The organism is Nonomuraea sp. NPDC026600 (genome assembly GCF_040638335.1).
GTDB lineage: Bacteria > Actinomycetota > Actinomycetes > Streptosporangiales > Streptosporangiaceae > Nonomuraea.
This window is the reverse complement of sequence record NZ_JBEZYD010000040.1, coordinates 56,526-113,087: the sequence shown is the minus strand read 5'-3', so window position 1 is coordinate 113,087 and position 56,562 is coordinate 56,526. Positions and strand designations below refer to the sequence as shown.

Annotated in this window: 54 protein-coding genes and 1 pseudogene (2 of these 55 running past the window's edge); 38 read left to right on the top strand and 17 right to left on the bottom strand. The window is 70.8% G+C overall.

All coding sequences use genetic code 11. The annotated features are described in order from the left end of the window. The 9 genes from steA to AB0F17_RS53585 all read left to right on the top strand — a co-directional run. Nucleotides 1-544 carry the 3' end of a putative cytokinetic ring protein SteA gene (gene steA / locus AB0F17_RS53625; protein WP_358040894.1) on the top strand. 653 nt of this gene lie to the left of the window's left edge, so the window shows 544 of its 1,197 coding nt (coding positions 654-1,197); its start codon lies beyond the left edge, outside the window; it ends in the stop codon at nt 542-544. Further along, nucleotides 541-1,515 (top strand): copper transporter, encoded by a 975-nt coding sequence (locus AB0F17_RS53620; RefSeq protein ID WP_358040892.1) that lies wholly within the window; start codon nt 541-543, stop codon nt 1,513-1,515. Before steA ends, AB0F17_RS53620 begins: the two co-directional genes overlap by 4 nt. Nucleotide 1,516: 1 nt before the next feature. Continuing rightward, nucleotides 1,517-2,380 (top strand): hypothetical protein, encoded by an 864-nt coding sequence (locus AB0F17_RS53615; RefSeq protein ID WP_358040889.1) that lies wholly within the window; start codon nt 1,517-1,519, stop codon nt 2,378-2,380. An 80-nt stretch (nt 2,381-2,460) separates the two neighbouring features. Beyond that, nucleotides 2,461-4,179 (top strand): lipid II flippase MurJ, encoded by a 1,719-nt coding sequence (locus AB0F17_RS53610; RefSeq protein WP_358040886.1) that lies wholly within the window; start codon nt 2,461-2,463, stop codon nt 4,177-4,179. A gap of 9 nt (nt 4,180-4,188) precedes the next feature. Continuing rightward, nucleotides 4,189-5,388 carry a glycosyltransferase family 4 protein gene (locus AB0F17_RS53605; protein WP_358040883.1) on the top strand — a complete coding sequence of 400 codons (1,200 nt, stop codon included), beginning with the start codon at nt 4,189-4,191 and terminating at the stop codon, nt 5,386-5,388. A 194-nt stretch (nt 5,389-5,582) separates the two neighbouring features. Then, a complete protein-coding gene (locus AB0F17_RS53600; protein ID WP_358040881.1) occupies nt 5,583-6,563 on the top strand; it encodes a TerC family protein in 981 nt (326 codons plus the stop codon). A 104-nt stretch (nt 6,564-6,667) separates the two neighbouring features. Then, nucleotides 6,668-7,309, top strand: coding sequence for a phosphatidylserine decarboxylase (locus AB0F17_RS53595; RefSeq protein WP_358040878.1), 642 nt, complete (start codon nt 6,668-6,670; stop codon nt 7,307-7,309). Beyond that, a complete protein-coding gene (gene pssA / locus AB0F17_RS53590; protein ID WP_358040875.1) occupies nt 7,296-8,117 on the top strand; it encodes a CDP-diacylglycerol--serine O-phosphatidyltransferase in 822 nt (273 codons plus the stop codon). Before AB0F17_RS53595 ends, pssA begins: the two co-directional genes overlap by 14 nt. A 37-nt stretch (nt 8,118-8,154) precedes the next feature. Continuing rightward, nucleotides 8,155-8,427: a hypothetical protein gene (locus tag AB0F17_RS53585; protein ID WP_358040872.1), complete on the top strand. Its 273-nt coding sequence runs from the start codon at nt 8,155-8,157 to the stop codon at nt 8,425-8,427. Nucleotides 8,428-8,445: 18 nt separating this feature from the next. Here the strand turns inward: AB0F17_RS53585 and AB0F17_RS53580 are convergent, their stop codons facing one another. Then, nucleotides 8,446-9,102 (bottom strand): MBL fold metallo-hydrolase, encoded by a 657-nt coding sequence (locus AB0F17_RS53580; protein ID WP_358040869.1) that lies wholly within the window; start codon nt 9,100-9,102, stop codon nt 8,446-8,448. A gap of 97 nt (nt 9,103-9,199) precedes the next feature. Continuing rightward, nucleotides 9,200-9,664, bottom strand: coding sequence for a maleylpyruvate isomerase N-terminal domain-containing protein (locus AB0F17_RS53575; RefSeq protein ID WP_358040866.1), 465 nt, complete (start codon nt 9,662-9,664; stop codon nt 9,200-9,202). Between the two features lie 217 nt (nt 9,665-9,881). On the opposite strand from AB0F17_RS53575, the gene uvrA reads away from it, so the two are divergent. From uvrA to whiA, 8 genes are all read left to right on the top strand, one after another. After that, the gene (gene uvrA, locus AB0F17_RS53570) at nt 9,882-12,722 is read left to right on the top strand and encodes an excinuclease ABC subunit UvrA (protein WP_358040863.1); all 2,841 of its coding nucleotides are present in this window, start codon (nt 9,882-9,884) and stop codon (nt 12,720-12,722) included. Between the two features lie 435 nt (nt 12,723-13,157). Beyond that, complete coding sequence (locus AB0F17_RS53565; RefSeq protein WP_358040860.1) at nt 13,158-13,559, top strand: Rieske (2Fe-2S) protein; 402 nt, start codon at nt 13,158-13,160, stop codon at nt 13,557-13,559. 104 nt (nt 13,560-13,663) lie between these two features. Further along, nucleotides 13,664-14,116, top strand: coding sequence for a Rieske (2Fe-2S) protein (locus AB0F17_RS53560; RefSeq protein ID WP_358040857.1), 453 nt, complete (start codon nt 13,664-13,666; stop codon nt 14,114-14,116). Between the two features lie 45 nt (nt 14,117-14,161). Then, on the top strand, nt 14,162-14,602 hold the full coding sequence (locus AB0F17_RS53555; protein ID WP_358040854.1) for a Rieske (2Fe-2S) protein: 441 nt from the start codon (nt 14,162-14,164) through the stop codon (nt 14,600-14,602). A 72-nt stretch (nt 14,603-14,674) separates the two neighbouring features. After that, the gene (gene uvrC, locus AB0F17_RS53550; RefSeq protein WP_358040851.1) at nt 14,675-16,609 is read left to right on the top strand and encodes an excinuclease ABC subunit UvrC; all 1,935 of its coding nucleotides are present in this window, start codon (nt 14,675-14,677) and stop codon (nt 16,607-16,609) included. A 22-nt stretch (nt 16,610-16,631) separates the two neighbouring features. Further along, on the top strand, nt 16,632-17,498 hold the full coding sequence (rapZ, locus tag AB0F17_RS53545; protein ID WP_358040848.1) for an RNase adapter RapZ: 867 nt from the start codon (nt 16,632-16,634) through the stop codon (nt 17,496-17,498). 65 nt (nt 17,499-17,563) lie between these two features. After that, nucleotides 17,564-18,481 carry a uridine diphosphate-N-acetylglucosamine-binding protein YvcK gene (yvcK, locus tag AB0F17_RS53540; protein ID WP_358040944.1) on the top strand — a complete coding sequence of 306 codons (918 nt, stop codon included), beginning with the start codon at nt 17,564-17,566 and terminating at the stop codon, nt 18,479-18,481. A gap of 71 nt (nt 18,482-18,552) precedes the next feature. Next, on the top strand, nt 18,553-19,533 hold the full coding sequence (gene whiA / locus AB0F17_RS53535) for a DNA-binding protein WhiA (protein WP_214636242.1): 981 nt from the start codon (nt 18,553-18,555) through the stop codon (nt 19,531-19,533). A gap of 455 nt (nt 19,534-19,988) precedes the next feature. Here the strand turns inward: whiA and AB0F17_RS53530 are convergent, their stop codons facing one another. Further along, nucleotides 19,989-20,600 carry a hypothetical protein gene (locus tag AB0F17_RS53530; protein ID WP_358040846.1) on the bottom strand — a complete coding sequence of 204 codons (612 nt, stop codon included), beginning with the start codon at nt 20,598-20,600 and terminating at the stop codon, nt 19,989-19,991. Between the two features lie 186 nt (nt 20,601-20,786). Here AB0F17_RS53530 and gap point away from each other — a divergent pair, with 186 nt between their 5' ends. The 5 genes from gap (at nt 20,787) to AB0F17_RS53505 (ending at nt 24,500) form a co-directional block, all read left to right on the top strand. Then, complete coding sequence (gap, locus tag AB0F17_RS53525) at nt 20,787-21,791, top strand: type I glyceraldehyde-3-phosphate dehydrogenase (protein ID WP_358040843.1); 1,005 nt, start codon at nt 20,787-20,789, stop codon at nt 21,789-21,791. Beyond that, the gene (locus tag AB0F17_RS53520; protein WP_358040841.1) at nt 21,791-22,978 is read left to right on the top strand and encodes a phosphoglycerate kinase; all 1,188 of its coding nucleotides are present in this window, start codon (nt 21,791-21,793) and stop codon (nt 22,976-22,978) included. Before gap ends, AB0F17_RS53520 begins: the two co-directional genes overlap by 1 nt. Then, nucleotides 22,975-23,757: a triose-phosphate isomerase gene (gene tpiA, locus AB0F17_RS53515; RefSeq protein ID WP_358040941.1), complete on the top strand. Its 783-nt coding sequence runs from the start codon at nt 22,975-22,977 to the stop codon at nt 23,755-23,757. The genes AB0F17_RS53520 and tpiA overlap by 4 nt, the downstream gene beginning before the upstream one ends. A gap of 99 nt (nt 23,758-23,856) precedes the next feature. Beyond that, nucleotides 23,857-24,087, top strand: a complete 231-nt coding sequence (gene secG / locus AB0F17_RS53510; RefSeq protein ID WP_214636246.1) for a preprotein translocase subunit SecG — start codon at nt 23,857-23,859, stop codon at nt 24,085-24,087. A 68-nt stretch (nt 24,088-24,155) separates the two neighbouring features. Continuing rightward, a complete protein-coding gene (locus AB0F17_RS53505) occupies nt 24,156-24,500 on the top strand; it encodes an RNA polymerase-binding protein RbpA (RefSeq protein WP_357656681.1) in 345 nt (114 codons plus the stop codon). A 195-nt stretch (nt 24,501-24,695) separates the two neighbouring features. Here the strand turns inward: AB0F17_RS53505 and AB0F17_RS53500 are convergent, their stop codons facing one another. Both AB0F17_RS53500 and AB0F17_RS53495 read right to left on the bottom strand, forming a co-directional pair. After that, the gene (locus AB0F17_RS53500; protein WP_358040838.1) at nt 24,696-26,345 is read right to left on the bottom strand and encodes an amidohydrolase; all 1,650 of its coding nucleotides are present in this window, start codon (nt 26,343-26,345) and stop codon (nt 24,696-24,698) included. 17 nt (nt 26,346-26,362) lie between these two features. Beyond that, complete coding sequence (locus AB0F17_RS53495; RefSeq protein WP_358040835.1) at nt 26,363-27,754, bottom strand: FAD-binding oxidoreductase; 1,392 nt, start codon at nt 27,752-27,754, stop codon at nt 26,363-26,365. A 95-nt stretch (nt 27,755-27,849) separates the two neighbouring features. Between AB0F17_RS53495 and AB0F17_RS53490 the strand changes: the two genes are divergently transcribed. Further along, the gene (locus tag AB0F17_RS53490; RefSeq protein WP_358040832.1) at nt 27,850-28,875 is read left to right on the top strand and encodes a GNAT family N-acetyltransferase; all 1,026 of its coding nucleotides are present in this window, start codon (nt 27,850-27,852) and stop codon (nt 28,873-28,875) included. A 216-nt stretch (nt 28,876-29,091) separates the two neighbouring features. Here AB0F17_RS53490 and AB0F17_RS53485 read toward each other — a convergent pair. Further along, nucleotides 29,092-29,508: pseudogene (locus AB0F17_RS53485) on the bottom strand (Clp protease N-terminal domain-containing protein); the annotation flags it as partial. A gap of 64 nt (nt 29,509-29,572) precedes the next feature. On the opposite strand from AB0F17_RS53485, the gene AB0F17_RS53480 reads away from it, so the two are divergent. From AB0F17_RS53480 to add, 4 genes are all read left to right on the top strand, one after another. Then, nucleotides 29,573-30,343, top strand: coding sequence for a hypothetical protein (locus AB0F17_RS53480; RefSeq protein ID WP_358040829.1), 771 nt, complete (start codon nt 29,573-29,575; stop codon nt 30,341-30,343). Nucleotides 30,344-30,383: 40 nt separating this feature from the next. Then, nucleotides 30,384-31,253: an oxidoreductase gene (locus AB0F17_RS53475; RefSeq protein WP_358040827.1), complete on the top strand. Its 870-nt coding sequence runs from the start codon at nt 30,384-30,386 to the stop codon at nt 31,251-31,253. Nucleotides 31,254-31,264: 11 nt separating this feature from the next. Continuing rightward, nucleotides 31,265-31,837, top strand: coding sequence for a TetR/AcrR family transcriptional regulator (locus tag AB0F17_RS53470; RefSeq protein WP_358040824.1), 573 nt, complete (start codon nt 31,265-31,267; stop codon nt 31,835-31,837). A 74-nt stretch (nt 31,838-31,911) separates the two neighbouring features. After that, nucleotides 31,912-32,931, top strand: coding sequence for an adenosine deaminase (gene add / locus AB0F17_RS53465; protein WP_358040821.1), 1,020 nt, complete (start codon nt 31,912-31,914; stop codon nt 32,929-32,931). Nucleotides 32,932-32,937: 6 nt separating this feature from the next. Here the strand turns inward: add and pgl are convergent, their stop codons facing one another. The 6 genes from pgl to tkt form a co-directional block, all read right to left on the bottom strand. Next, the gene (gene pgl / locus AB0F17_RS53460) at nt 32,938-33,711 is read right to left on the bottom strand and encodes a 6-phosphogluconolactonase (RefSeq protein WP_358040818.1); all 774 of its coding nucleotides are present in this window, start codon (nt 33,709-33,711) and stop codon (nt 32,938-32,940) included. Nucleotides 33,712-33,791: 80 nt separating this feature from the next. Then, a complete protein-coding gene (gene opcA / locus AB0F17_RS53455) occupies nt 33,792-34,706 on the bottom strand; it encodes a glucose-6-phosphate dehydrogenase assembly protein OpcA (RefSeq protein WP_358040815.1) in 915 nt (304 codons plus the stop codon). Continuing rightward, nucleotides 34,706-36,331 carry a glucose-6-phosphate dehydrogenase gene (zwf, locus tag AB0F17_RS53450; protein ID WP_358040812.1) on the bottom strand — a complete coding sequence of 542 codons (1,626 nt, stop codon included), beginning with the start codon at nt 36,329-36,331 and terminating at the stop codon, nt 34,706-34,708. Before zwf ends, opcA begins: the two co-directional genes overlap by 1 nt. 1 nt (nt 36,332) lies before the next feature. Then, nucleotides 36,333-37,946 (bottom strand): glucose-6-phosphate isomerase, encoded by a 1,614-nt coding sequence (locus AB0F17_RS53445; RefSeq protein ID WP_358040809.1) that lies wholly within the window; start codon nt 37,944-37,946, stop codon nt 36,333-36,335. Next, nucleotides 37,946-39,037, bottom strand: a complete 1,092-nt coding sequence (tal, locus tag AB0F17_RS53440; protein WP_358040806.1) for a transaldolase — start codon at nt 39,035-39,037, stop codon at nt 37,946-37,948. The genes AB0F17_RS53445 and tal overlap by 1 nt, the downstream gene beginning before the upstream one ends. Before the next feature lie 6 nt (nt 39,038-39,043). Next, nucleotides 39,044-41,074 (bottom strand): transketolase, encoded by a 2,031-nt coding sequence (gene tkt / locus AB0F17_RS53435; RefSeq protein ID WP_358040803.1) that lies wholly within the window; start codon nt 41,072-41,074, stop codon nt 39,044-39,046. Between the two features lie 331 nt (nt 41,075-41,405). Here tkt and AB0F17_RS53430 point away from each other — a divergent pair, with 331 nt between their 5' ends. Both AB0F17_RS53430 and AB0F17_RS53425 read left to right on the top strand, forming a co-directional pair. Beyond that, entirely contained in the window at nt 41,406-42,350 is a 945-nt protein-coding gene (locus AB0F17_RS53430) for a heme o synthase (protein ID WP_358040800.1), read from the top strand. Between the two features lie 99 nt (nt 42,351-42,449). Further along, nucleotides 42,450-43,643, top strand: coding sequence for a PrsW family intramembrane metalloprotease (locus AB0F17_RS53425; RefSeq protein ID WP_358040797.1), 1,194 nt, complete (start codon nt 42,450-42,452; stop codon nt 43,641-43,643). On the opposite strand, the gene AB0F17_RS53420 is transcribed toward AB0F17_RS53425, so the two are convergent. Next, complete coding sequence (locus AB0F17_RS53420; RefSeq protein WP_358040794.1) at nt 43,619-44,323, bottom strand: ElyC/SanA/YdcF family protein; 705 nt, start codon at nt 44,321-44,323, stop codon at nt 43,619-43,621. The genes AB0F17_RS53425 and AB0F17_RS53420 overlap by 25 nt on opposite strands. A 53-nt stretch (nt 44,324-44,376) precedes the next feature. After that, nucleotides 44,377-45,378, bottom strand: coding sequence for a COX15/CtaA family protein (locus AB0F17_RS53415; protein WP_358040792.1), 1,002 nt, complete (start codon nt 45,376-45,378; stop codon nt 44,377-44,379). 97 nt (nt 45,379-45,475) lie between these two features. Between AB0F17_RS53415 and AB0F17_RS53410 the strand changes: the two genes are divergently transcribed. The 8 genes from AB0F17_RS53410 to AB0F17_RS53375 are packed head-to-tail and all read left to right on the top strand — an operon-like array spanning nt 45,476 to nt 52,847. Further along, nucleotides 45,476-46,675 (top strand): FAD-dependent oxidoreductase, encoded by a 1,200-nt coding sequence (locus tag AB0F17_RS53410; RefSeq protein WP_358040790.1) that lies wholly within the window; start codon nt 45,476-45,478, stop codon nt 46,673-46,675. Beyond that, a complete protein-coding gene (locus tag AB0F17_RS53405) occupies nt 46,672-46,914 on the top strand; it encodes a (2Fe-2S)-binding protein (protein WP_214636266.1) in 243 nt (80 codons plus the stop codon). The genes AB0F17_RS53410 and AB0F17_RS53405 overlap by 4 nt, the downstream gene beginning before the upstream one ends. Then, entirely contained in the window at nt 46,911-48,314 is a 1,404-nt protein-coding gene (locus tag AB0F17_RS53400; RefSeq protein ID WP_358040784.1) for an NAD(P)/FAD-dependent oxidoreductase, read from the top strand. The genes AB0F17_RS53405 and AB0F17_RS53400 overlap by 4 nt, the downstream gene beginning before the upstream one ends. A 17-nt stretch (nt 48,315-48,331) precedes the next feature. Beyond that, nucleotides 48,332-49,225, top strand: coding sequence for a dihydrodipicolinate synthase family protein (locus AB0F17_RS53395; protein WP_358040781.1), 894 nt, complete (start codon nt 48,332-48,334; stop codon nt 49,223-49,225). Next, nucleotides 49,222-50,232 carry a proline racemase family protein gene (locus AB0F17_RS53390; protein WP_358040778.1) on the top strand — a complete coding sequence of 337 codons (1,011 nt, stop codon included), beginning with the start codon at nt 49,222-49,224 and terminating at the stop codon, nt 50,230-50,232. The genes AB0F17_RS53395 and AB0F17_RS53390 overlap by 4 nt, the downstream gene beginning before the upstream one ends. Then, complete coding sequence (locus AB0F17_RS53385) at nt 50,229-51,194, top strand: proline racemase family protein (protein WP_358040775.1); 966 nt, start codon at nt 50,229-50,231, stop codon at nt 51,192-51,194. Before AB0F17_RS53390 ends, AB0F17_RS53385 begins: the two co-directional genes overlap by 4 nt. After that, on the top strand, nt 51,191-52,129 hold the full coding sequence (locus AB0F17_RS53380) for an ornithine cyclodeaminase family protein (RefSeq protein ID WP_358040772.1): 939 nt from the start codon (nt 51,191-51,193) through the stop codon (nt 52,127-52,129). Before AB0F17_RS53385 ends, AB0F17_RS53380 begins: the two co-directional genes overlap by 4 nt. A 46-nt stretch (nt 52,130-52,175) precedes the next feature. Then, entirely contained in the window at nt 52,176-52,847 is a 672-nt protein-coding gene (locus AB0F17_RS53375) for a GntR family transcriptional regulator (RefSeq protein ID WP_358040769.1), read from the top strand. A gap of 49 nt (nt 52,848-52,896) precedes the next feature. Here AB0F17_RS53375 and AB0F17_RS53370 read toward each other — a convergent pair whose 3' ends face one another. From AB0F17_RS53370 to AB0F17_RS53360, 3 genes are all read right to left on the bottom strand, one after another. Further along, nucleotides 52,897-53,808: an EamA family transporter gene (locus AB0F17_RS53370; protein ID WP_358040766.1), complete on the bottom strand. Its 912-nt coding sequence runs from the start codon at nt 53,806-53,808 to the stop codon at nt 52,897-52,899. 145 nt (nt 53,809-53,953) lie between these two features. After that, the gene (locus AB0F17_RS53365) at nt 53,954-54,721 is read right to left on the bottom strand and encodes an ABC transporter permease (RefSeq protein ID WP_358040764.1); all 768 of its coding nucleotides are present in this window, start codon (nt 54,719-54,721) and stop codon (nt 53,954-53,956) included. Continuing rightward, nucleotides 54,718-55,626: an ABC transporter ATP-binding protein gene (locus tag AB0F17_RS53360; protein ID WP_358040761.1), complete on the bottom strand. Its 909-nt coding sequence runs from the start codon at nt 55,624-55,626 to the stop codon at nt 54,718-54,720. The genes AB0F17_RS53365 and AB0F17_RS53360 overlap by 4 nt, the downstream gene beginning before the upstream one ends. A gap of 169 nt (nt 55,627-55,795) precedes the next feature. On the opposite strand from AB0F17_RS53360, the gene AB0F17_RS53355 reads away from it, so the two are divergent. Next, nucleotides 55,796-56,562: the 5' portion of a VOC family protein gene (locus AB0F17_RS53355; protein WP_358040758.1), read on the top strand. The gene runs 10 nt beyond the window's last position; only the first 767 of its 777 coding nucleotides appear in the window; the start codon lies at nt 55,796-55,798; its stop codon lies off the right edge, out of view.

The following is a 56,562-nucleotide window of genomic DNA, read 5'->3' as shown; positions in this document are numbered from 1 at the left end:
CGACGGCGGCGCCGACGCGCTGCTGGAGGCCGGCTACCTGCCCGACGTGATCGTCGGCGACTTCGACTCGGTCTCCACCAAGGCGCTGAGCTGCGGTGCCGAGCTCATCGTGCACGCCTACCGCGACGGCAGGGCGCCCGGCCTCGAACGGGTCCACCAGCTCGGCCGCGAAGCGGTGATCTTCCCGTCCACCGGCACCAGTGAGGACATCGCGATGCTGCTGGCCGACGACAAGGGCGCCGAGTTGATCGTGGCGGTCGGCACCCACGGCACGCTGGAGGAGTTCCTCGACAAGGGGCGCTCCGGAATGGCCAGCACCTTCCTCACCCGGCTGCGGGTCGGGAGCAAGCTCATCGACGCCAAGGGCGTGAGCAGGCTCTATCGCAGCCGCATCTCGACGCCGCAACTGCTGCTGCTCGTGATCACCGCGTTGATCACGATGGGCGTCGCGCTCTTCCTGTCACCGATCGGCCAGACCTGGCTGAACGGCGTGCAGGACTTCTGGAACGCCTTCATCTTCTGGCTGGTCGGACTGTTCTCGTGATCGATTTCCGCTATCACCTCGTCTCCATCGTCGCGATCTTCCTCGCGCTGGCGGTGGGCATCGTCATGGGCACCACGCTGCTCCAGTCGCCCGCCATCGAGCTGGCCAGGCGGACGAGCGACCAGATGACCAAGGACAACACCGGCCTCAGGGCCGAGATCGACGCGCTGCGCGGCAGGGAGGCGGGCAACGACTCCTTCGTCACCGCGCTCACCCCGCAACGCGTCGCGGGCGCGCTGACCGGCCAGCACGTCGTGCTGATCGAGTCGCCGGGCTCCAGCACCACCTACCGTGAGGCCGAGCAGCAGGTCCTCGCCCAGGCGGGCGCGCTGGTCACGGGGCGGGTCGTGCTGAGCGAGAAGTTCGTCGACGCCAAGCAGAGCGGCGTGGTCGACGGCCTGGCCAACAGTCTCAAACCGGACGACATGACCTTCCCCGCGGCGGCCACCGCCTACCAGAAGGCCGGCGCCGTGCTCGCCGCCACCGTCATGACCACCGACCCGGCCCAGGCCAGCACCGCGAACCCGGCCACCGGGGCCGTCCTCGGCGGCTTCGAGGAGGGCGGGTTCCTCAGCGTCGAGGGCGACCCGAGCAAGCGGGCCACGCTCGCCGTGATGTTCGCCCCGGAGAAGCCGTTCGAGGGCGAGAACGCCGACGCCCAGGCCGACGCCCTCGTCTCGCTCGTGAGCGGCCTCGACGCCGGCGGCAAGGGCTCGGTGCTGACGGGCTCGGCCGCCACCGCCACCGCCTCCGGAGGCGTGATCAACGCGCTGCGCGACGAAGGCGAGATCGCCAAGCGTGTCTCGACCGTCGACACGCCCGACATGCCCGCGGGCCGGATCGTGATCGTCGACGCGCTCCGCGAGCAGCTGAGCGGCCGCGCCGGCCACTACGGCATCGGCACGGGAGCCGCGTCCTTCCAGCCCGCGGTACCGACCGCGACCCCGTCCCCCACCCAGTCAGGGAGCTGACATGGCTCGTGGCCTCCGCTACGCCCTCGTCGGCGCCGCGATCGGCGCCATCGCCGCCCGTGCCGCCTACACCGCCTTCACCCGCCTGGCGCCGCGCGCCGGCGAGGAGAAGGAGCCGGGCCGCTGGACCCGCACCAACCACCGCGGCGAGCCGATCACACTGCTGGAGGGCCCCGCGTTCGTGGCCGGCTCCGGCGTGGCGGCCGCGCTGGCGCCGGGTCTTCCTCCCCGGGTACGACTGGCGGCGCTGCTGGCCGGGGTCGGTAGCGGAGCGCTCGGCGCCTACGACGACCTTTACGGCACGACCAAGTCCAAGGGCTTCAAGGGGCACCTGACCGCGCTCGGCCGCGGCGAGGTGACCAGCGGGGCGGTCAAGATCCTCGGCATCGGGGCCACCGGGCTGGGCGCGGCGGCGCTCGTCTCGCGAGGACCGGTCGACACGCTGGTCAACGGGGCGGCCATCGCGGGCACGGCCAACCTGGCCAACCTCTTCGACCTGCGGCCCGGCCGGGCGATCAAGGTGGGCCTGCTCACGGGCGGGCCGCTGCTGGCGGCCTCGCTCTTCCGCGACGCGCCGCTGACCGCCGCGCTGACCGCCGTGCCGCTGGGCGCGGCCGCCGCGCTGCTTCCCGACGACCTCGGAGAGCGGGCGATGCTCGGGGACGCCGGGGCCAACGCGCTGGGCGCGCTGCTCGGGCTGGCCGCGGTGACCAAGCTGGGGCGGCGGGGGCGGTTCGTGCTGCTCGGTACGGTGGCGGCGCTGACGGCCGCGTCGGAGAAGGTCAGCTTTACCAAGGTCATCGCCGGCAATCCGGTGCTCAACCGGCTGGACATGCTCGGTCGCCGTCCCGTCGACCCCGTGTGAGTTGATGGGACGCGCTGCGCGAATGTCGGTGCGGCCTGCCAGGATGTTCCCGTGATCGGGTGCGGGGCGGGGCGGGCGTGGTGAGGGAGCGGCTCGTCCGTGGCGTCGCCGGTGGAGCGCTGCTCATCGGGGCGATCACCGTGCTGGCGCGGGTCGCGGGGTTCGCCAAGCAGTACGCGTTCGCCCAGACCGTGGGCACCAACTGCCTGGCGACCGCCTACGGCACGGCCAACCAGATCCCCAACATCGTCTTCGAGGTCGTCGTCGGCGGCGCGCTCGCCGGGATGGTGGTCCCGGTGCTCGCGGGAGCCGGGCGCGAGCTGGACAGCGGGCGCAAGCCCGGCGTCGGGCGGATGCCGGGGATGGGGCCCGAGCCTGGCGTCGGAGGCGAGGGGGACGTTGGGGCGGGTCATGTTCTGGGCGGCGCGGCGGCGCGGGAGCGGGCCGGGTGGATCAGTTCGGCGTTGCTGAGCTGGGTGCTCGTGGTGCTGGTGCCGCTCGGTGTGCTGACCGCGGTGCTCGCCGGGCCGATCGTCGGGCTGTTCTTCGGCGACGACGTGCCCGGCTGCGACGTGGGCGCGATGACCGCGGTCGCCACCCGCATGCTGGTCGTCTTCGCCCCCCAGATCCCGTTGTACGGCGTCGCGGTCGTGCTGTACGGCGTGCTTCAGTCCCACCACCGCTTCGCCGGGCCCGCGGTCGCCCCGCTGGTGTCCAGCGTCGTGGTCATCGTCGGCTACCTGCTGTTCGTGCCGCTCAGCGAGGGGATCATCGATCCTGTACACGTGCGCGGTTCCGCCGAGCTCGCGCTGTCCGTGGGGACCAGCCTCGGGGTGCTGGCCCTGGTGCTGACCGTGATCGGCCCGGCCGCCGGGCTCGGGTTGCGGTGGCGGCCCACGCTGCGCTTCCCCGCCGGCGTGGCCGTACAGGTGCGCAGGCTCGCGCTGGCCGGGGTCGCCGCGCTGCTCGCCCAGCAGGCCGCCATGGTCGTGGTGATCGTGCTGTCCAACAAGCAGATCGGCAACGGGGCCATCGTCGTCTACAACTACGCCTGGGCGATCTACCTGGTGCCGTACGCGGTGCTGGCCGTACCCATTGCCACGAGCGCTTTTCCGCGGCTGTCCGCGCAGGCGGCGAACGGCGACGCGGAGGGGTTCGCGACGCTCGCGGCGCGGACCACGCGGGCGGTGGTGCTGGTGTCGGGGCTGGCCGCCGGGGTGCTCGCCGCGGTCGCCGAGCCGGGGGCGGTGGTGTTCCTCGGCTCCAAGAGCCAGGTGCCCGCGCAGGAGTTCGCGCACGCGATCGCGTTGTTCGCGCCCGGGCTGATCGGCTACGGGCTCATCGCGCATTTGAGCCGCGTCCTGTACGCGGCCGGGCGCGGGCGGGCCGCGGCGACGGGCACCGTGATCGGGTGGGGTGTCGTCATGGTGGCGCAGACCGTGTTCGTGCTGGTGCTCTCCGGTGAATGGAAGATCGGGGGGATGGCGCTCGGCATGACCGTCGGGATGACGGTGGGGGGTGCGCTGCTGCTCGCCTCGGTGGTGCGGGCGCGGGGCCGGGTCGCGGTGGCCGGGCTGGGCCGGGCCGCGCTGGCCTCGGTCACCGGGGGTGGTGCGGGTTACCTGGCCGGGGCGGCGGTCGTGGGGGTGCTGGGGGCGCGGGGCATCTGGCCCAATGTCGGGGCGACCGTGCTGGCGGCGCTCGTGGCGGTCGTCGCCGGTGGTGTGGTCGTGGCACTGGTGGATCGGCCGACGGCTCGGGCGGTGGCCGGTTCGTTCAGACGTGGATCTGGGAAGTGAGGAGCGGCGGTGCGGGTGGCTTTCGTGCTGGGCACCACGTCCGGTGGTACGGGACGGCATGTCCGGATGCTGGTCGAGGGGCTCGTGCGGCGTGGCCATCGCGTGGTGGTCCTGGGGCCGGGGAGTGTCGAGGAGCGGTTCTCCTTCGGCGGCGCCGGGGCCAGGTTCGTGGAGGTGCCGATGTCGGATCGGCCGCATCCGGTCAATGACCTACGGGCCGTGCTCGCGATCAGGCGGATGACCAAGGACGCCGACGTGGTGCACGCCCATGGGCTCCGGGCTGGGGCCCTGGCCGGGCTGGGGCTGTGGGGCCGGGTGACGGGGCGAACGCGGGTGGACGAGCGGTCCGGTGCGATGGGAGATGGGCGGTCCGGTGCGGCGGGACGGACGCCGGGGGATGAGCGGTCCCGTGAGGGGGCGCTGGTGCCGTTCGGGGTGAAGGGGCGGGTGCCGCTGGTGGTGACGCTGCACAACGCGCTCACCGCCGGAGGGTTGATCGGGGCCGTCTATGGCGGGCTCGAACGAGTCGTGGCCAGGAGGGCGGACCAGGTGCTGGTCGTCTCGCCCGACCTGGGGGAGCGGATGAGGGCGCTGGGGGCGCGGGACGTGCGACCGGCCGTGGTGCCCGCGCCCGTGCCACGGGCCGCCCGGCGGTCCCCGCAGGAGGTCAGGGCCGAGCTGGGGGCCGGAGGGCGGCCGATCGTGCTGGCCGTCGGCAGGCTGGCTCAGCAGAAGGGTTACGAGACCCTCCTGGACGCCGCTCGCGGGCCCTGGCCGGGTGAGACGCCGCTGTTCGCGGTGGCGGGGGAGGGGCCGTTGCTCGGGGAGCTGCGGCGCAGGATCGAGGCCGAGGAGCTGCCCGTGGTGCTGCTGGGCAACCGGGACGACGTGCCCGACCTGCTCGCCGCCGCGACCGTCGTGGTGTGGGCGAGCAGGTGGGAGGGCCAGCCGCTGAGCGTGAGCGAGGCGCTCATGGTCGGGCGGCCGGTCATCGCGACAGCCGTGGGCGGGATTCCCGATCTGGTCGCCGGGGCGGGGATCCTGGTGCCGTACGGGGACGCGGTGGCGTTGCGGGCCGCCGTACAGGATGTGGTCGGGGATGGTGCCGAGGCGGCGCGGCTGGCCGCGGCGGCGGCGCGGCGGGGGGCCGAGCTGCCCGATGCCGAGGACGCGGTCGAGAGTGTGCTGAATGTTTACGCACAGTCATGATCACATGAAGGATTAGGCGAGACTTACGCGTTCTCATATACTGCGTGCGTTAGGGAGGGGAGTATCCCTTCGTGGCAGCCTCGTCATCACGGTGCAGCCCCGCTCCACGGGGCCCCCGGGGCTGCCGGTCCGCGGTCTTGGCGGGCGGGAGAGACCTCCGGCAGTCGTATTTTGCATGCCGGAGGTAGTGGAACGTGATCGTACCTGTCTGGGCCTGGATCGCCGTCATCGGTGGCCTGCTGGTCGTCCTCGCCATCGACCTCTGGATCGTCGACCGGGGTGAAGCCCGCGAGTTCTCGATGCGGCAGGCCGGTTACTGGGTCACGTTCTATGTCCTGCTCGCGGTGGTGTTCGGCGGTGTGCTGTGGGCCACGATCGGCGGCGCCAAAGCGGGGGAGTTCTTCGCCGGCTACATCACCGAATACAGCTTGAGCGTTGACAACCTGTTCATCTTCTTCATCATCATGAGCAGGTTCGCGGTGCCCCGGGCGTACCAGCACAAGGTGCTGCTCGTCGGGATCCTGCTGGCGCTGGTCATGCGCGGCGTTTTCATCGCGCTCGGCGCGGCCGCGCTGGAGCGGTTCAGCTGGTTGTTCTACGTCTTCGGCGCTTTCCTCGTCTATACCGCGATCAACCTGATCCGGCAGCACCTCAAGGGCGAGGAAGAGGAGTTCAGCGAGAACATCCTGCTCAGGTGGGTGCGCAAGGCGTTCCCCACCACCGAGGGGTACGTCGGGTCGAAGGTCACCGTCAAGATCGACGGGCGGCGGATGGTCACCCCGATGCTGATCGTGATGATCGCCATCGGCAGCACCGACCTGTTGTTCGCGCTCGACTCGATTCCGGCCATCTTCGGGCTCACCAAGGACCCGTTCATCGTCTTCGCGGCCAACGCGTTCGCGCTGATGGGACTGCGTCAGCTCTACTTCCTGCTGGGTGGCCTGCTTCAGCGGCTGGTCTACATCAGCTATGGACTTGCGTTCATACTGGGCTTCATCGGGGTTAAGCTGATATTGGAGGCACTGCACGCCAGCGAGGTCTCCTGGGCGCCCGAAATCCCCATCTGGGTGTCGCTCACGGTCATCGGCGCCACCATGGTCATCACAACCGCGGCCAGCCTGATCAAGGCCCGCGTCGATGCGCGCAAGGGCGAGGAAACCAGCAGGGCTAGCTAAATGGCTTTCGAGGCGCTTTGCTTGAGAAGTTGTGCCGTGTAATAGTTGCTGACTCTGTAACATCACGGCAAAGCGCCCAGTCCAGTCACCATCGAAGGTTGTACGTGTCAGACGATTCTGCCAAGACGGGCCGCGTGCGGCTCGCGCGCGGGGTGTCCCCGTGGCTCTTCCCAACGGTGGCCGCCGCGGCCACTTCCGCGCTGCTGACGCGCCGGGATCGTCGATGGGCGTTGGCGGCCGTGCCGCTGGGCGCCCTCACCGGTGCCATGCTCTGGTTCTTCCGCGACCCCGACCGCACGCCAGGTGACGGGCGGATCCTGTCCCCGGCTGATGGCGTCGTGCAGAGCATCGACCCGCGGGCCGACGGACGCACCCGCGTCGCGATCTTCATGAACCCGCTGAACGTCCATGTCAACAGAGCCCCCCTTGCGGGAAATGTCACCTCCGTGCAGCATGTGGCGGGTGGGTTCCTGCCGGCTTTCAACAAGGACAGCGACCAGAACGAACGCGTGGTGTGGCATTTCGAGACGGCGCTCGGCGACGTCGAGATGGTGCAGATCGCGGGCGCCGTGGCGCGCCGGATCGTGCCGTACCTGAGCGCCGGGGCCAAGGTCTCGCAGACCGAGCGGATCGGGCTCATCAGGTTCGGTTCGCGGGTCGACATCTACCTTCCCGAAGGGATCTCTCCCGCGGTTTCCGTGGGCGAGAAGACGGTTGCGGGGGTGACCAGAATTGACCGCGGCTGATGCCGGCAGCTGGCAGGCGGAAGACGAAGAACCTCGAGGACCCGTAGGCAAGGCGTTCCGCCTGTCCGCGGCTGACTCGCTGTCACTGGGCAACGCCATCTGCGGGTTCCTCGCGGTGTGCGTCCTGGCCTCATCGGCCATCCAGTCGCTCAAGGCCGGCGGCGACTTCACACCCGCACCCAGCTACTTCGCGACCGCCGTGGTGCTGCTGCTCATCGGCGCCACCTGTGACCTGTTCGACGGCCTGGTCGCGCGGCGCTTCCGCGCCTCCGCCATGGGCGCCGAGCTCGACAACCTCGCCGACGTGATCAGCTTCGGGTTCGCGCCCGCGTTCATGGTCGTGATCTGGGGTGGTTTCACGGACAAGGTGCCGTTCGCCGCGGTGGTGGCCGCCGCCGCGGCGGTGCTGGTCGCCGGTGTCGTACGGCTGGCGCGGTTCGCCTGCGTCAAGACCAAGAGCGGCGACTTCATGGGCCTGCCCATCCCCATGGGCGCCATGACCGTCATCTCGATCGTCATGCTGTTCCAGCCGAGCGTCTACTCGTTGCTCGCGGTGCTCGGTGTGGCCTGGCTGATGGTCAGCCGGATCGAGTACCCCAAGCCCAAGGGGCAGCTCGCCGCGGTGGTGCTCGGGTGGATCATGATCAATGTGGCCTTCCTGACCGTCTGGGTGGCCTGGCCCGAGGGTGGCGACCTGCCCATCAAGATCGGCGCCATCATGCAGATCGCGCTCGTGGCGGCGATCCCCCTGCGGGTGCTGTTCTACAAGCGTGAGCAGCGCAAGGAAGCCGAGCGCATCGGCAGCTGAGCGGATACGTCCGCCGTCATCGGATGGTGATGGAGCCATGTCGGCCACGCCCCGCGAGCACACGCGAACGTACTTCCTCGCGAAGCTGGCCAGGGAGCTGGAGCTGCACGGGCTGACCACCACGCTGCGTGCCTACCCGCCCGCGCTGCGGGTCAGCGACCCCGACACAGCGATGCTCGCCGAGACCGTCGACTGCGTGCCGCTGCCGGAAGGGTGGTTCTACCGCTGGTCGTGGGGCGAGGTCGTGGGCTTGGCCGACGACCCCGCCCTGGCGGCCCAGCGGATCGCCAGGGTCCTGGCGAACCGCTGACCGCGGGCATTTCTGCTGTTACCAGCCTCTGGCCTGCCATACCGGGAGCGACGGGCGCTCGGCGCCGAGCGTGGTGTCCTTGCCGTGGCCCGGATACACCCACGTGTCGTCGGGCAGCCGGTTGAAGATCTGCTCGACGACGTCGCTGTAGAGCTGGGTGAAGCGCTCCGGGTCCTTCTGGGTGTTGCCCACCCCGCCGGGGAAGAGCGAGTCGCCGGTGAACAGGTGTGTCTCCCCCTCGCCGCCGTCGTACAGCAGGGCGATCGAGCCCGGCGTGTGTCCGCGCAGGTGGATCACCTCGAGGGCGACCACGCCGACCGCGATCGTGTCACCGTGCTCGACCGTGCGGTCCACCGGGACCGGCAGCGCGGGCGCGTCGAGCGGATGCGCGATCACCTGGGCGCCCGTCACCTTGACCACCTGCTCCAGCGCCTGCCAGTGGTCGCCGTGCTGGTGGGTCGTGACGATCGCGCTGATCGGCTGGTCGGAGATGAGGGCGAGCAGCCGGTCGGCCTCAGCCGCGGCGTCGATCAGCACCGCGTCGCCGGTCTCGGTGCAGCGCAGCAGGTAGGCGTTGTTGTCGAACGGCCCGACTGCCAGCTTCCAGATCGACAGCTTCGGGAGCTCGCGTACGTCGGCGGGACCGCCGACCTGGACGTCACCTGTATAGGTCATGGATAGTCCTTCGGGGGCGTCGCGGGCAGATCACTGAGGGCGGGCATCGTCAACCAAGGCGGCGCCACGGGAACCGGCATGGACAGCCGCGCCACCGTCACCACCCTAACGCCCTCGCCATCGGATCTCCCGATGAGCCATGCCAGGACCTCGGCCGCGCCGCCCTCGACCGCGGGGCCGGAGTCCAGGCCGCGCCACGTCCGCCCGCCGCGCAGGCTGACCGTGCTCTGGGTGTGCGGCCAGGAAACGCAGGCAGTCGTGGAGTTCCCGGTGGACGAACGTCTGCGGCCGGTCCGCCGGTACGGTCCGCGCCCGCCTCGATCCCCGTCGCCCTGGCCTCGGCGGTCGGGTGCCGCGGTGTCTCGATGCCGGTCCTGGCCCAGGTCAGCAGGTTGATGTGGCTGTCGGCGTGCCCCGCCATGTGGGAGAGCACGTGGCCTCTGGACCAGCCTGGAAGGCGTGAGGGCGCGGCGACGTCGTCCCCGGTAAGGGACGCCGCCGTGGCCAGGAAACGGTCGGTCGCCGCGGCCGGCTCGGCCTGGAGAGCCAGCAGAACGGTCATGCCGGATATTTCATCATTTGGGGGCTCGGGACGACCCTCAGGGCATAAAATCGCAGGTCATGCGGTTGAGCGCTAAAGGCCTCCTGCAGGGGTGGGAGTAGGCCGTAACCTGGTAGCGACGGATTTTCGGGGTTCGGACTGCGGGCCGCCGAAATTGTCGGAGCCCCCGTCTACCATCCCCCGTGGACCTATCCGCCTTTCGACATCCGGGATCGCCGTGGCAGACCGCCTGATCGTGCGTGGTGCACGAGAACACAACCTCAAAGACGTCTCGCTGGACCTGCCGAGAGACTCTCTGATCGTTTTCACCGGCCTGTCCGGCTCGGGCAAGTCGAGCCTGGCCTTCGACACGATCTTCGCTGAGGGTCAGCGGCGCTACGTCGAGTCGTTGTCGGCTTACGCCCGCCAGTTCCTCGGCCAGATGGACAAGCCCGACGTCGACTTCATCGAGGGCCTGTCTCCCGCGGTGTCGATCGACCAGAAGGCCACCAGCAAGAACCCCCGCTCGACCGTCGGCACGATCACCGAGGTCTACGACTACCTGAGGCTGCTGTGGGCGCGCATCGGCAAGCCCCACTGCCCGGTGTGCGCGCGGCCGATCGCCAGGCAGATGCCGGAGCAGATCGTCGACCGCGTCATGGACTTCGACGAGGGCACCCGCTTCCAGGTGCTGGCCCCGGTCGTCAGGGGCCGCAAGGGCGAGTACGCCGAGCTGTTCCGCGAACTGCAGACCAAGGGCTTCGCCCGCGCCCGGGTCGACGGCATCGTCGTACGGCTGGAAGAGCCGCCCACGCTGAAAAAGCAGGAGAAGCACGACATCGAGGTCATCGTCGACCGGCTGTCGGTGAAGGAGTCGTCGCGCCGGCGGCTCACCGACTCGGTCGAGACCGCGCTGCAACTGTCCGGCGGCACGATCACGCTGGAGTTCGTGGACCTGCCCGAAGACGACCCCAACCGGGAGCGTTTCTACTCCGAGCACCTCTACTGCCCCTACGACGACCTGTCGTTCGAGGAGCTGGAGCCCCGCTCGTTCTCCTTCAACTCGCCCTTCGGCGCCTGCCCCGAGTGCACGGGGCTCGGCACCAAGATGGAGGTCGACCCCGACCTGGTCGTACCCGATCCGGAGCGCACGCTCCGAGACAGCGCGCTCCACCCGTGGTCCGGCGGCCACACCAGCGAATACTTCGTCAGGCTCGTCGAGGCGCTCGGCCACACCATGGGCTTCACCCTCGACACGCCCTGGGAGAAGCTGCCCAAGGCCGCACAGAAGTCCCTGCTGTTCGGCCATGACGAGCAGGTGCACGTCCGCTACAGCAACCGCTACGGCAGGCAGCGCTCCTACTACACGACCTACGAGGGCGTCATCCCGTGGGTCCAGCGCAGGCACGTCGAAGCGGAGAGCGACGCGACCCGCGAGCGGTTCGAGGGCTACATGCGGGAGATCCCCTGCCCGGCCTGCAAGGGCGCCCGGCTCAAGCCGGTCACGCTGGCCGTCACGGTCGCGGACAGGTCGATCGCCGACGTGTCGTCCATGTCGATCGGCGAGTGCGCGGAGTTCCTCGCCGAGCTCAAGCTGTCCGACCGTGACATGGCGATCGCCGAGCGGGTCGTCAAGGAGATCAACGCCCGCATGGGCTTCCTGCTCGACGTCGGCCTCGACTACCTGACCATGGACCGCGCCGCCGCCACCCTGGCGGGCGGCGAGGCACAGCGCATCCGGCTGGCCACGCAGATCGGCTCCGGCCTGGTCGGCGTCCTGTACGTCCTGGACGAGCCGTCGATCGGCCTGCACCAGCGCGACAACATGCGGCTGCTCGACACGCTGATCAGGCTGCGCGACATGGGCAACACGCTGATCGTCGTCGAGCACGACGAGGACACGATCGCCGCCGCCGACTGGGTGGTCGACATCGGTCCGGGCGCGGGCGAGCACGGCGGTCAGGTCGTCGTGTCCGGCACCGTCCAGGAACTGCTGGCCAGCGAAGAGTCGATGACCGGCCAGTACCTGTCCGGGCGCCGGAGCATCCCGATCCCCGCCAAACGCCGCAAGCGCGACAAGAAGCGGCAGATCACCGTGAAGGGCGCGCGCGAGCACAACCTCAGGGGCGTCGACATCGAGTTCCCGCTCGGTGTGTTCACCGCGGTCACCGGCGTGTCGGGGTCCGGCAAGTCGACCCTGGTCAACGACATCCTCTACAACGCGCTGGCCAAGGAGCTCAACGGCGCCCGCACGGTGCCGGGACGCCACTCCCGGATCAACGGCATGGATCAGGTCGACAAGGTCGTCCACGTCGACCAGTCGCCGATCGGGCGCACCCCGCGCTCCAACCCGGCCACCTACACCGGCGTGTTCGACCACGTACGCAAGCTGTTCGCGGCCACCACCGAGGCGAAGGTCCGCGGCTACCAGCCGGGACGGTTCAGCTTCAACGTCAAGGGCGGTCGCTGCGAGGCGTGCGCGGGCGACGGCACCATCAAGATCGAGATGAACTTCCTGCCCGACGTGTACGTCCCGTGCGAGGTGTGCCACGGCGCCCGCTACAACCGGGAGACGCTGGAGGTGCACTACAAGGGCAAGACGATCTCCGAGGTGCTCGACATGCCGATCGAGGAGGCGCTCGGCTTCTTCGAGGCCATTCCGGCGATCAAGCGGCACCTGCAGACGCTCAACGACGTCGGCCTCGGCTACGTGCGGCTCGGCCAGCCGGCGACCACGTTGTCCGGTGGCGAGGCGCAGCGCGTCAAGCTCGCCTCAGAGCTGCAGCGGCGGCAGACGGGGCGGACGATCTACGTGCTCGACGAGCCGACCACCGGGTTGCACTTCGAGGACATCCGGCGGCTGCTCGGTGTGCTCGGGCGGTTGGTCGATGGCGGTAACACGGTGATCGTCATCGAGCACAACCTGGACGTCATCAAGACGGCCGACTGGGTGATCGACATGGGGCCTGAGGGTGGGTCGCGGGGCGGCATGCTGGTTGCCACGGGTACACCGGAGGAGGTGGCGCTGGTGGATGAGAGCCATACGGGGCGCTTCCTTCGTAAGATCCTTTCGCTCTGAGGGGTGGGGTCCTGTGCGGCGGGTGTCCGCCGTACAGGACTGCGCGCTTTCCGGATCCCGGACCCCTGGTTTCGCACGCTATGACCCCATCCTCGGACCTGCCCGCGTCCAGGGTGGGGTCGAGGGCTGTGGCGTTGAACAGCCAGGCGGGTGTAGCTGGGCACCGGGCGTCCGGGAGTGCGGCCGTTCGGTGCTGCGGGATGGTCCGGGGAGACGCGGGACGGACGGGTTCACGTCGGGTGGCGTGGGCTCCTGAGGGGACGTTGTGTGGCGCGGGCGAAGCGCGTGACCGCTTGGGCCTGCGGGGATGACCCGGGCGGGGGACCGAGGGGGGTCGGCAATAAAGTTGACCCGACGATAGCGGCCTGGCCTGCAGGGGGTCAGTGGCCACGGGGAAGGGTCGGCACCATGGGGATTACGGAGCCGGGCAGCGCCATGCCTGAAATCGGGCGTCGCGAGGCGCTGGGAGCGGCCGGATTGGCGGCGTGCGGGCTGGCGGTCGCGGGATGCGGTGGCGGTGCCAAGGCGGAGCCGGTGGCCGGGATCAAGGGGCAGGTGCTCGCCAAGACCGCGGACGTGCCCGTCGGCGGCGGCGTCGTCGTACAGGAGTACAAGATCGTGGTCACCCAGTCGGCGAAGGGCGTCTTCAAGGCGTTCAGCGCGGTCTGCCCGCACAAAGGGTGCGTCGTCGCCGCGCCCGAAAAGAACGTTATGACGTGCGGGTGTCATGGCAGCGAGTTCGCCGCCGACAGCGGCAAGGCGCTCCAGGGGCCCGCGACCGCGCCGCTGGCGGTCTATCGGGTCAAGGTCGAGGGTGACGGCGTCGTGGTCGTCTGAACAGGTAATTCTGCGTGGTTTCCGGGATTCGCGTACGGCACGCTGAACCGGCGCGAGGGCGCTGGCCGTACTTAAAGAGAGAACTAGACCTGGGAGGACGCAGCATGACCGAAACGACGCGCCGGGCGGTGGTGCTTGGAGCCGGAGGCGCCGGGCTCGCAGTGGTGATGACCGCTTGCGCGAGCTACGGCTCACCCGCGACTCAAGCGAGCGAGGCACCGGCGGCCGACGAACCGTCGTCCGCGGCTCCGAAGAAGAAGAAGGCCGCCGCCAAGTCGCTCGCCGACACCGGCGACATCCCCAGCGGGGGCGGGAAGGTCTTCGAGAGCGAGAAGGTGGTCGTCACCCAGCCGACGGAGGGGGAGTTCAAGGCGTTCACCGCGGTCTGCACCCATCAGGGGTGCACGGTCGACGAGGTCGCCGACGGCACCATCAATTGCCCCTGCCACGGGAGCAAGTTCAAGATCTCGGACGGCTCCGTCGCAGGTGGACCGGCCTCCGAGCCGCTGGAGGAGAAGAAGATCAAGGTGAGCGGGGGCAAGATCACGCTCGCCTAGCGAGTCCTCATGAATTTCTCACCTGCGTGCGGTTGGGTGAGCGACATGGGAGAAGACCTTAAGAGTCGCAGGGCGGTGATCGCCGGTGTGGGTGTGGGTGGCCTGGCACTGGCGCTGACCGCGTGCGGTAGTAATGACGCCACGTCCGGCACGCAGGCCTCGGCGGCCACGACGGAGTCCAGCGCTCCGGCGGCCGCGGGTGGCGCACTGGCGAAGACCTCCGAGATCCCCGTCGGTGGGGGGACGGTTTTCAAGGAGCAGAAGGTGGTGGTAGTGCAGCCCAAGTCGGGCGAGTTCAAGGCGTTCAGTGCGATCTGCACCCACCAGGGGTGTTCGGTGGGCAGCGTCGCGAACGGCACGATCGACTGCCCGTGCCATGGCAGCAAGTTCAAGATCGAGGATGGATCCGTCACCGCCGGGCCGGCCAAGAAGCCGCTTCCGGAGCAGCAGATCAAGGTGGACGGAGATCAGATCACGCTCGCCTAGGCGCACGCCCGCCGTACCAGGATGGCTGGTACGGCGGGCTGCCTTGTCGGTGCGGCCCGTTAGTCTTTGAACGTGGCGAGATCAACGCGCAGCCCCCTGAGTTTCCGGCCCCGGTCGGGCTCCATTCCCGACTCTCCGGGGGTCTACCGGTTCAGGGACACGCATGGCCGAGTGATCTACGTCGGCAAGGCCAAGAGCCTGCGGCAGCGGCTCAACTCCTACTTCGCCGACTTCTCCGCGCTGCACCCGCGCACGCAGTCGATGCTCACCACCGCCGCCGACGTCGACTGGACGGTGGTCGGCACCGAGGTCGAGGCGCTGCAGCTCGAATACTCCTGGATCAAAGAGTTCGACCCGCGGTTCAACGTCAAATACCGCGACGACAAGTCCTACCCCTACCTCGCCGTCACCATGGCCGATGACTTCCCGCGCGTGCAGGTGATGCGGGGCGCCAAGCGCAAGGGCACCCGCTACTTCGGCCCCTACTCGCACGCCTGGGCCATCCGCGAGACCGTCGACCTGCTGCTGCGCGTCTTCCCCGTCCGCACGTGCAGCGCGGGCGTGTTCAAGCGGGCCGGGCAGATCGGCAGGCCGTGCCTGCTCGGCTACATCGACAAGTGCTCGGCGCCGTGCGTCGGCCGGGTCACCGCGGACGAGCACCGCGACCTGGCCGAAGACTTCTGCGACTTCATGGCGGGCAACACCGGCCGCTTCATCAAGCGGCTGGAGCGCGACATGCGCGAGGCCGCCGTGGAGCAGGAATACGAGCGGGCCGCCAGGCTCCGCGACGACATCCAGGCCCTGCAGCGCGCTCTCGAGAAGCAGGCCGTCGTCCTCGGCGAGGGCACCGACGCGGATGTCATCGCGCTGGCCGAAGACCCGCTCGAAGCCGCCGTCCAGGTCTTCTACGTGCGGGGCGGGCGCATCCGCGGCCAGCGCGGCTGGGTGGTCGACAAGGTCGAGGAGGCCTCGCCCGGCGAGCTGGTCGAGCAGTTCCTGCTGCAGATGTACGGCGACGCGGGCGCCGAGTCGATGCCCCGCGAGGTCCTCGTGCCCGTGCTACCGCCCGACGCCGAGGCGCTCACCGAGCTGCTGTCGGAGCAGCGCCGCGCCCGGGTGGAGGTCCGGGTGCCGCAGCGCGGCGACAAGAAGTCGCTGATGGAGACCGTCGAGCGCAACGCGAAGGAGTCGCTCGCCCAGCACAAGGTCCGCCGGGCCGGCGACCTGACCACCCGCAGCAAGGCGCTGCAGGAGATCGCCGACGCGCTCGACCTCGATCAGGTGCCACTGCGCGTCGAGTGCTACGACGTCTCCCACCTGCAGGGCGAGAACGTCGTGGCGTCGATGGTGGTGTTCGAGGACGGCCTGCCGCGCAAGAGCGAATACCGCCGGTTCGCCGTCAGGACCAAGGAAGGCGACGTCGCCTCCATCTACGAGGTCATCCAGCGGCGGTTCCGGCGCTACCTGGAGGAGCGCTCGGCCACCGGCGAGCTGGCGGCCGACGACGACGCCGACGGACCCAACGGGCCGATCGATCCGGAGACCGGAAAGCCGCGTAAGTTCGCCTACCCGCCCAACCTGGTCGTGGTCGACGGCGCGGGCCCCCAGGCGGCCGCCGCCCAGCGGGCACTCGACGAGCTCGGCATCGACGACGTCGCCGTGTGCGGTCTGGCCAAACGGCTCGAAGAGGTGTGGCTGCCCGGCGACGATCAGCCGGTGATCATGCCGCGCTCCAGTGAGGGCCTCTACCTGCTGCAACGCGTGCGGGACGAAGCACACCGGTTCGCCATCACCTACCATCGTGCTAAGAGGTCCAAGAGCGTAAAAGAGAGCGCACTCGACACCGTGCCCGGCCTCGGGCCGGCGCGCAGGCAGGCGCTGCTCAAACACTTCGGCTCCGTGAAGAAGCTGCGCGAGGCCACCGCCGCCGAGATCTGCCAGGTCCCCGGCATCGGTCCGGCCATCGCCGAGGTGATCGCGTCGACGCTGAAGGGGGAGGGCCAGTGAGCCCGCCGAACGGAGTGAGGCAATGAACACCGAGCCGGCGTTCGTCATCGTCACCGGCATGTCAGGGGCGGGGCGTAGCACCGCGGCCAAGGCGTTGGAAGACCTGGGCTGGTTCGTCATCGACAACCTGCCGCCGGGGCTGCTGTTCGCCATGGCGGAGGAGGCGGGCAAGGTCAAGCTGGCCGCCGACAAGGTGGCCGCCGTCGTCGACGTGCGCAGCCTGGCCTTCACCACCGACCTCAACGCCGCCATCGAAGAGCTCGAAGGCCGCGGCGTACGCGTGCGGGTGGTGTTCCTGGAAGCCAGCGACGAGGGGCTGGTGCGCAGGTTCGAGAACGTACGCAGACCTCACCCGCTCCAGGGCGAGGGCCGCCTGGTCGACGGCATCGCCCGTGAGCGCGGCATCCTGCGCGAGGTGCGGGCCAACGCCGACCTGGTGATCGACACCTCCTCGCTCAACGTGCACGAGCTGCGCAACAAGATCGTCAACTTCTTCGGCGGCGAGGACCGGCCGGGGCTGCGGCTCAACGTGGTCTCGTTCGGCTTCAAGTACGGCCTGCCGGTCGATGCCGACCTCGTGGTCGACTGCCGGTTCCTGCCAAACCCGCACTGGGTGCCGGATCTGCGGCCGATGAACGGGCTTGACGCGCCGGTGCGCGACTACGTGCTCGGCCAGCCGGGCGCCAAGGAGTTCCTCGACGCCTACGAGGAGGTTCTGCAGGTGATCGCCGCCGGATACGCGCGCGAGGGCAAGAGCTACGCGACGCTCGCGGTGGGCTGCACGGGCGGCAAGCACCGCAGTGTGGCCATGGCCGAGCAGGTCGCCGGCCGCCTGCGTGATCGCGGCATGGAAGTACAGGTCAGCCATCGGGATGTGGGGCGGGAGTGACCGATGAGGGCGAAGCCCCAGGTGACGCGGTCGTAGCAGGCGCGGCGTCCGGTGATAGGCCGCGGGTGGTGGCGCTGGGCGGGGGCCACGGGCTCTACGCCTCGCTCTCCGCGCTGCGTGGCGTGGCGGGTGACCTGACCGCGGTGGTGACGGTCGCCGACGACGGCGGCTCCAGCGGGCGGCTCAGGCGCGAGCTCGGCGTACTGCCTCCCGGCGACCTGCGCATGGCGCTGGCCGCGCTCTGCGGCGACGACGAGTGGGGGAGCACCTGGAGCGAGGTCGTCCAGCACCGTTTCCGCAGTGAGGGCGACCTGCACGGCCACGCCGTGGGCAACCTGCTCATCGTGGCGCTGTGGGAGCTGCTCGGCGACCCCGTGGCGGGCCTCGACTGGGTGGGCCGGCTGCTCGGCGCCCACGGCCGGGTGCTGCCGATGGCGTCGGTGCCGCTCGACATCGTGGCCGAGGTGGAGCTCGACGGCGTCACCTCGACCGTGTTCGGGCAGGTGGCCTGCGCGCTGACCCCCGGCCGGGTGCAGGCCATCTCGCTGGTGCCGGAGGACCCGCCCGCGCGGCCCGAGGCCGTGCGGGCCGTGCTGGAGGCCGACTGGCTGGTGTTCGGGCCGGGGTCCTGGTTCACCAGCGTGTTACCGCATCTCAAGGTGCCCGCGCTGGCCAGGGCGCTGCACGAGTCGAAGGCCAAGCGGCTGGTCACGCTCAACCTGGCGCCGCAGCCCGGCGAGACCGACGACTTCTCACCCCAGCAGCACCTGGAGGTGCTCCGGCAGCACGCGCGCGACCTACGGGTCGATGTCGTGCTCGCCGACACCGGCGTGGTCGACGACCCTGACGCCCTGGAGAAGGCCGCCGCCGCGCTCGGCGGACGGCTCGTCATGGCCGACGTCGCCGCTGCCGACGGCTCTCCCCGACATGACGCACGACGTCTTGCCTCCGTCCTGGACGAGATTTTCCTCCAGAAGCGTTGATCCTGGTCGGCGCGGCGCAAAGGTGCGAGAGACTGCTGAGAGTCGGTCTGAATGGGGGAGGACTAACGCTTATGGCGATGACGGGTGTGGTGAAGGACGAGCTGAGCCGCCTGCCAGTGCTGAAGCCTTGCTGCCGGAAGGCGGAGGTGTCCACGCTGTTGCGGTTCGCCAGTGGGCTGCACCTGGTGGGCGGGCGCATCGTGATCGAGGCGGAGCTCGACACCAACGCCACTGCGCGGCGGCTGATCAAGGACATCGGGGAGGTGTTCGGTCACAAGGCCGAGGTGCTCGTGCTGGCACCCGCCGGGCTGCGCAAGGGGTCGCGCTATGTCGTGCGCGTCTACCGCGACGGTGAGGCGCTGGCCCGGCAGACGGGCCTGATCGACAACCACGGGCGCCCGGTCCGCGGCCTGCCTCGCCAGGTGGTGGCGGGGGCCGCCTGCGACGCCGAGGCCGCGTGGCGCGGGGCGTTCCTGGCGCACGGCTCGCTGACCGAGCCGGGGCGTTCCATGTCGCTGGAGGTCACCTGCCCGGGGCCCGAGGCGGCGCTGGCGCTGGTGGGCTCGGCGCGCCGGCTCAAGATCCACGCCAAGGCGCGGGAGGTGCGCGGCGTCGACCGGGTGGTGGTGCGTGACGGCGACGCCATCAGCGCGCTGCTCACGCGCCTCGGGGCGCACGACAGCGTGCTGGCCTGGGAGGAGCGGCGGATGCGCCGCGAGGTGCGGGCCACGGCCAACCGCCTGGCCAACTTCGACGACGCCAACCTGCGTCGCTCGGCGCGGGCGGCGGTGGCGGCGGGGGCACGGGTGCAGCGGGCGCTGGAGATCCTGGGCGACGAGGCGCCCGACCATCTGGTGATCGCGGGGCGGCTGCGGGTGGAGCACAAGCAGGCGTCTCTGGAGGAGCTGGGGCAGATCGCGGATCCGCCGCTGACCAAGGACGCGATCGCCGGACGCATCCGGCGATTGCTGGCGATGGCCGACAAACGGGCGACCGATCTGGGCATCCCCAACACCGAGGCCAACCTCACCGTGGACATGCTCTCCCAGTAGAGCCCTCTGTCCGGCTCGGTGGCGTGTGTGGGCCTGGCAAAGCCGTTTTATGTGCGGCCCTGTCCGGCTCTACGTGGCCCTGTCCGGCTTGGTGGCGAGTGCGGGCCCGGCGAAGCCGTTCTCTGTGCGGGTCGGTCCTCCTGTGCGCGTCGGTGGTTGCCTGGGTTCTTTCCGTGCGGGTCGGTGGCTGCCGTGCGTTCTTCCTGTGCGGGTCGGTAGTTGTCGTGCGTTCTTCCTGTGCGGGTCGGTAGTTGTCGTGCGTTCTTCCGGTGTGGGGTGCTCCCCGTGCGTGTCCTGCCGTCAAGGCCCTTCATGCTTTACGGCACGGCACGGTGGGCGCCAACCGCCGTCGTGGGCTGGGCCCTGTCCAGGGGAACGCTCCTCCGGTGAGGGGGCTTCTCGCCGTGACGTGCGGGTTCGCCGGCCGATTCCGTGGATCGGCTGGTGCGCCGTTGTCAGGCGCGGCCCGTGTCCCTTGGCGTGAAGAGGTCGCCGGTGGGGCGTGAGGGGCTGGTGGGGCTTTGGAGGGGTTCGAAGGGGGCCCGGTACTCCGGTTCGGCGGGGGCCGGGTCCTCGGGTGGGGTGACGGACGTTCGGCGGGCTCGGACGCGGCCCACTCGTATGCGTACGACCACATAGGCCGTCAGAGCCGCCGCGGCCAGGGGCAGCCAGGGCTCCCAGGAGTCCTTCAGCGAGGACCAGAGGTTCGTCAGCTCGCTCGGGAAGGTGGCTCTGAGCCGGTCGAGGGTCAGGTCCGGCTCGCCGCCGGTGCTCGTCGCGCGGGCGGTGGTCCAGCCCAGGGCCACCGCCGCGACCGCGCAGAGGGCTGACCACCAGGGCAGGACCCGGCTGCTCGCTCTGACCAGGCATACCAGGAGCGACAGGAGGAGAGCCATGGCGAAGGCGATCGCGGTCATCGCCCAGAGGCCGTCGCCGGCGGCCAGGAAGGCAGCCGGGATGAAGCGGGCTCCGTAGTGGAGCGCCGCCGCCTGTGCGATGGTGCAGATGAGCGTGGCTATGAAGCCCACGACCAGGCCAGACAGCAGCCCGGACCTAGGGTGTGACATCTCAGCCCCCAGAGAATGCCCGAATTTACTCCGATGAGTCGGGCACTTTACTCGAAGCTCACAAATGGCGCGCCCGGATCGCGGATTCGCGCTAAGGGGAGTCCAGTGGTCTAAACCAATTTGGGTCCGATAGGGTTTGTCATTGAGGTTTTCAGCTCGCCATCACGTACGAGGAGATCGGTTCCCGTGAGCATCCGCGTAGGCGTCAACGGCTTCGGCCGCATCGGCCGCAACTTCTGGCGTGCGGTGGCCGCCAGTGGCAAGGACATCGAGATCGTTGCGGTCAATGACCTGACCGACAATGCGACGCTCGCCCACCTTCTGAAGTACGACAGCATCCTCGGCCGCCTGCCTTACGAGGTGAAGGTCGCCGGTGACGAGATCATCGTCGACGGCAAGGCGATCAAGGTCTTCGAGGAGCGCGACCCGGCCAAGCTGCCGTGGGCCGACCTCGGGGTCGACGTGGTGCTGGAGTCGACCGGCCTGTTCACCGACGCGGCCAAGGCCAAGGTGCACGCCGACAACGGCGCCAAGAAGGTCATCATCTCCGCTCCGGCGAAGAACGAGGACGTCACGATCGTGATGGGTGTCAACGACAACACCTATGACGCCGCCAAGCACACGATCATCTCCAACGCCTCCTGCACCACCAACTGCCTGGCTCCGCTGGCGAAGGTCCTCAACGACGCCTTCACCATCGAGAAGGGCCTGATGACCACCATCCACGCCTACACGCAGGACCAGAACCTGCAGGACGGCCCGCACAAGGACCTGCGCCGCGCCCGCGCCGCCGCCGTCAACGTGGTGCCCACCTCGACCGGTGCGGCCAAGGCCATCGGCCTGGTGCTGCCCGAGCTCAAGGGCAAGCTCGACGGGTTCGCGATGCGCGTGCCGATCCCCACGGGCTCGGCCACCGACCTGACCGTCGAGGTCGGCCGCGACGTGACCGTCGAAGAGGTCAACGCCGCGTTCAAGGCCGCCGCGGAGGGACCGCTCAAGGGCGTGCTCCTCTACACCGAGGACGAGATCGTCTCCAGCGACATCGTCACCGACCCGCACTCCTGCATCTTCGACGCCGGCCTGACCAAGGTCATCGGCAACCAGGTGAAGGTCGTCGGCTGGTACGACAACGAGTGGGGCTTCTCCAACCGCCTCGTCGACCTCATCCAGCTGGTGGGCGCGGACCTCTGATGCGTACGCTCGACGATCTCGACGTGAAGGGTCGGCGCGTGCTCGTACGCGCCGACCTCAACGTCCCACTCGACGGTGAGACGATCACCGACGACGGCCGCATCCGCGCGTCGGTGCCGACGATCAAGGCTCTGACCGGCGCGGGCGCGAAGGTCGTCGTCTGCGCTCACCTGGGCCGCCCCAAGGGCCGCCCGACCCCCGGCCTCTCGCTGAAGCCGGTCGCCGAACGCCTCGCCGAGCTGCTCGGCGAGGACGTGGCCTTCGCCACCGACGTGGTCGGCGACAGCGCGCACGGCGTCGTCGACGCGCTGGGGGAGGGCCAGGTCGCCCTGCTGGAGAACCTGCGGTTCGAGCCGGGCGAGGAGTCCAAGGACGACGCCGAGCGGGGCGCGTTCGCCGAGAGGCTGGCGGGACTCGCCGAGCTCTACGTGGGCGACGGCTTCGGCGCGGTGCACCGCAAGCACGCCAGCGTCTACGACGTGCCCCGGCTGCTGCCACACGCGGCGGGCGGGCTCATCGTGGCCGAGGTCGAGGTGCTCAAGAAGCTCACCGAGGACACCGAGCGCCCCTACGTGGTGGTGCTGGGTGGTGCCAAGGTCTCCGACAAGCTCGGCGTCATCGCCAACCTGCTGGCCAAGGTCGACCGGCTGCTGATCGGCGGCGGCATGGCCTACACCTTCCTCAAGGCTCAGGGTTACGAGGTCGGCAAGTCGCTGCTCCAGGAGGACCAGCTCGACCAGGTGCGCGGCTTCCTCAACCAGGCCGCCGAGCGTGGCGTCGACCTCGTGCTGCCCGTCGACGTGCTGGCCGCGACCGGCTTCGCCGACGACGCGCCGTACGACGTGGTCGAGGCCACCGCCATCCCGGCCGACCGCGAGGGGCTCGACATCGGTCCCAAGACCCGTGAGCTGTTCGCGGCCAAGCTGGCCGACGCCAAAACCGTCTTCTGGAACGGCCCCATGGGCGTCTTCGAGTTCGACGCCTTCTCCGCCGGCACCCGGGCCGTCGCCGAGGCGCTGATCAGGGCCGAGGCCCTGACGGTGGTCGGCGGTGGCGACTCGGCGGCGGCCGTACGCAAGTTCGGCCTGCCCGAAGACGGCTTCTCGCACATTTCCACCGGTGGCGGAGCGAGCCTCGAATATCTCGAAGGCAAGACCCTCCCCGGACTCGCCGCCTTGGAGGACTGACCGTGAGAAAGCCGCTCTTCGCCGGCAACTGGAAGATGAACCTCAATCACCTCGAGGCCATCTCGCTGGTCCAGAAGCTCGCCTTCGCGTTCACCGACAAGGACTTCGACCGGGTGGAGGTGGCCGTTCTGCCGCCTTTCACCGACCTGCGCAGCGTCCAGACGCTCGTCGACGGTGACAAGCTGCGCATCGTCTACGGCGCGCAGGACCTGTCCCAGCACGAGGCGGGCGCCTACACCGGCGAGATATCGGGCGCGATGCTGGCCAAGCTGAGCTGCACGTTCGTCCTGGCCGGCCACTCGGAGCGGCGTCAGTATCACCGCGAGGACGACGACCTGGTCAACGCCAAGGTGCAGGCGGCGTTCCGCCACTCGCTCACGCCGATTCTGTGCGTGGGCGAGGGCCTGTCCGTGCGCCAGGCGGGCGAACACGTGTCACACTGCCTGAACCAGCTTGACGGTGGACTGCGCAAGATCTCCGCTGAGCAGGCACAATCGATGGTAGTGGCCTACGAGCCGGTGTGGGCGATCGGCACCGGCGAGGTGGCCACTCCCGAGGACGCCCAAGAGGTCTGTGAAGCACTGCGAGGCAGACTCGCTGAGCTGTACAACCCCGAAGTGGCCTCAGCAGTACGTATCCTCTACGGAGGGTCAGTCAAGTCAGGCAACATCGCTGGGATCATGGCCAAACCCGATATCGACGGCGCGCTCGTGGGCGGTGCCAGCATCGATGCCGGGGAGTTCGTAAAGATCTGCCGTTTCTCCGATATGTCCGGCTAACTGAGTCGTTCCGGGGGTGCGACTTGGCAACAAGCCGTACCCTCTAGAGGCAAGTTTGAATCGTCACGCGTGACAGAGCATTGAAGGACTAGGCATACCGTGGAAATCGGAATCTCCATCGCCCTCATCTTGGCGAGCTGTCTCATGATCCTGCTCGTCCTGCTCCACAAGGGCAAGGGTGGTGGCTTGTCTGACATGTTCGGCGGCGGTTTCTCGTCGAACTTCGGTGGTTCCTCGGTGGTGGAGCGTAACCTCGACCGGCTGACCGTCATCACGGGCACCGTCTGGTTCGTCTGCATCATCGCTCTGGGCCTGCTTCTCAGGCCCTGAGTCAGGTTGACGCGTGACAGTGATTCTCCCCCCGTGTGTCACGGGGCGATCGAGCGAGGAGTTCATCCGTGGGTAGTGGCAACGCGATCCGTGGCAGCCGTGTCGGCGCCGGCCCGATGGGGGAGGCCGAGCGCGGCGAGGCAGCTCCGAGAGTGCGGGTTCCGTTCTGGTGCGCCAACATGCATGAGACGCGTCCCAGCTTCGCCAGCGACGCGGCGGTGCCCGAAACGTGGGACTGCCCACGCTGTGGTCTCCCGGCCGGCCAGGACGAGCAGGCCCCGCCTGCCCCGCCCCGGAACGAGCCGTACAAGACGCACCTCGCTTATGTGAAGGAGCGCAGGAGCGACAAGGACGGCAAGGCGATCCTCGAGGAAGCGCTGGAGCGTCTTCGCAACAACAAGTCTCCCTGGTAGGACCAGCAGGACCTTGTCATCTCAGAGGCACGTACGTCAGAAGGGCCCCGGCACCGCGCCGGGGCCCTTCTGACGTTGTGGCGTGGGGTGCCCAAGGATTGCGGGCCGTGGAGTGGTCGCGTGGTGCGGCGTCCTGGGCCGCGTTGGGTGGTCGCGCTGTGTCGAGCGACTCCCGGTCCTTGGTCAGGCGGTGGGCTATCCCTCGTGTACGGCGATGCCGTCCACGAACGTCATGCGCGCCCGAGTCGTCCAGATGTCGCGCTCCGGCAGCGTGAACGGGTCGCGGTCCAGGACGACCAGGTCCGCCGGGCGGCCCGGCTCGATCACGCCGGCGGGTGAGCGGTTGATCCAGGCCGAGCCCGCCGTGTACGCCGTCAGCGCGGTCGCCAGGTCGAGGCGCTGGCCGGGCAGGAACGGGGTCTGCGCCGTCGGGTAGCCGGCGTGCACCGAGCCGCCGGGCTCCGTGCGGTTGACGGCCACGTGCATGCCCTGCAGCGGATCGGCGCTCGACACCGGCCAGTCGCTGCCCGCGCAGAACCTCGTGCCGTGGGCGAGCAGGTCGGCGAAGGGGTACTGCCACGACGAGCGGGGCTCGCCCAGGAACGGCAGCGTCAGCTCGTCCATCTGCGCGTGGTGGGTCGCCCAGAGCGGCTGCAGGTTGGCCGTCACGCCGAGCGCGGCGAAGCGCGGCACGTCCGACGGCTCGATGATCTGCAGGTGGGCGATGTGGTGCCGGTTGGCGGGGGAGGTGCCCTCGAGGCTGTCGAGCGCCTCGCGGACGGCCCGCTCGCCGATCGCGTGGACGTGCGCCTGGAAGCCGAGCCGGTCCAGCTCGGCCACGTACGTCCTGAGCTTGGCCGGGTCGACGTAGGACAGGCCCGTGCCGCCGCAGAGGCAGTACGGCTCCAGCGTCGCGGCCGTGAAGTTCTCCGTGATGCCGTCCTGCATGATCTTCACCGAGGTCGCGCGGAACCGGTCCAGCCCCTCCGCCGAGGCGCGCCGCGCCACCAGGTCGTCGAGCTGTTCGAGACCACGGGTCCTGTCCCACCACAGCGCGCCCACCACGCGGGCCCGCAGCCTGCCGGAGCCGGCCGCCGACACGTAGGTGGGCAACTGGTCCACCGAGCCCGCGTACGAGCCGACGATGGCGTCCTGCCAGCCGGTGATGCCGAGCGAGAACAGGTACCGCTCCGCCTCCGCGAGCGCCCGGTCCAGGTCCTGGGCGGTGGGGCGGGGGGTGAGCAGGCCGACGAGGTCCATCGCGCCTTCGTGCAGGACGCCGCTGGGCGTGCCGTCGGCGTCGCGCTCGATCCGGCCGTCGGCGGGGTCGGGGGTTTCGGCGGTGACGCCGGCCAGTTCCAGGGCGCGGGTGTTGACCCAGGCGGCATGGTGGTCACGCTGGATGAGGTAGACGGGCCGGTCGGCGAAGGCGAGCTGGTCGCGGTGCGGCAGCCCACCCGGGAAGGCCGACATGTCCCACCCACCGCCGTAGATCCACTCTTTTTCAGGATTTTTCGCCGCGTAGTCGGCGATCTTCGCCAAGTAGGCATCGAGTCCGTAAATTTCGGATAGATCGCACTTGGCGCGCTCCAGACCCGCCTGCACCGGATGCACATGGGCATCGGTGAACCCGGGCACCAGCAGGCCGCCCGCCAGGTCCACGGTCTCGTGGCCCGGCGCCAGCCGTACCAGCTCCCGCTCGTCGCCCACAGCGGCGATCACGCCGTCGCGGACCAGCACGGCTTCGGCGAAACCAGCCTCGGCGAAACCAGCCTCAGCGAAACCAGCCTCGGCGAAATCGGCCTTCGGGGTGAAGACGCGCCCCCCTCGGAAGAGCGTGTTCATGATGTACTCCTTGGTGGTCAGTGGCCGGTGATGAGGTCGGCCACGCGGGCCAGGACGGACGTGCGCGGCATCGACCGCTCCCGGTGGTCCGCCATCCGGTACAGGCGGTACATCGCGTGCACCCCCAGCCAGCGCAGCGGCTCCGGCTCCCAGGCCCGAACCCGGCGCCCCACCCACGGCAGTTCCGTCAGCGCCGTCCGCTCGCCCAGCACGAGGTCGCGCAGCGTACGGCCGGCCAGGTTGGCCGTCGTCACCCCGTGGCCGGTGTAGCCGCCCGCCCAGCCGAGGCCGGTGGCCGGGTCCACGTGCACGGTCGAGCACCAGTCGCGCGGCACCCCCAGCACTCCCGACCACGCGTGCGCCACCGAGGAGGACGCCGCGGCGGGGAAGAAGTCGATCAGCAGCTCCCAGAGCGCCTCGATCGTCCGCTCGTGCGTGTGCCCCCTGGCGTCCACCCGCGAGCCGTACAGGTACGGCCGGCCGCGCCCGCCGAAGGCGATGCGGTCGTCGGCGGTCCGCTGCGCGTACATGTAGTAGTGGGCCATGTCCCCGAGCAGCTCGGACCCCTGCCAGCCGACCGTCTCCCAGAAGGAGGCGGGCAGCGGCTCGGTGACGATCAGCGAGCTGTTCATCGGCAGCCACTGCCGCCGCAGCCCCTTCAACTGCGAGGTGAACCCCTCGGTCGCGCGGAGCACGTGACGTGCCCGGACCGTCCCGAACGGCGTCACGGCCCGCCCCGGGGCGATCTCCGTGACGGGCGTGCGCTCGTAGACGGTCACCCCGAGATCCCGTACGGCCCGCGCCAGCCCCTGTACCAGCTTGGCGGGCTGGACCCGCGCGCAGTGCGGGCTCCAGGAGGCGGCCACGGCCCCCGCCACCCGCAGCCGCTCCGCGGGATCGACCAGCCGCAGGTCCGCCTCCTCGATGCCCCAGGCGCGGGCGGCCGACACCGAGGCCCGCAGCCGTGCCGCCTGGGCGGGAGTGCGGGCCACGTTGACCACGCCGCCCTTGACGACGTCGGCGTCGATGGCCTCCTTCTCGCAGACCCCGATCACCTCGTCGATCGAGGCGTACATCTCGCGCTGCAGCAGCCGCGCCGCCGGAGCCCCGTGCGTCCTGGCATAGCGCTCGTGCGATCCGGCCAGGTCGCCGGTCAGCCAGCCGCCGTTGCGCCCCGAGGCCCCGAACCCGGCGAAGTCCTTCTCCAGCACCACCACGTTCAGCGACGGCCGGGCCTGCTTGAGGTAGTAGGCGGTCCACAGTCCCGTGTAGCCCGCACCGACGATCACCACGTCCGCTCGGAGGTCGCCGTCGAGGCGGGGACCAGGGGAAGGCACGCCGGAAGAGCGGTACCAGAAGGAGACGTCGCCGTTCACGAATCCGGACGACAAGGAGACTTGCACGTTCATGGCCGTATCCTCCTATACGTCGCATCTCGCTACGAAATTCGCATTCGAAACACGGCGGTAGCGGACAGGTAACACCGCCCCGGCATCCTCTTCGTATGGGATTCTTGCGCATTCGCACGACGGTGGACGAGCGTCCGGGACGGCTGGCCTCCCTGGCCGCGGCCCTGGCCGACAGGGGCGGCAACATCCTCGGCCTGAGCGTCCAGTCGGATGCGGACGGCACCGTCGACGAGTTCGTCGCCGACATCCCGGCCGGCCCGGAGGCCGTGCGCGAGGCCCTGGAGGCGGCGGGTGGACGCCGCGTCCAGGTGGTCCCCGCGACGGCGCACGAGCTGACCGACGAGCCCACCCGCGCGCTGCTGCTCGCCTCCCGGCTGCGGTCCATGCCGTGGCGGCTGCCCGAGTTCCTGGCCGAGCTGCTGCGCGCCGACGATGCCCGGTGGATCTATGGTGAAGCCGTGAGTGACCTTCCCGACCCGACCCTGCTCGTGGTGCCCGTGGCGCCCAAGCGGGCCGTCCGGCTGCGCCGTGCCGAGTTGCCCTTCACGCTGACCGAGGCGGCCAGGGCGGCCTCCTTCGTCCGGCTCGCGCAGCCGCCGGTCGAGCAGAGCGCCGGCGAGCCCGTGATCAGGCTGAGCGATGGTGAAGAGGTCACGGTCCGGCCGCTCACCTCGATCTACCGCGAGGCCATACGCGACCTGCACGACAGATGCTCGCCCGAGGCCCGCAGGTTCCGCTACTTCACCTCGATGCCCGCGCTGCCGGCGCGGATGTTCGACCAGCTCTGCGACCGCAGCCGCGGCCACTCGATCGTCGCCGGGCACGACGGCCAGGTGGTGGCCATGGCCTCCTTGATGTTCACTCCCGATCCCGGCATCGCCGAGATGGCCTTCCTGGTCGAGGACCGCTGGCAGGGGCGCGGTCTGGGCACGGCCTTGGCCCGATCGCTGGTGCGCGAGGCGCGTGATCTCGGCTACGCCGAGGTCAGGGCCACGATGCTGTCCGACAACGTACGGATGCGGCGGCTCCTGCTGTCGCTGGGCGCCACGCTCGGCTACACCGAGGACCCGGGCGTGATGGAGGCCAGGCTGCCGGTCGGCGCGCTGGCGTCGTCAGCCTGACGCGCTCTCGCCTGGTTCGTGCTCGCCTTCGTCCGGCCCGGATTCCCGTTGCGACGGCTCCGGGGCGGACGCCGCCCGGTCGGGCTGCTGGATGCCCAGGTGGCGCTCGATGCGGTCGAGGCTCTCCTGGATCTGGGTGAGCCGCTCGCCGAGCATCGTGCCGGCGGCGAAGAACATCTCAGTCGGCCGTTCCTTCGGCCCCTGGCCGAGCCGGGTGAGCACGCGGTGCCGCAGGTCGCCCAGCTCCACGCCGCCGTCCACGATCGCGCGGGCGGCGAGCCCCTCGCCCTCCCTGATCACCCCGAGCAGGATGTGCTCGGTGCCGATGTAGTTGTGGCGTAGCTGCAGGGCCTCGCGCAGCGAGAGCTCCAGGACCTTCTTGGCGCGCGGGGTGAACGGGATGTGCCCGCTCGGCGCCTTGTCGCCCTGGCCCACTTCGTGCTCGACGTACGCGCGCACGTTCCCCAGCTCGACGCCGAGGCTGTCGAGCGTCAGCGCCGCCACGCCCTCGCCCTCGTGGATGAGGCCGAGCAGGATGTGTTCCGTGCCGATGTGGTTGTGGCTCAGCATCCGCGCCTCTTCCTGGGCGAGGACGACGACCCTTCGGGCACGGTCGGTGAAGCGCTCGAACACCGGTGGCCCTCCGTTCGAGTGGCGTGCCTCCACTATGCGCTACAAACCAGCGGATGTGGGGTATTTGACCAGTGTGGATCTTGACGAGGTGGCCGGTCGCCTGTATGCGCTCCCGCCGTCCGAGTTCACCGCCGCGCGCGAGGCCGAGGCCCGTGCCGCCAAGGACGCGGGCGACGTACGGCTGGCCCGCGACATCGCCGGGCTGCGTAAGCCCACCGTGTCCGCGTCGGCCGTGAACCGGCTGGTCCGCGAGCATCCGGACGACCTCGGCGAGCTGCTGGCGCTCGGGGGGCGGTTGCGCGAGGCGTGGGAGGCGCACGACGCCGAGGCGCTGGCGGAGCTGACCCGGCGGCGCGGCGAGCTGGCGGGGCTCCTGTCCCGGCTGATCAGGCGGGACACCGGCCTGTCGGCCGCCGCGGCGGCCGAGGCCGAGCGGACGCTCGACGCCGCCGTCGTGGACGCGGGCGCGGCCGAGGAGGTACGGCGGGGCCGGCTGGCCAAGCCGCTCAGCTACAGCGGCTTCGCCCCGGCCCCGGTGCCGCGCGCCAGACCCGCCAGGAAGCCGGCGGACCCGGTCGGCGCGGCCGCCGAGGCGAAACGGCGGGAAGAGGCCGAGGCCAGGAAGGCCGCCGAACGGCAGGAGGCGCAGAACGCCCACCGGGAGTGGGTCGCCGCCCTGGAGCAGGCCGTACAGGAGCACGACGAGCGCGCCGAGCGGGTCGCCCGGCTGGAGCGGAAGCTGGCCAAGGCCCGCAAGAGGCTCGCCGAGAGCACCCAGCGGCTGCAGGTCGCTCAACGGGAGGAGCGGCACGCGCGGCAGCGGGCGGAGCGTTAGGTTATGGTGTACGAAACGGTTTCGTACACCTGGAGTGGTGATGAGTACCTGGACCCCCGCCGACATGCCCGACCTGAGCGGCAAGACGGCCATCGTGACCGGCGCCAACAGCGGCATCGGCCTGCCCACCGCGCTCGAGCTCGCCAGGCACGGCGCCCGCGTCATCATGGCCACCCGCTCGGCCGCGAAGGGCGGCGCGGCCGTCGAGGAGATCCGCCGGGCCGTCCCCGGCGCCGAGGTCGAGCACGGCACGCTGGACCTGGCCGACCTCGCCTCGGTCAGGAGCTTCGCGGCCGGCGTCGACCGGGTGGACCTGCTGGTCAACAACGCGGGCATCGGCATGGTCCCGCGACAGCTGACCCGTGACGGCTTCGAGCTGCAGTTCGGCACCAACCACCTGGGCCACTTCGCGCTCACCGGGCTGCTGCTGCCCCTGCTGCTGTCGCGACCCGGCGCGCGGGTGGTCACCGTGTCCAGTGACGCGCACAAGATGGGCAAACTCGACCTCGACGACCTGGGCCTGGAGCGCGGTTACAAGAAGATGAGCTCGTACGGCCGCTCCAAGCTGGCCAACCTGCTCTTCACCCTCGAGCTCCAGCGACGCGCTCAGCGGTCCCAGGTGGACCTGGTCGGTGTCGCCACCCATCCTGGTGTCACGGCCACCAACTTCTTCACGCTGGGGCCGCTACAGCCCCTCATGGGGGTGTTCCTGAAGAGCGCGGCGGCCGGTGCGGTGTCCTCCCTGTACGCCGCCACCTCGCCGGAGATCCACGGCGGGGAGTTCGTCGGCCCCAAGACCCAGCTGCTCACGCCGTCGGAGGCGGCCCGCTCCGAGAAGCTCGCCGCCGATCTGTGGGACGTGTCCACGCGGCTGACCGGCGTACGATTCGAAGAGATCACCTACAGCTGAAGGACGTGCACGTGGCGCCACTCGACCCCGAGCGGGAGCGGGCCATTCTCGACGCCACGCTGGAGCTGTTGTCGGAGATGGGCTACGACCGCATGTCGGTCGATCAGATCGCCAAGCGGGCCAAGGCCAGCAAGGCCACCATCTATCGCCGGTGGGCGGGCAAGCCGGAGCTGGTGGTCGACGTCATCTGCCGCCGGTTCGACATGGACACGCCGCCCGTCGACGACACCGGCTCGCTGCGCGGCGATCTCGCCTCGGTGTTCGGCGGCCTGTGCGGGGCCGTCGAACGCAAGCACGGCCTCATCATGGGGCTCTCCTCGACGCTGGTCTCCCATCAGGAGCTGGCCAGGACGCTGCGCGAGCACATGCCGGTCAAGGACCTGGGCGGGGTGGAGGCGCTGCTGGCGCGGGCCAGGAAGCGCGGCGACCTGCCGGGGCCGGTGGATCCGGGCCGGCTGTTCGGGGTGGCGGAGGCGCTGGTCTGGCACCGCATGATCTTCCTCGGGCCGCCGTTCGACGAGCCCTTCGTCGCGGACTCGGTGGACACGGTCCTGCTGCCGCTGGTCCACGCGTGGTCTCGATGAAACCTCACATCTTTATGTGAAATTTCGCCCGAAACCCTGTTTTGAGGCGAAATGGCGGGCTTAAGGTCATCGCCATGACGACCCCCACTGACGCCTTCATCGACGCCCTGCCCAAGGTAGAGCTGCATGTGCACCTGGTCGGCTCCGCCTCCGTGGCCACCGTCCTGGAGCTCGCCCGCCGCCACCCGGGCGGCCCGGTCCCCACGACGGAGGAGGACCTGCGCGCCTTCTACGCCTTCCGCGACTTCCCTCACTTCGCCCAGGTGTACGGGGCCGTCAACGCGCTGGTCCGCGAGCCGGAGGACGTCGCCACCCTCGTGCTCGGCCTGGCCCGCGACCTGTCGTCCCAGGGCGCCCGCTACGCCGAGCTGCAGGTCACCCCGTACGCCCACAGCATCGTCGGGATGCCCATGCGCGAGGTCACCGAGGCGCTCGACCTGGCCGCCCGCCGGTCCGCGACCGACCACGGGGTGGAGATGGCCTACATCTTCGACATCCCCGGCGAGTTCGGCGAGGAGGCGGCCAAGATCACGGTCATGCACGCCTTGGAGGAACCTCCCGCCGCATTGGTAGGTTTCGGCCTGGGCGGGATCGAGCAGAGCCGCCCCCAGTACCGTGACGCCTACCGGGACGCGTTCGCGGCGGCGCGCGCGGCGGGGCTGCACAGCGTGCCGCACGGCGGCGAGATGACCGGTCCCGAGAGCGTCTGGGAGGTCATCGAGGGGCTGGGCGCCGAGCGCGTCGGCCACGGCATCTCCTGCCTCCAGGACCCGCGCCTGGTGGCCTACCTGCGCGAGACGCAGCTCCCGCTGGACGTCTGCCCGACGTCGAACGTCTGCACCGGGCAGGTGGCCCGCATCGAGGACCACCCGCTGCCCAGGCTGCTGGAGGAGGGGCTGTTCGTCACGCTGAACAGCGACGACCCGCCCATGTTCGCCACCACCCTGGCCGGTGAGTACCGTGTCGCCGCGCACGTGTTCGGTTTCGGCGAGGCGGAGCTGGCGCGGCTCGCCCGCAACGGCGTGCACGCGTCCTTCCTGGCGCCGGAGCGCAAGCAGGCCCTGCTGGCCGAGATCGACGCGCTGACCGCCTGATACGGCTCAGGGGGAGGCGATGCGGCCCAGGCCCGGCGGGAGCTTGGCGGCGGCGGTCCGGTCCAGCAGGAACAGCGTCCGCACCCGGCCCCTGGCCCCGGCCGCCGGCACCTGGACGGGCCCGGAGTCGGACAGCGCCAGGCGTACCGCGCCCGACTTCTCCTCGCCCGCCGCCACCACCCACACCTCGCGCGAGGCCTGGATCGTCGGCAGCGTCAGCGAGACGCGCGTGGGCGGCGGCTTGGGCGCGCCGTGGACGGCCACCACCGACCGCGTGTCGTACAGCGCCGGCATCCCGGGGAACAGCGACGCCACGTGCGCGTCGGGCCCGACGCCGAGCAGCATCACGTCGAAGTTGGGCACCGGCCCGTGATCCTCCGGCCGGGCCGCCTTACGCAGTTCGGCCGCGTAGGACTCGGCCGACTCCTCCGCCGACATCCCCGAGTCGGGCCCGCGCATGACGTGCACCCGCTCGGGGTCGAGGTCGACGTGATCGAGGAGCGCCTTGCGGGCGCCCGTCTCGTTGCGCTCGGGGTCGCCGGTCGGCAGGAAGCGCTCGTCGCCCCACCAGATGTCGAGGCGGGGCCAGTCGACCGCGTCGCGCGCCGGCGTGGCGGCGATCGCGGCCAGCGTCGCGTGGCCGACCGTGCCGCCGGTCAGGACCAGCGACGCCGACCCCTTGGCCGACTGCACGTCGACCAGCCGGGTGATGATCCGCGCCGCCACGGCCTTGGCCAGGACGTCGCCGTCACGATGGACGACAACATTGGGAACGCTCACGAGCTCACTCTTTCACGATCGGCACCCACCGGCCGTGCGCGACCCCATGACAGGGCCCACGCCGGCCGGTGGGAGAGGGGTCAGGACTTGTGCGTGCGGGCCAGCCGCTTGACCGCCACCCCATAGATCTCGTCGGAGTCGAGCCGCCGCAGCTCCTCCGCCAGCAGCTCGGAGGTCTGCCGCCGGGACAGGGCCACGATCCGGTCCGGCTGGCCGGGCCGCGACAGCGTCGCCAGCCTGGCGTCGCTCCTGGACACCGCCAGCTCGCCGTCGGTCATCGTGAGCCGTACGGCGGTGATGCCGGGCCCGTTGGACTCGCCCACCCTGACCGGCGCGCCGAGGCGTTCCGACAGCCACGCGGCCAGCAGCGGCGCGCTCGGGTTGCCCTCGGACGCCTCGACGCAACCCTCGCGCAACTGGCCCGCGGGCTGGTCGAAGGCCGCCGCCAGCAGGCTGCGCCACGGCGTCAGCCGGGCCCAGGACAGGTCCGTGTCACCGGGGGCGTAGCCCTTGGCCCTGGTCATCAGCGCCTTCATCCCGCCGTCGCGCGCGGACCTGGCGTCGGAGATGCGCCGCTGGGCGAGCATCCCGATCGGGTCCTTGGACATCACGTCGGGCGCCAGGCTCGGCCACCACGCCACGACCGGTGTGTCGGGCAGCAGCAGCGGGCTGACCACCGAGTCGGCGTGCTCGGTCAGCTCGCCGTACAGCCTCAGCACGACCACCTCGCCCGGCGTGGACTCGCCGATGCGCAGCTCCGCGTCGAGCCGGTTGTTCTCGTCGGACTCCCGCTTGATCACCACGATGATGCGCGAGGGGTGCTCGCGGGCCGCCTCGCTGGCCGCGCGCAGCGAGTCGTACTGGTCGCGCTCCTCGCAGACCACGACCAGCGTCAGCACCATCCCTATCGCGGGCGCGCCCATCTGGTGGCGCAGGTGCGTGAACTGTGCGGAGATCTTCCCCGCCGTCGTGTCGGTGAGCATAAAGGTGGTCATCAGAGTCTCCTCCACACGCGGCCGTCGCGCGCCATCATCGCGTCGGCGGACTCCGGCCCCCACGCGCCGGACGGGTAGCCCTCGGGCTGGCCCTGCGTGGTCCAGAAGTCCTCGATCGGGTCGAGGATCTTCCACGACAGCTCGACCTCCCGCTGGTGCGGGAAGAGCGGCGGGTCGCCGATCATCACGTCGAGCAGCAGCCGCTCGTACGCCTCGGGGGACGACTCCAGGAAGGACTCGCCATAGGCGAAGTCCATCGAGACGTCGCGCACCTCCATGGCCGTGCCCGGCACCTTGGAGCCGAACCGCACGGTGATGCCCTCGTCCGGCTGCACCCTGATGACCAGCGCGTTCTGGCCGAGGATCTCGGTGTCGTCCTTGCTGAACGGCAGGTGCGGCGCCCGCTGGAACACCACGGCCACCTCGGTGACCCGGCGGCCGAGGCGCTTGCCGGCGCGCAGGTAGAACGGCACGCCCGCCCAGCGCCGGTTGGCGATCTCCAGCTTGATGGCCGCGTACGTCTCGGTGGTGGAGTCGGCGGAGATGCCGTCCTCCTGCAGGTAGCCGACCACCTTCTCGCCGCCCTGCCAGCCCGCGTCGTACTGCCCGCGCGCGGTGTTGAGCCCCAGGTCGGACGGCAGTTGCACGGCCTTGAGCACCTTCTCCTTCTCCCGGCGCAGCGCGGAGGCGTCGAAGGACGTCGGGTCCTCCATCGCCACCAGGGCGAGCAACTGGAGCAGGTGGTTCTGGATCACGTCGCGGGCCGCGCCGATGCCGTCGTAGTAGCCGGCCCGGCCGCCGATGCCGATGTCCTCGGCCATGGTGATCTGCACGTGGTCGACGTAGCTACGGTTCCAGATGGGCTCGTAGAGGTTGTTGGCGAACCTCAGGGCCAGGATGTTCTGGACGGTCTCCTTGCCCAGGTAGTGGTCGATCCTGAAGATCGAGCTCTCCGGGAAGGCCGAGTTGGTGATCTCGTTCAGCTCGTGCGCCGACTTCAGGTCGTGCCCGAACGGCTTCTCGATCACCACGCGCCGCCACGACCCGTCGGGCGCGTCGGACAGCCCGGTCCGCTTGAGCTGCTCCACCACCACGGGGAAGAACTTCGGCGGCACTGACAGGTAGAACGCATAGTTGCCGCCGGTGCCCCGGGTCTCGTCGATCTCCTTCAGCGCCATCGCCAGCGCGTCGAACGCGCCGTCGTCGGAGAACTCGCCGGGCACGAAGTGGATGCCCTCGCGCAGCTGCTTCCAGACCTCCTCGCGGAAGGGCGTCCTGGCGTGCGCCTTGACGGCGTCATGCGTCACCTGGGCGAAGTCCTGGTCCTTCCAGTCACGCCTGGCGAACCCGACCAGCGAGAAACCGGGCGGCAGCAGCCCCCGGTTGCCCAGGTCGTAGATGGCCGGCAGCAGCTTGCGCTTGGCCAGGTCTCCCGTCACGCCGAACAACACCATCACACAAGGCCCCGCCACCCGGGGCAGCCGCTTGTCACGCGGATCGCGCAGCGGATTGGCGGCCGCCACCTCGATCGTGGTGGCGGTGCCCGCGGCTGAGGTGGCTACTGTCGCCGCCGCTGTGCTGTCAAGGGCGGCGACCTCCTCCGGAGGTGCTTCGGGGTCTGTCATCTCAAGCCTCCTGTGCGGCTGCGAGCAGGTGCGCGACTCCAGCCGCGCGATCGGTCAAATGCAGGCGTACGGCCGGCCGCCCGCGCTGCAGCAGCGCCCCGAGGTCGCCGAGCGCCTGCGCGAGCTGGAGCTCACCCAGCGTGTACGGCCTGCCGGGCACCGCCACGTCGTCGGCCACGGCGCCGGTGATCAGCAGGAACACCCCGTTCTGCGGGCCGCCCTTGTGATACTGGCCGGTGGAGTGCAGGAACCGCGGCCCCCACCCGAAGGTGACCGGCCGGTCGGTGCGCAGGGCCAGCAGCGCCCGCAGCGTGGCCGGGTCGGCCGCCATCCACGCGTCGGTCATCTGCTCGAAGTCCGCGCCTTCAGGGACGAACACATCGAAGGCCGACAGCCGGTCCAGGTACGCCATCACGGCCAGGTAGCCGTCATCGGGCACCGCGTCGAGCAGCTCGGTCAGCACGCCGGACAGATCCTTGGCCCTGGTCGAGCCGTAGACCTCCACGGGCCCGTCGACCAGCACCGGCTCGCCCAGCGGCAACGCCTCCATGTCGAGCAGCGCGGCCGTGCTGGCCTTGGACTCGGCCACGTTCGGCTGGTCGAACGGGTCGATCTCCAGCAGCAGCCCGGCCACGGCCGTGGCGTACTCCCAGATGAGGAACTGCGCGCCGAGCGGCCCGTCGACGCGCACGTCGCCGTCGTCGGAGTCGATCCCGACGATCAGCTCGTCACGGACGCCGTGCGGCTCGGCGCCGACGACCGGCAGGATGCCCACGCCGTTCTTGCCCGTGGACTCGGCGACGAGCTGCTCGATCCACTCGGACAGCCCGTTGATCTCCGACAGCCGGTCGTCGATGATCAGCTTGTCGCGTCCGGCGAGCGCCGCTCCGCCGAGCGCCGCGCCCAGGTCGAGCCCGGGGTTGCCGACGTCGAGCGAGAGCAGGGGCAGGACCTCGTCGGCGTCGTCGAGCAGCCGTTTCACGTCGGCTCCGGCCAGCGCGCTCGGCACCAGGCCGAACGCCGACAGCGCCGAGTAGCGGCCGCCCACGTCGGGCGCGGCCAGCACCAGGTGGTAGCCGGCGTCCACGGCCGCCTGCTCCAGCGGCGAGCCCGGGTCGGTGACGACCACGATCCGGCCGGCCGGGTCGATGCCCGCCTCGCGGAAGAGCTCCTCGTAGACGCGCAGGTGGCTGTCGGTCTCGACCGTCGAGCCGCTCTTGCTGGCCACGACCAGGATCGTGGTGTCGAGCGGCTCCTCCAGCGCCCGTCGTACCTGGCCTGGGTCGGTGGTGTCCAGGACGGTCAGCGGCACGTCGGCGGTCGCGCAGATCACCTCGGGCGCCAGCGACGAACCGCCCATACCGGCCAGCACCACGTTGGTCAGGCCCTCGGCGCGCACCCGCTCGGCCAGCTTGCCGAGTTCGGGCAGCAGCTCGCGCGAGGTGCGAGGCAGGGTCAGCCAGCCCAGCCGGACGGCCGCCACCGCCTCCGCGTCCGCGCCCCACAGCGTGGGATCGCCGGCGGCGAGCCGCGCGGGCACGCCATCGGCGACGAGCCGCCCCGCGGCGGAGGAGGCGGCCTCGGCCACCCCCTCCTCGCGGTACGAAACGGTCATCAGGGGACCAGGTTCTTGCTGACGCTCTCGAGGAGTTCGTTCCAGGAAGCCTCGAACTTCTCCACGCCCTCGTCCTCCAGCACCTTGACCACGTCGTCGTAGTCGACGCCCGCCTCCTTGAGGGCGGCCATGGTGTTCCACGCGTCCTCGTAGAAGGGGCGCACGGTGTCGCCGGTGACGACGGCGCCGGCGGCGGTCGCGTCGAGCGTCTTCTCCGGCATCGTGTTGACCGTGCCGGGGGCGACGAGCTGGTCGACGTACATCGTGGGCGAGTAGTCGGGGTTCTTGACGCCGGTCGAGGCCCACAGCGGGCGCTGCGGGCGGGCACCGGCGGCGCGCAGCCGCTGCCAGCGCTCGGAGTTCATCACTTCCTCGAAGGCGGCGTAGGCCAGGCGCGCGTTGGCGATGCCGGCCTTGCCCTTGAGCTCCGGCTTGCCGAGCTGGTCGAGCCGCTTGTCGATCTCGCTGTCGACCCGGCTGACGAAGAACGACGCCACCGACTCGATCGTGCCCAGGTTGAGGCCCTTGGCCTGGGCGGCCTCCAGGCCGGCCAGCCAGGCGTCCATGACCGCGCGGTAGCGCTCCAGCGAGAAGATCAGCGTGACGTTGACGCTGATGCCCTCGGAGATCGCCTGCGTGATCGCGGGCAGCCCCTCGAGCGTCGCCGGGATCTTGATGAACAGGTTGGGCCGGTCGACCAGCCACCACAGCGCCCGCGCCTCGGCCACGGTCTTCTCGCTCTCGCGGGCCAGCCGAGGGTCGACCTCCAGCGAGACGCGCCCGTCGACGCCGGCGGTGGCGTCGTAGACCGGGCGCAGCACGTCGGCGGCCCAGCGGATGTCATAGGCGGTGATGGCGCGCACGGCCTCGCCGATCTCGACGCCGCGTACGGCCAGGTCGTGCAGCTGGGCGTCGTAGGCGTCGCCCTTGCTGAGCGCGCCGGCGAAGATGGTCGGGTTGGAGGTGACGCCCACCACGTTCTTCTCGCGGATCAGCTGCTCCAGGTTGCCCGTGCGCAGCCGCTCCCGGCTGATGTCGTCCAGCCAGATCGACACGCCCTGGCCGGAGAGCTTGTTGAGGATCTCACTCATTTTCGTTCAGTTTCCCGTCGTCTCGCCCTTGTCGTGACCCAGCTTGGCGAGGCTCGCCTTGGCCGCCGCGGCCACGCGCTCCGCCGTCAGCCCGAATTGCTCGTATAGCGTCTTATACGGTGCCGACGCGCCGAAGTGTTCAAGGCTGACGACCTCACCCTTCTCGCCGACGAACTCTCGCCAGCCAAGGGCGATTCCCGCCTCGACCGCGACCCGGGCCTTGATCGCTGACGGCAGAACGGTCTGCCGATACGCAATGTCCTGCCCGTTGAACCACTCGACACACGGCATCGACACGACCCGCGTCGGGATGCCCTGGGCTTCGAGCAGCTCGCGGCCGTTCACGGCCAGCTCCAGCTCGCTGCCCGTGGCGATGAGGATCACCTGGGGCTGCCCGTCGGACGCCTCGTGCAGGATGTAGCCGCCCTTGGCCACGCCCTGGGCGCTGGTGCCCTCGAAGACCGGCAGGTTCTGCCGGGTCAGGGCGAGCGCCGCAGGCCGGTCGAAGTGCTGGAGCACGGTCTGCCAGGCGTAGGCCGTCTCGTTGGCGTCGCCGGGGCGCACCACGTCGAGGCCGGGGATCGCGCGCAGCGCCCACAGGTGCTCGACCGGCTGGTGGGTCGGGCCGTCCTCGCCCAGTCCGATGGAGTCGTGCGTCCACACGTAGGTGACCGGCAGCTTCATCAGCGCCGCCAGGCGCACCGAGGGGCGCATGTAGTCGGAGAAGACCAGGAACGTGCCGCCGTACGGCCGGGTGCCGCCGTGCAGGGCGATGCCGTTGAGAATGGCGCCCATGCCGTGCTCACGGATGCCGAAGTGCAGCGTGCGGCCGTAGCGGTTACCGGGGAAGTCCTTGGTCTGGTATTCCTCGGGGATGAAGGACGGCTCGCCCTTCATCGTGGTGTTGTTGGACTCGGCCAGGTCGGCCGAGCCGCCCCACAGCTCGGGCAGCACCGGCGCGAGCGAGTTGAGCACCTCGCCGGACGCCTTGCGGGTGGCCATCGAGCCGCCCTTCTCGAACTGGGGCAGCGCCTCGGTCCAGCCGGCGGGCAGCTCGTGGCGGGAGATCCGGTCCAGCTCGGCGGCGCGCTCGGGGTTGGCCGCGCGCCAGGCTTCGTAGCCCTTCTGCCAGGCGGCGTGCGCCTCGTGGCCCCTGTGCGCCACGGCGCGCGCGTGCTCCAGCACCTCGGCGGGCACGTCGAAGTTCTTGTCGGGGTTCATGCCGAGGACCCGCTTGGTGGCGGCGACCTCGTCCTCGCCGAGGGCGGAGCCGTGGATCTTGCCGGTGTTCTGCTTGTTCGGGGCGGGCCAGCCGATGATCGTGCGCAGGCGGATGAACGACGGCCGGTCGGTCTCGGCGCGCGCCGACTCCAGCGCCGCGTGCAGCGCCTGGACGTCCTCGACGTAGTCGCCGGTCTCGGTCCAGTCGACGCTGAGCGTGTGCCAGCCGTAGGCCTCGTAGCGCTTGACCACGTCCTCGGACTTCGCGATCAGCGTGTCGTCCTCGATGGAGATGTGGTTGTCGTCGTAGATGACGATGAGGTTGCCCAGCTTCTGGTGGCCGGCGATCGCGCTGACCTCGTGGCTGATGCCCTCTTCGATGTCACCGTCGCTGACCATGCACCAGATGTGGTGGTCGAACGGCGAGGTGCCCACCTCGGCGTCGGGGTCGAACAGACCGCGCTCGCGACGGGCCGCCATGGCCATGCCGACGGCGTTGCCCAGGCCCTGGCCGAGCGGGCCCGTGGTGGTCTCCACACCGGCCGTGTGCCCGTGCTCGGGGTGGCCGGGGGTCAGGCTGTCCCACTGGCGCAGCCGTGTCAGGTCCTCCAGGTCGAGCCCGTATCCGGACAGGAACAGCTGGATGTACAGGGTCAGGCTGGAGTGCCCGCACGACAGGACGAAACGGTCACGCCCGAGCCACGAGGGGTCCGTGGGGTCGTGGCGCATCGCGTGCTGGAACAGCAGGTACGCGGCGGGAGCCAGGCTCATGGCGGTGCCCGGGTGACCCGAACCCGCCTTTTCGACTGCGTCCATGGCCAGGGCTCGAACGACGTCGACCGCTTGCTTGTCTAGGTCGGTCCATTCGAGGGCTGGCACGAGTTCGGTGCTCAAGTGCTCGGTCTCCGGAATCTAGTTGTCTTGTGGTGGTACCGGTTGGCATATCCCGCCCACACCGGACCCTAACTGAGTGGAGTCGGCGATCGATTCCCTTCCCACCCCGTGCGTGTCCCCCCATTGGCCGGACCGGACGACCCTGCTACTACAGTTTGGTTGTTCTCGTTGTCACAGGGACGCCTGGCGTCCGTCCATGAGATTCCGCTCCAATCAGAGGTTACGCGTTGACTCCGCACGTGCTGGAAGCGCCTTGACGGTGCTGACGAACAGGCAGACGACGGCCCCCGCTCCCGCGGCCGAGCCGCCAAGGACGATCGGCATGCTCGTCAAGGCCTACATCGCTCTCACCAAGCCGCGGATCATCGAGCTCCTGCTGATCACGACGCTCCCTGTGATGTTCCTCGCGGCGGGCGGGCTGCCGCCGCTGTGGACGTCGGTGGCGGTCATGGTGTTCGGCACCCTGTCCGCGGGCAGCGCCAACGCGCTCAACTGCTACGTGGACCGCGACATCGACCAGAAGATGCGCCGCACCAGGCGGCGCCCGCTGGCCAGGCACCAGGTCTCGCCGACCGGCGCGCTCATCTTCGGCATCGTGCTCGGCGTGCTGTCCTTGGTCGGTCTCTGGCTGACCACCAACTGGCTGGCCGCCATGCTCTCCACCGGCGCCATCCTGTTCTACGTCATCGTCTACTCGATGATCCTCAAGCGGCGCACCGCCCAGAACATCGTCTGGGGCGGCATCGCGGGCTGCATGCCGGTGCTGATCGGCTGGGCGGGCATCACCGGGCGGCTCGACTGGGCGCCGCTGGTGCTGTTCGGGGTGGTGTTCTTCTGGACGCCGCCGCACACCTGGACGCTGGCCATGCGTTACAAGGAGGACTACGCGGCGGCCGAGGTGCCGATGCTGCCGGTGGTGGCCACCGAGCGCCGGGTGATCCTGGAGTCGATCGCCTACACCTGGGCCACCGTGCTCTGCTCGCTGGCCTTGTGGCCGGTGGCGGGCACCACGCTGTTCTACCCGATCGCGGCCGGCGTCCTGGGCGTCATGTGCCTGTGGGAGGTGCACCGCCTGCTGGCCCGGCTCAACTCCGGCAAGACCGGTGTCGACCTGCGGCCGATGCGCTTCTTCCACTGGTCCAACGCCTATCTGGCGCTGCTCTTCCTCGCCGTGGCCATCGACCCGCTGCTGAGCTGAGCTCGCCGGCGTGAAGGACCGCGCACAGCATGGTGCGGACCCGTACGGGCCACGTCACCTGGGCGGGACAGCGTCTTTTTGATCCGTTACAGTCACCGTATGGCGTCCCGTGATCCACGCTGGGTGTTGAAGGACCGCCCGTCGTTCGCGTTGATCATCGGGCTGATCGTGACCGGCCTGTGCGCGCTCGTCTCCTTCGTCTTCGACGTGCTCAACGGCGCGCCCGTGCAGTTCTTCATCTCCCTCGGCCTCGCGCTGGCGCCGGTGCCGCTGCTGCTGGCCGCCGTGCTCGCGCTCGACCGCATGGAGCCGGAGCCGCGCAGCAACCTCATCTTCGCCTTCGCCTGGGGGGCGGGGGTGGCGGTGCTGGTCGCGGGCGTGATCAACTCGCTCAACCTGCACTACATCATCGACACCGCCAACCTGAGCGCGGCCAACGCGCGCAACGTCGCCGCCACGTTCGGCGCGCCGGTGGTCGAGGAGTCGATGAAGGGGCTGGTGCTGCTCGGGCTGCTCAGGTTCCGCCGGGCCGAGCTCGACGGGCCGACCGACGGCGTCATCTACGCCAGCATGGTCGGGCTCGGCTTCGCGATGAGCGAGAACGTCAGCTACTACGTCGCCGCGCTCAACTCCGACCAGGGCGGCATGGGGCTGGCCGTCACCGTGGTGCTGCGCGGTGTGCTGTCGCCGTTCGCGCATCCGCTCTTCACCTCGATGATCGGCGTCGCGGTCGCCTACGCCGCCCAGCGCAACGGGTCCGACCGGGTCTTCATCATCATGGCCGGCTGGGTCGGCGCGATGCTCCTGCACGGCCTCTGGAACGGTCTCACCTCCTACGGCGGCTTCCCCGGCCTGGTCATCGCCTACCTGGTGCTGCTGATCGTGCTGGTGGTGCTCATCGCGCTGGTGCTCAGGGACCGGCGGCGCATCGTCGCCCTGATCCAGCGCTACCTGCCGCCGTACGAGCCGACCAAGCTGGTCAACCGGGCCGACATCTACATGCTGTCCGCCCTGTCGCGGCGCCGGCAGGCCAGGCAGTGGGCCAAGGTCTACGGCGGCAAGCGGGGGCTGCGCGCGATGCGCGACTACCAGCTCGCGGCGACCGAGCTGGGCCTGCTGCACGAGCGGGCCGCCAAGCGGATGGTCGACGAGCAGACCTTCCACGAGGAGCAGCGCGCCCTGCTCGAATGCATGAGCACCGCCAGGGCCGGTTTCCCGATGACGCCCGCCCACTTCAGGGCCGCGGCGCGGGGCACCCCGCCTCCGGGCTACGCGCCCGGCGCCCCCGGCTGAGCCAGGATCGCGCGCAGCGAGGTCTCGCGCGGACCGGGATAGACCGGGGCGGAGTGCAGCACCAGCGCGTCGGCGAACGCCTTGCCGGTGGCGAACAGCTCACGGGTGGCCGAGGCGTAGGTGGTCACGGCCCATTGCTTGGCGGAGTCGTCGCCCACGCCGAAGGTCGTCAGGCCCGCCGTACGGCAGAGCGTGACCGCTCTCGGCAGGTGGAACATCTGCGTGACCACGGTCAGCCGCTCGGCGCCGAAGACCTGGCGGGCCCGCACGCACGAGTCCCAGGTGTCGAACCCGGCGTAGTCGAGCACCATCACCGCGTCGGGCACGCCCCTGGCCCGCAGGTAGTCGCGCATGGCCGTGGGCTCGTCGTACTCCTTGCGGCTGTTGTCGCCCGACAGCAGCAGCGCCTTGACCTTGCCCGCTCGATAGAGCTCGGCCGCGATGTCGAGGCGCCGGGCCAGGAAGGGGGAGGGGTGGCCGCTGAACAGGCCCGCGCCCAGCACGAGCGCCACCTGCGAGGCGGGCACCCGGGCCAGCCAGCCGCCGGTGTCGGCCACCACGCGGCTCTCCGAGCTGTCGAGCCACGCCCACGTCATCGGCGCCAGGGCGAGCACGCTGAGCAGCACCAGCCCTTGGTACAGCCGGCGCAGGGTCTTCTGAGCGGGGCGGGCTAAAGCCACTCGAGGACCTCACAGGTAGGGGGACATAGTCCCTCATACCTTGGCACAGCGGCTCAGACGCTGGCCGGTGTTTCCGCGGGGGAGGGGACGGCCGGGGTCGTCAACGGGTCGCGGGTGCGCAGCGAGGTGACCACTCTGAGCGTGGCGATCCAGACCAGGGTCGAGCCGAGCACGTGCACGCCGACCAGGAAGGCGGGCACCGCCAGGAAGTACTGGGTGTAGCCGATCACGCCCTGGGCGAGCTCCACCACGACCAGCGCCAGCGCGGCCCGGCGGGCCGGTCCGGGCGCGTCGGTCACGCTCAGCGCGAACATCAGCGCGAACGACAGCCCGACCACGAGGTAGGCGATGTCGGCGTGCAGCCGCACCACGCTCTCGATGTCGAGGTCGAAGCGGGAGGCCAGCGCGTCGCCGGAATGCGGACCCGTGCCGGTCACCAGCACCCCGGCCAGCAGCAGCACGGCCACGGCCGCGACCAGCACGTAGCCGAGACGCAGGATGTCGCGGTGCGTCACCCGGCGGACCGGCCCGTCGCCTTCACCCGAGCGCGCGTAGAGCGCCCAGCAGGCGGCGATCAACGCGATGGAGACCAGGAAGTGCACGCTGACCGTGAACGGGTTGAGCAGACTCCTGACCACCAGCCCGCCCCACAGCGCCTGGAAGACGATGCCCGCGGGCTGCAGCAGGGCCAGCCAGAGCAGCGGACGGCGCCGCGGGGCCAGCCGCAGCGCCGACACCACACAGGCGAACCCCACCGCCAGCACCAGGAACGTCAGCAGCCGGTTGCCGAACTCGACGGCCATGGTGACAGGCGAGATCTCCGGATGCGCGATCGGCACGAAGCTGTCGGGCGTGCACCTGGGCCAGGTCGGGCAGCCCAGCCCCGAGCCGGTGACCCGCACGGCCGCGCCCGTCACCGTGATGCCCGCGTTGACCACCACGGAGGCCAGTGCCCAGCCGCGCATCGACTCGGCGGTCGGCGCCCAGAAGGAGAACAGGCGCCGGACCAGAGCGTTGGGGTGGTCCGTGGGTAGTTTCACGTCGGCGAGCTTCACGTCATCGATGGTAAGGGCCTGGTCGTCCGGTCTTCCCACCGGGAACGTGCTTCTCAACCGGCATGGGTATGTGACATATTACAGAGGGGGAGGTGAAATGTCCGATGTGATTGTCGTCGGCGCCGGAGTGGTGGGCGCCGCGTGCGCTTATTACGCCGCCCGGGCCGGACTGGACGTGACCGTGGTGGACCGCGGCCCGGTGGCGGGCGGCACGACGGGCGCGGGCGAGGGCAACGTGCTGGTCTCGGACAAGGAGCCGGGCCCGGAGCTGGACCTGGCGCTGCTGTCCAACCGCCTCTGGGGAGAGCTGGCCGCGCTGGGCGGGTTCGAGTACGAACCCAAGGGCGGACTGGTCGTCGCCGAGACGGACGAGGTCCAGAGGCAGCTCGTCGAGCTGGCGGCGAAGCAGGGCGTCGAGTACGCCGTCGTGCCCGCCGATGGCCTGCGCGGCTACGAGCCGCACCTGGCCGAGGGGCTCGCGGGCGGCGTGTACTACCCGCAGGACGCCCAGGTGCAGCCCATGCTGGCGGCCGCGCACCTGCTCAGGCACGGCACGGAGAGCTACGGGCACGGGACGCTGCACCTGCGCACCGGTGTCACCGTGACCGGATTCACGCGGTCCGGCGACCGGGTGACGGGCGTACGCACCGACCGGGGCGACATCCTCGGCGGCGCGGTGATCAACGCGGCCGGCACGTGGGGCGGCGAGATCGCCCGGCTCGCGGGCGTGGACCTGCCGGTCCTGCCCAGGCGCGGTTTCATCCTGGTCACCGAGCCGCTGCGCGAGCCGCTGATCCGGCACAAGGTCTACACCGCCGCCTACGTCACCAACGTGGCCAGCGACTCGGCCGATCTGGAGACCTCGGCCGTCGTCGAGGGCACCCCGGCGGGGACCGTGCTCATCGGGGCGAGCAGGGAGCGGGTCGGGTTCGACCGGACGACCTCGCCCCGGGTGCTGGCCCGGCTGGCGGCCCAGGCCGTCGCGCTGTTCCCGGTGCTTCGGGAGGTGCGGGTGATCAGGTCGTACTGCGGTTTCCGGCCGTACTGTCCCGACCACCTGCCGGTGATCGGCGCGGACCCGCGGGCGCCCGGGCTGTATCACGCGTGCGGGCACGAAGGGGCCGGGATCGGCCTCGCGCCCGCGACCGGGCTCGTGCTGTCCCAGTTGCTGACCGGCGCCCGCCCCGAACTGGACCCGCGTCCCTTCCGCCCGGACCGCTTCTCACCCGGGACTTCGGCAGAGCCCTCACCTGGGTCGTCGTCTGAGTCCTCCCGTGCGACCGAGGAGTCCGCGTGACCTTCCAGATCACGATCGACGGCCGGGCCGTGCCGGTCGAGCCGGGGCAGACGATCGGCGCGGCCCTGCACGCCGCCGGGGTACGCGCGTGGCGCACCACCCGCTTCGGCGGCCGGCCGCGCGGGCTGTTCTGCGGCATCGGCGTCTGCTTCGACTGCCTGATCACGGTGAACGGCCGCCCCCCAGAACGCGCCTGCCTGCTGGAGGCCCGGCCCGGAGACGAGGTGACGACCTCGTGAGCACGCCCGACGACCGCATGAACGAGAGCGACGACCGCCTGAGGGCGACCGACGACCGCGTCCGCGACGACCGCCTGAGCGCGGCCTGCGATCTTGTCGTGGTCGGTGGCGGGCCCGCCGGGGTGGCGGGGGCTCTGGCGGCGGCGCTGCGCGGCCTGAACGTGGTTCTCATCGACTCGGGAGCCCGCCTCGGCGGCCAGTACTTCCGCCACCAGGCCGGTGCGGCGCACGCCGCCACCCCGGGTCTGGAGCGGTTCCTGCGGCAGGCCCGCGCGCTGGGCGAGCGGGCCGAGGTGCTGCTCGGACACCAGGTGTGGACCGTGACGCGGGACGGCGACCGGCTGACCGTCCACTGCCAGACCCCGGACGGTCGCCCGGTGATGATCTACTGCCGCGACCTCCTGATCGCCACCGGAGCGCACGACCGGCCGCTGCCGTTCCCCGGCTGGGACCTGCCCGGCGTCCTGACGGCGGGCGGCGCCCAGGCGCTGCTCAAGGGCAACGGCGTCGTCGCGGGCGGCCGGGTGGTCGTCGGCGGCACCGGGCCGTTCCTGCTGCCCGTGGCCACCGGCCTGGCCGGGGCGGGGGCCGAGGTGCTGGGCGTGTTCGAGGCCAACGGCGGCCTGGCACTGGCCCGGCACCCGCTGCTGGCCCTGGGCAAGGCGGGGGAGGCGGTGGGCTACGGGCTGGCGATGGCCAGGCACCGCGTGCCGTACCGGACGCACCAGGCGGTGATCGCCGCGCACGGCGAGCGCGAGCTGGAGGCCGTCACCGTGGCGCGGCTCGACGGCGACTGGAACGTGCTCTCCACCAGGGAACTGGCCTGCGACACGCTGGCCGTCGGCTACGGCTTCGTCCCCCAGATCGAGCTCGGCGTCGAGCTGGGCTGCGAGACCCGCCAGGACGCGGACGGCATGCCCGTACTCACGGTGGACGGCCGTCAGCGCACCACGGTGGACGGCGTCTGGGCGGCGGGCGAGCCGACCGGCGTGGGCGGCAGGCACCTGGCCGAGCTGGAGGGCCGCATCGCGGGCCTGGCCGTCGCCGGAGCGCCGGTCCCCGGCGTGCTGGCCAGGCGGCGTCGGCGGATGCGCGCGTTCGGGGAGGCGCTGCACCACGCCTATCCGGTCAAGCAGGGCTGGCAGAGCTGGCTGCGCGACGACACGCTGGTGTGCCGGTGCGAGGAGGTGCCGGTCGCCCGCGTACGCGCGGCGCTGGCACTCGGCGCCACCGACGCGCGCTCCGTCAAGCTGCTGGCCAGGCCCGGCATGGGCTGGTGCCAGGGCCGTGTCTGCGGCTACGCGGTCGCCTGCCTGGCCGGGGAGCCGCCCCGCCCCCCTCGCCGCCCCATCGCGCAACCCCTCTCACTCGGCGCTCTCGCCGAGCTCGACACCCACTGATTTTGGAGGAAACTTTAATGACAAATCGCGCTAAGTCCTGGCACGGTGTCATGGTGGCCACGGCGCTCCCGCTGCACGCGGATCTGTCCGTCGACTTCGACGGCTATGCCGACCACTGCCGCTGGCTGGTCGAGAACGGCTGCGACGGCGTGGTCCCCAACGGATCGCTGGGCGAGTACCAGACGCTCACTCCCGAGGAGCGGACCAAGGTCGTGGAGACGGCCGTCGAAGCGGTCGGCGGGCCGAACGTGATGGCGGGCGCCGCCGCGTACGGCGCGGCGGAGTCGCGGCGCTGGGCCGAGCAGGCGGGCGCGGCCGGCTGCGGCTCGGTGCTGCTGCTGCCGCCCAACACCTACCGGGCCGACGATCGGTCCGTGATCGCGCACTACCGCGAGGTGGCCAAGGCCGGGGTGCCGATCGTGGCCTACAACAACCCGTACGACACCAAGGTGGACCTGACGCCCGCGCTGCTCGCGACCCTGTACGGCGAGGGTCTGATCGTGGCCGTGAAGGAGTTCAGCGGCGATCCGCGCCGGCCTTACGAGCTCGCCGAGCTGGCCCCGGGGCTCGACGTGCTGATCGGGTCCGACGACGTGCTGCTGGAGCTGGCGGTGGCCGGAGCCGTCGGCTGGGTCGCCGGCTACCCCAACGCGCTGCCCGCCTCCAGCGTCGCCCTCTACCGGGCCGCGCTGGCCGGTGACCTCGACACCGCGCTGCCGCTGTACCGCACGCTCCACCCGCTGCTGCGCTGGGACTCCAAGACGGAGTTCGTGCAGGCCATCAAGCTGTCGATGGACCTCGCGGGCCGTCACGGCGGGCCCTGCCGCCTGCCGCGCGTGCCGCTGACGGAGGAGCAGGCGGCGGCCGTACGCGGTGCGACCGAGAAGGCGCTCGCGGAGGGTCTGCGATGAGGACGAAGCGGGTCTTCCACGCCGTCGACTCGCACACCGAGGGCATGCCGACCCGCGTGATCACCGGCGGCGTGGGCGTGATCCCCGGCGCGAGCATGGCCGAGCGGCGCGTCTACTTCCGCGACCACCTCGACCACATCCGCCGGCTGCTGATGAACGAGCCGCGCGGCCACGCCGCCATGAGCGGCGCCATCCTGCAGCCGCCGACCAGGCCCGACGCCGACTGGGGCGTGCTGTTCATCGAGGTGTCCGGGCTGCTGCCGATGTGCGGCCACGGCACCATCGGCGTGGCGACCGTGCTGGTGGAGACCGGCATGGTGGAGGTCGTCGAGCCGGTCACCACCGTGCGCCTGGAGGTGCCCGCCGGGCTCGTCGAGGTGGACGTGGCCGTCGAGGACGGCATGGCCATGGCGGTGACGCTGCGCAACGTACCCGGCTACTGCGACAGGCTCGACGCCGTCGTCACCGTGCCGGGCTTCGGCGACATCCGCTACGACCTGGCGTACGGCGGCAACTTCTACGCGATCGTCGACCTCGACGACTACGGCCTGCCCTTCGACCGCAAGGCCAAGAACGAGATCCTCGCCGCCGGGCTGGCCACGATGGCGGCCATCGACGCCGCCGACGAGCCCGTGCACCCCGAGGACGACCGCATCCGCGGCTGCCACCACGTCTACTTCGCCGCGCCGGGCTCCGACGCCCACCACTCGCGGCACGCGATGGCCATCTACCCGGGCTGGTTCGACCGCTCGCCCTGCGGCACCGGCACCAGCGCCCGCATGGCCCAGTTGCACGCCCGCGGCGAGCTGCCGGTGGGCCCGGACGGCTGGGACTTCGTCAACGAGTCGTTCATCGGCACCCGGTTCGTCGGCCGGCTGCTGGGGGAGACCACCGTCGGCGGTCGGCCCGCGGTCGTGCCCGCCATCACCGGCCGCGCCTGGGTCACCGGCACCGCCCAGTACTTCCTCGACCCGCGCGATCCGTTCCCCGAGGGGTTCGAGCTATGAGCGTCACCACGGTCGACTACCACACCGCGGGCGAGCCGTTCAGGATCGTCACCGGGGGCGCCCCCGACCTGCCCGGCGCCACCGTGCTCGAACGCCGCGCCGCCGCACCCAGCGGACCGGCCGAGCAGGTGCGGCGGCTGCTCTGCCACGAGCCGCGCGGCCACGCCGACATGTACGGCTGCTTCCTGGTCCCGCCGGACGACCCCGGCGCCCACTTCGGCGCGCTGTTCTGGCACAAGGACGGCTACTCCACCGCCTGCGGCCACGGCACGATCGCCCTCGGCGTGCACGCCGTCCGTGAGGGCCTGGTCGAGGCGGACCCCGGCGGCGAGACGGACGTGGTCGTCGACGTGCCGTCCGGCCGCGTCACGGCCCGCGTCCGCGGCTCGCGGGACCGCGTCGAGTCGGTCACCTTCATCAACGTCCCGTCGTACGTCATCGCCCGCGCCGTCCCCGCCGCCGGCGTCAAGGTCGACCTCTCCTACGGCGGCGCCATCTACGCCGCGCTGCCCGCCTCGGCCGTCGGCCTGTCCGTCGAGGCCGCGAACCTTCCCGAGCTCATCGGCCACGCCCGCCGCATCAAGGCCGCCCTGCTGGGCCACCCGGCCACGCGGCACCCGGCGGACGACCGGCTCTCCGGCGTCTACGGGGTGATCTTCTACGAGGACGTCCCGGGGGACGGCCTGCGCCAGCGCAACGTGACCGTGTTCGCCGACGGCGAGGTGGACCGGTCGCCGTGCGGCTCCGGCACGGCCGCGCGGCTCGCCCTGCTGTACGCCGACGGCCACCAGGGTCCGCTGATCCACACCGGCATCGCGGGCGGCACGTTCGTCGCCACCGTGGGGAAGGTCACCGACCAGGGCGTCGTCGCCGAGATCGAGGGCATGGCCTACCGCACCGGCAGGCACACCTTCGAGCTCGACCCCGAAGACCCCCTCGGCACCGGGTTCGTGCTCCGGTGAGCCCGCTGCCCTATCTCGACGCCGCCACCATCGAGCGGCTGGTGCCCGTGGCGCGGGCCGTACGGATCCTGGAAGAAGCCCTGCGAGCCGGGCTCGATCCGGAGCAGACGCCGCTGCGGCCGGTCGTCGAGCTGCCCGCCGGGCAGCTCCTGCTGATGCCCGCCGCCGCGGGACGCTACGCGGGCGTGAAGGCCGTCACCGTCGCGCCCGGCAACGCCGCGCGCGGGCTGCCCCGCGTCCAGGGCACGTACCTGCTGCTCGACGGCGACACCCTGGCCCCGCTGGCCGCCATGGACGGCGTCGCGCTCACCTCGCTGCGCACCCCGGCGGTCTCGGCGCTGGCCGTCACGCACCTGGCCGAGCCGGAGGCCCGCACCCTGGTGGTGTTCGGCACCGGCCCGCAGGCGTGGGGGCACATCCTCGCGCTGAGCGCGGTCCGGCCCGTCGAGCGGGTCACGGTCGTCGGCCGCGACCGCGACCGCGCCGAGGAGCTCGCCGCCCGCTGCCGCGAGCACGGCCTGCCGGCTCTGGCCGAGCACGGCCAGGCCCCCGACCTGCGTGCCGTGGCCGAGGCGGACCTGATCGCCTGCTGCACCACGGCCAGGGAACCGCTGTTCCCCGGCAAGCTGGTCCGCGACGGCGCCACGGTCGTCGCGGTCGGATCGCACGAGCCCGACGCCCGTGAGCTGGACGGCGACCTCCTGGCCCGCGCCACCGTCGTGGTCGAGGCCAGGTCGGCGGCGCTGGCCGAGGCGGGGGATGTGGTCATCCCGGTGTGCCAAGGTACGATCACCACCGGTCACCTCGCCGGGAACCTCGCCGACCTCATCGCCGGCCGGGTGCCCACGGGTGCCGGTCCCCGCGTGTTCAAGAGCACCGGGATGGCGTGGGAGGACCTGGTGGTCGCCGCCGCCGCGTACGAGGCGTGGGCCTAGCGGGGCGTTCCCAGCGGGCGTGTACTGAGAGTGAGGGGATGGCCGGATGGCTGCCGAGAACCGGCTCGACCTGCCGATGGTGGGCGAGCGGCAGAGCTTGCGCGAGCAGGTCGCGCACGCGCTCCGTGCCGCGCTGATCACCGGCGAGATGCGCCCGGGGGTGGTCTACTCCGCGCCGGTGCTGGCCGCGCAGTTCGGCGTCTCCGCGACGCCCGTCCGTGAGGCCATGCTCGACCTGGCCAAGGAAGGGCTGGTCGAGGCGGTGCGCAACAAGGGCTTCCGGGTCACCGAGCTGTCCGACCGCGATCTCGACGAGCTCACCGAGATCCGGCAGCTCATCGAGGTGCCCACCGTGACCCGCCTGGCCGACGCCTCGCGCGCCGAGGAGTTCGAACGGCTCAGGCCCGTCGCCGAGGAGATCGTCGCCGCGGCCGAGCGGGGCGACCTGCTCGGCTACGTGGACGCCGACCTGCGCTTCCACGTGGAGCTGCTGACCCTGTCGGGCAACGCCCACCTGGTCGAGGTGGTCAAGGACCTGCGCAACCGGGCCCGGCTCTACGGCCTGTCGCAGCTGTCGGAGCGCGGCACGCTGTCGGACTCGGCCCGCGAGCACGTCGCGCTGCTCGACGCGCTCAAGGCCGGCGACACCACGGCGGCCCGCACCATCATGTCCGAGCACATCCAGCACGTCCGCGGCATCTGGGCCGACCCGCGCTGATCACGCGCGCGGGCGCCTGGGGCCGACTCGCGCTGATCACGCTCGGGGGTCACTTCATGGCGCGCGTGGTCCCCAGGCTGGCGGCCACGATGCAGATGATCGCCGCCCACTGCTGCGCGTGCAGCATCTCGCCCAGCACCACCACACCGACCAGGGCGGCCATCGCGGGCTCCAGACTCATCAGGATGCCGAACACGTGCTTCGGCATCCGGCGCAGCGCCTGCAGCTCCAGCGAGTACGGGATCACCGACGACAGCAGCCCCACACCCAGCCCGACCAGCAGCAACTGCGGCTGGAGCAGGTCGCCGCCACCTGACGCGATGCCCACCGGCGCGATCACGATGGCCGACACGATCATCGCGAACGACAGCCCGGTCGTGCCGGGGAAGCGCCGCCCGACCGAGGCCGACAGCAGGATGTAGGCGGCCCAGCACGCGCCGGCCGCCATCGCGAGCCCGATGCCGACCCAGCTCATCGACGCCGACTGGCCCCACGGCGCGAGCAGCGCCACGCCCGCCGCCGCCAGGCCGATCCACAGCAGGTCGAGCCGGCGCCTGGACGCCGCGACCGCCACGCCCAGCGGCCCGAGGAACTCGATCGCCACCGCGATGCCCAGCGGCAGCCGCGCGATCGCCTCGTAGAAGGTGAGGTTCATGACCGCCAGCGTCACGCCGAAGCCGAGCCCGACCCCCAGGTCACGCCACGACATCCCCTTCAGCTTGGGCCTGGCCACCGCGCCCATGATCAGCGCACCCGCCCCGATGCGCAGGAACACCACCGCGCTCGGCGGCAGCGACGCGAACAGCTCCTTGGCGAAGCCCGCCCCGAGCTGCACCGAGAAGATCGCCAGCAGCACCAGCCCGGACGGCGGGACGGAGTCGGCGGCGGCACGCAGCACACTGCCGGGTTTGGGAAGCCCCGATCCGCGGTCGAAAGGATCATCCAGGGCGAACGCGGTCACGGCACTCCTCGGTAGGTCGGCTGGCGGTTAGAACGGTACCGAGGCAGGCCGACATTCCCCCACTAAGGGGGTACTAATCCGCACTAAGTGATCGAAATCGACAATTCGACCATGGAATCATGACCGCACCCCCGCCTCCCTCTGCTCACTCCCAGCGGAACGTACGCGAGGCCAGGCCCAGGGACAGCACCGCCCAGGCGGCCAGCACCGCCAGCGCCCCCAGCGGCAGGGCCGCGCCCCCGGCGAGCACCGAACGCAGCCCGTGGGTCAGCGCCGAGATCGGCAGCAGCTCCAGAACCGGCCGCACCCCGGCGGGGAACTTGTCCAAGGGGAAGATCACCCCGCCCGCGCCGAGCAGCACCAGGTAGACCAGGTTGGCCGCGGCCAGCGTCGCCTCGGCCCGCAGCAGGCCCGCCATGAGCAGCCCCAGCCCGCTGAACGCCGCCGTGCCCAGCAGCACGAGCAGCACCGCGGCCACCGGCGAGCCCTGGGGGCGCCAGCCGAGCGCCAGCGCCACCGCCACGAGCACGACGACCTGGACGCTCTCCACCGCGAGCACGGCCACCGTCTTGGCCAGCAACAGCCCGGCCCTGGACAGCGGCGTCGCGCCGAGCCGCTTCAGCACGCCGTAGCGGCGCTCGAAGCCCGTCGCGATCGCCTGCCCGGTGAACGCCGTCGACATGATCGCCAGCGCGAGCACGCCCGGCGCGAGGAAGTCGATCCGCCGGCCCCCGCCGATGTCGATCAGCGGGGCCAGGGAGAACCCGACGAGCAGCAGCACCGGGATGATCAACGTCAGCAGCAGCTGCTCGCCGTTGCGCAGCGTCTGGCGCGTCTCGGCCGCCGCCTGCGCCAGCACCATGCGCGCGAACGGCGCCGCCGCCGGGGCGGGGGTGAAGTCGAGCGTGGTCATCGCAGCTCCCTGCCGGTCAGCTCCAGGAAGACGTCTTCGAGCGTACGGCGCTCGATGCTCAGGTCGGCGGCCATGACGCCCTCGGCGGCGCACCAGGTCGTCACGGTCGCCAGCAGCTCCGGGCCCACCTGGCCCTCGATGATGTAGTGCCCCGCGGGCGACTCCTTGGCGGCGCTGCCGCCGGGCAACGCGTTGAGCAGCTCGTCCAGCGAGAGCCCCGGCCGGGCCCTGAAGCGCAGCTGGCGCTCGGCCCCGGTCAGCGACTCCGGGCTGCCCTCGGCCACCACCTGGCCCCGATCGATGATCACCACATGGTCGGCCAGGCGTTCGGCCTCGTCCATGTGGTGGGTGGTGAGCACCACCGAGACCCCCGCGGCCCGCAGCTCGCCCACCAGATCCCAGCAGGCGTGCCTGGCCTGCGGGTCGAGCCCGGCCGTCGGCTCGTCGAGGAAGATCAGCTCCGGCCGGCCGATGACCGCCGCGGCCAGGGAGAGCCGCTGCTGCTGGCCCCCCGACAGCCGGCGGTAAGGGGTGCGGGCGTGCTCGGCCAGGCCGAGACGTACCAGCAGTGCGGAGGCGTCGAGCGGATGGGCGTAGAAGCGCGAGACCAGGCGGAGGAACTCCCCGCAGCGCATCGCGGGCGGCACGCCGCCCGCCTGGAGCATGACGCCCACCCGGGGCCGCAGCGCGGGCCGGTCGGGCGGCAGGCCCAGCACCCGCACCGTGCCGGCGTCGGCCGTCCGGAACCCCTCGCAGATCTCGACCGTGGACGTCTTGCCGGCGCCGTTGGGCCCGAGCACGGCGGTGACCGCGCCACGCTCGGCGCGCAGCGACAGGCCGTCGACGGCGGTGCTGCCGCCGTAACGCTTGACCAGGTCGATGAGCTCGACGGCTGGGGATTCCATGGCCACGAGTTTAGGGACTGCCGGAGACGGTTCGCCTGGCAACCCTGCCCGGTGCCCCGCGAGGCCGGATCTTGGCCGGATATGGACAGCTGTTGACCCGGCCATTTCTCGGAAAGTCCCCACCAGGAGTGAAAGTCTGAGAGTGACGTCCACATCACAGGATGTTGCCATGTCACAACGCAGTGGCTATGCGCCCGGCGTTCCATGCTGGGTGGATCTGTCGAGCACCGACGTCGAGGCGTCCGTCCGCTTCTACGACGAGGTCTTCGGCTGGCGGGCGGAGATGATCGACGACCCGGCGGCCGGGGGCTACGGCCAGTTCACCTACGACGGCAAGAAGGTCGGCGGCGTGGGCCCCGTCTTCGGTGAGGGCATGCCCGCGACCTGGAACACCTACGTCGCCACCGAAGACGCCGCCGCCACCGCCGACCGGGTCAAGAACGCGGGCGGGACCGTCGTCATGGAGCCCATGCAGGTGTTCGAGGAAGGCACCATGGCCGTCTTCCAGTCGCCCGACGGGTCGTTCGTCTCGATCTGGGAAGCCGGTCGGCACAACGGCGCCGAACTGGTCAACGAGCCGGTCTCCTTCTGCTGGAACGAGCTCGTCACCCGCGACGTCGCCACCGCGGAGCGCTTCTACTCGGCCGTCTTCGGCTGGACCCCGCACCTTCAGGAGATGGAGGGCGTGAAGTACACCGAATGGCACAGCGGGGAGACGAGCATCGCCGGCATGATCGAGATGGCGCCGCAGTACCCGCCCGAGACGCCGTCCCACTGGATGACGTACTTCGCCGTCGCCGACCTCGACGCCACCGTCGCCGCGGCCGAGCGCGCGGGGGCCACGATCCTCGTCGGCGCCATGGACGCGCCTCCGGGACGGTTCGCGATGCTCACCGACCCGCAGGGAGCGGCACTGTCCGTGATCCAACTCCGCGA

Coding starts and splice junctions, on each gene's coding strand:
- add (WP_358040821.1), top strand. CDS start 31,912: ATGACGACCCCCACTGACGCCTTCATCGACGCCCTGCCCAAGGTAGAG.
- zwf (WP_358040812.1), bottom strand. CDS start 36,331: ATGACAGACCCCGAAGCACCTCCGGAGGAGGTCGCCGCCCTTGACAGC.
- AB0F17_RS53615 (WP_358040889.1), top strand. CDS start 1,517: ATGGCTCGTGGCCTCCGCTACGCCCTCGTCGGCGCCGCGATCGGCGCC.
- AB0F17_RS53495 (WP_358040835.1), bottom strand. CDS start 27,754: ATGAACGTGCAAGTCTCCTTGTCGTCCGGATTCGTGAACGGCGACGTC.
- AB0F17_RS53520 (WP_358040841.1), top strand. CDS start 21,791: ATGCGTACGCTCGACGATCTCGACGTGAAGGGTCGGCGCGTGCTCGTA.
- AB0F17_RS53390 (WP_358040778.1), top strand. CDS start 49,222: ATGAGGACGAAGCGGGTCTTCCACGCCGTCGACTCGCACACCGAGGGC.
- AB0F17_RS53585 (WP_358040872.1), top strand. CDS start 8,155: ATGTCGGCCACGCCCCGCGAGCACACGCGAACGTACTTCCTCGCGAAG.
- AB0F17_RS53385 (WP_358040775.1), top strand. CDS start 50,229: ATGAGCGTCACCACGGTCGACTACCACACCGCGGGCGAGCCGTTCAGG.
- AB0F17_RS53375 (WP_358040769.1), top strand. CDS start 52,176: ATGGCTGCCGAGAACCGGCTCGACCTGCCGATGGTGGGCGAGCGGCAG.
- AB0F17_RS53445 (WP_358040809.1), bottom strand. CDS start 37,946: ATGACCGTTTCGTACCGCGAGGAGGGGGTGGCCGAGGCCGCCTCCTCC.
- AB0F17_RS53555 (WP_358040854.1), top strand. CDS start 14,162: ATGGGAGAAGACCTTAAGAGTCGCAGGGCGGTGATCGCCGGTGTGGGT.
- AB0F17_RS53475 (WP_358040827.1), top strand. CDS start 30,384: ATGAGTACCTGGACCCCCGCCGACATGCCCGACCTGAGCGGCAAGACG.
- AB0F17_RS53575 (WP_358040866.1), bottom strand. CDS start 9,664: ATGACCGTTCTGCTGGCTCTCCAGGCCGAGCCGGCCGCGGCGACCGAC.
- AB0F17_RS53565 (WP_358040860.1), top strand. CDS start 13,158: ATGCCTGAAATCGGGCGTCGCGAGGCGCTGGGAGCGGCCGGATTGGCG.
- AB0F17_RS53490 (WP_358040832.1), top strand. CDS start 27,850: ATGGGATTCTTGCGCATTCGCACGACGGTGGACGAGCGTCCGGGACGG.
- AB0F17_RS53360 (WP_358040761.1), bottom strand. CDS start 55,626: ATGGAATCCCCAGCCGTCGAGCTCATCGACCTGGTCAAGCGTTACGGC.
- opcA (WP_358040815.1), bottom strand. CDS start 34,706: ATGACCACCTTTATGCTCACCGACACGACGGCGGGGAAGATCTCCGCA.
- AB0F17_RS53500 (WP_358040838.1), bottom strand. CDS start 26,345: ATGAACACGCTCTTCCGAGGGGGGCGCGTCTTCACCCCGAAGGCCGAT.
- AB0F17_RS53365 (WP_358040764.1), bottom strand. CDS start 54,721: ATGACCACGCTCGACTTCACCCCCGCCCCGGCGGCGGCGCCGTTCGCG.
- tal (WP_358040806.1), bottom strand. CDS start 39,037: ATGAGTGAGATCCTCAACAAGCTCTCCGGCCAGGGCGTGTCGATCTGG.
- AB0F17_RS53410 (WP_358040790.1), top strand. CDS start 45,476: ATGTCCGATGTGATTGTCGTCGGCGCCGGAGTGGTGGGCGCCGCGTGC.
- tkt (WP_358040803.1), bottom strand. CDS start 41,074: ATGGACGCAGTCGAAAAGGCGGGTTCGGGTCACCCGGGCACCGCCATG.
- AB0F17_RS53425 (WP_358040797.1), top strand. CDS start 42,450: ATGGCGTCCCGTGATCCACGCTGGGTGTTGAAGGACCGCCCGTCGTTC.
- AB0F17_RS53530 (WP_358040846.1), bottom strand. CDS start 20,600: ATGTCACACCCTAGGTCCGGGCTGCTGTCTGGCCTGGTCGTGGGCTTC.
- rapZ (WP_358040848.1), top strand. CDS start 16,632: ATGAACACCGAGCCGGCGTTCGTCATCGTCACCGGCATGTCAGGGGCG.
- AB0F17_RS53580 (WP_358040869.1), bottom strand. CDS start 9,102: ATGACCTATACAGGTGACGTCCAGGTCGGCGGTCCCGCCGACGTACGC.
- whiA (WP_214636242.1), top strand. CDS start 18,553: ATGGCGATGACGGGTGTGGTGAAGGACGAGCTGAGCCGCCTGCCAGTG.
- AB0F17_RS53395 (WP_358040781.1), top strand. CDS start 48,332: ATGACAAATCGCGCTAAGTCCTGGCACGGTGTCATGGTGGCCACGGCG.
- AB0F17_RS53560 (WP_358040857.1), top strand. CDS start 13,664: ATGACCGAAACGACGCGCCGGGCGGTGGTGCTTGGAGCCGGAGGCGCC.